Source organism: Spirosoma litoris (assembly GCF_054776755.1).
Map to the genome: position 1 here is coordinate 114,682 of NZ_BAAHBI010000031.1, position 57,671 is coordinate 172,352.

Below are 57,671 nucleotides of genomic sequence, written 5' to 3' on the forward strand. Positions count from 1 at the left end.
CTCAGATCATCTCCGTTAAGTAGCAGCTTGGTACCATCGAATGAGTCGGCCAGCTGATTCATCAATACCGTTTTGCCAACTCGCCTTGCACCGACTAACAAAATAACTTTGTTTGATCTAAGCTGAGTTGCTATAGTCGGCTGGATACTTCGTTTAACGAGTGATTTCATTAATTGGGTGAGTTTATTCAGTGAATTAACGTTAATTCACTGAATAAACTCACCCAATTTTCATTTTTTGTAAAAAGCTACCCTAAACTCACCAGCTCTTTCAACTCCTTATCACTCAAATCACCCAGCCAGGTTTCGCCGGTTTTGACGCTGAGGTCAGCTAGTTCTTTTTTGCTCCGAATCATAGCGTCGATTTTTTCTTCGAGGGTGCCCTGGTTCATGAGCCGATACACCAATACGTTTTTAGTTTGGCCGATACGGAACGCCCGGTCGGTGGCTTGCGCTTCGACCGCCGGATTCCACCACAGATCATAGTGAATGACGTGGTTCGCCTGCGTCAGGTTCAGGCCGGTACCGCCCGCTTTCAGCGACAGAATAAACGTGTGATCGCTCCGGTTCTTCTGGAACTGTTCGACCATCTGATCGCGGTCAGGTCGGGAGGTGCCGCCGTGTAGAAAGAGGGGTTGTTGACCGAAAGCCTGTTGGATAAATTGAGACAACAACTCACCCATTTCTTTGTATTGGGTGAAAATCAGGACTTTCTCGTGGTTAGCGTAAATTGTTTCGAGAAGGCTCAACAGTAATGTAGCTTTTCCGGAAAGCGCTGGGGAAGGCCCGCCGTCCTTGCTGTTGCTTTTCTTCAGATATTGCTGCGGGTGATTGCCGATTTGCTTGAGAGCCGTCATGAGTTTGAGCACCAGACCTCGGCGGGCAATACCGTCTTTCTCTTCGATAGCCCGTAAACTCTCCTGCACAACACTTTGATATAGAGCCGCTTGTTCAGTAGTAAGCGCACAGAATTGATTGTTTTCGATTTTATCGGGCAGATCGCTAATAATGCTGCGGTCTGTCTTCACGCGACGGAGCAGAAAAGGGCTGGTGATGCGCCGGAATTGGTCGAGTTTCTGGTGGTCGCGCTCCTGCTGGATGGGTTTGCCAAACTCCTCGTTAAACTTACTCAAACCACCCAGATAGCCCTTATTCACGAAGTCCATGATACTCCAGAACTCTGATAAGCGATTCTCGACGGGCGTACCACTGAGCGCAATTCGGATGGGTGCTTTCAGGGCTTTCACCGCTTTAGTTTGCTCGGTATCAGCGTTCTTGATATTCTGCGCTTCATCAATGACAACTACGGCCCAGGTTGTTTTCTTGATCTTGTCCAGATCGCTCCGAATGACCCCGTAGGTTGTCAGCAGTAAATCGTATGTAGAGTCGGTAGTTGGGAGTTTCCGGTTTGATCCGTGATAAATATGGGCCTGTAAGTCAGGAGCAAACCGGGCGATCTCTTTTTGCCAGTTCGTAAGTAGAGTTGTTGGTAGAACAACCAGCCCTTTCTGCTTCTTAAACTTCCCTTCCTGTTTGAATTTGAGGAGTAAGGCGATGATTTGCAGGGTTTTCCCTAATCCCATGTCATCGGCCAGCAAGCTACCCATGCCAAGCGCCGTATTCTTGACAAGCCAATCATATCCCCGATGCTGATAGGGACGGAGGGTTGCGTTCAGGGAATTGGGCAGGGGCTGAGCGGCACTTTCGGTGAACTGTTTGACCAGTTTCCGGACTTCGGGCGTAATACCCAGACGACCTCCTCGGTATTCCTCCGACAAAGCTGCTTTGAGTAGATCGGAGCCGGTTAACTCGGGCGGATTTTCGAGTTGTTTGTAGAGCTTGGTCAGTTCATTCGGGTCAATCAATACGTATTGGTCTTTGATTTTGACCAATCCTGTTGTACGGCCTACCAGTTTCTGGAATTCATTGACACTCACCATCTCATCGCCCAAGGCAACCTGCCAATCGAACGTGAGCATATCGTCAAGGCGCATGAAGGCATCGTCGGCTGTGACTTTCGCCTTCAATCGAGCACCTACCTGCGGACGAACCCAATGTTGGAGGGACTTCGGTAACCAGAGTGAAATGCCTAATAACTGCATTCGGGGCAACGTATCGAGCAGAACCTGGACAAATTCAGAAGGTGAGTAGGAGAGGTAAGCCCCGCCACCCAGCCGGGTCAATTTGGTTAAATCCGGGAAATGGCGGGAAAGCACCAGCAAATCCTGCAAAACCGCCATTCGGATGGCCGCATGTTTCTTTTTGGATAACAGATCGGGCAACGGTATCGGAGCTGATGGCGTGCCGCCGGTATCGGTAGCTTCTCGGTCTCGAACAAGTAGACTCATCCTAAATTCGTCACCCCACTCGTTCTCTTCTACAGCTAAAATAGGCACGAAACGCTTGTGCGTCAGGAAGAAATCGTTCAGCCATAGCTGCATGGCCAGGGGCATTTCTTTTCGGCCAAATCCTTCGAAACGCAAGGTTTCGATACCAAAAAAGAGCCGATCAGCATCTTCAAGCGGCCAGCGTTCCCATAGCTCAATGGTGGTTGGTTTGATAGCTTTGCGCAGAAACATCGAGCAAAGCGTCAACACCAGTTGCTCATCGGCTAGTGCTAGCCATTCTTTCTGCCAGCGTACCGTTAAGAGCGTTGGTGGAATTTGTGTGGCTAACCGATCGGTTACCTGTTTGATGGCTTCGTTGAGTGTTGCCGGAATCCAACGGACACGGTAGTGTTCTTCGGCAGGGCCTACACGTAGCAATTGGGGGACAATGGCTCCCCTACGGAGCAGAGCCGCTGTGAATTGATGAGTCAGGTACAAAGCACGAACCGAGTCGCTCATTTCGGGCCAGTCGGCTTCGGTAAGCGTATCCAGCCAGCTAATTAGGTCGCTAAAGGTAAATCCACTGATCGATCGGGGGTCACCATGCTCGCTGAACATGCTTATTTTCTTCACCGACATCACTTCATCGAGTTGTAACTCGATGCTATCGCTGAAGCTGGGGTGTTCCTCCTGATCGAAAGGCTTTATATCGGAAATTGGCTTGCTGAACAGTTTATACGCTTTGGTCAGCGATTTGTGGAAATCGCCTTTGGCAAATGTAACATCCGTTGACAGTAAGCCTAATAATTGCTCTGACAGGGCCGGGATGGCAGAAAAATCCAGACTGGCGCGAGCTTTTTCGTCAGGGTGCCAGTCTTCGTCGTCGGGAAGCTCGTCGGTGCAGATTTCTTTGAAGGAATAAACAACGCCCATGCTCCCGCCAAGCGTGGTGGTCTGATCTTTCTGAAGTTCTTCCAGAATATCCAGCCCTTTTAGTTGGAAAACCAGGAAAGGATTTCGGTCAATTTCGTTGGCGATGACATAAATAACAGCCGCTAAATGCTTACAGGGAATGGCAAAGTCAGGGCAGGAGCAACCCATCGTCAAATCCTGAAACGATTTCGGAAATAGTTTGATACCCCGCTTGTTGGCAAATTCGGTTAATTCCTGAGGAAGTTGCCGATTCAAAAGCTGCGCCAGTATAGCCGGATTCTCACGAATTTCGGTGAGTAGCCAGTCTTTTTCCTGATTGGTAAAAAGGGGGACCGATAATTTGGTCTTATACGGCCGGGGGGCTGTTCCTTTAATCGAGGCACTAATCTGATTGTTGGAAATTAGTAGCCCCATTACTGCACCCTGATTGGCGTAGGTTTTTCCGCGTGGAATGCGGTTTGCCATGTCGATGCTTGTCAGGGCGTTTAGCCACTGCTGGCCCCACCATGTTTTGCCGTAGGTGATGCGTTCTGCCATATATCAAAAACTCTTAATCCAGGTAACAGTAATTAAGGATTAACAATTCTATAACGGGTTTACTCACGGCACAAGTATTGATTGAAAGCCGTCCGTTCATCCACAAAAATCGTAAATCGGTTAACTTTCCTTTGAATACCATAAGGCCCAATGAAGGTAATCGGTTCAGTGAAAACGAATAAAAGATTCGGAGTCGTCAGGAAGGCTCCGTTGAGAGAGCCGGTTTGTTTGGTAGGTTTATCGTGAATGAACGATACTGCTGCGATGGCCGATTTGGGAATTGTGGCTCTCCAGCGTATACCTAAACGAATATAAAAATGACTATCAGTAAGGTAAGAAGGGCGTTTAACAGTTGCTATCATATCCGCAACAAAAAAGAGCATTCCATAGCCACTTAGGGCTGTTATCCAGAACGCAGCCGTCGGACTCCAGCGATTTATTAGCAAGTGGACTGCTACACCTTCAATCACGCCAATTAACAGTATGCTTACGGTTAGCGCTAGTTGCCCTGATTGCTGGTGCGTTGTCAGTATTTTAGCGCCTTCGGGCGCATCGATTTTAAGCCGCCAGCCGAATAGCACATAATATAGGATAATCCCTTCACCAAAAATAAACGCAGAAGCACGCTCACCGAAAACTGTTGCCAGACTATTCTGAAGAGCTGTTTCCCAATCGGTTGTTGGACGTAAGCGCCGGTACGTTTGCACAATAGTACGGATTCGTAATCCAGCGATTACCAGAACCGCTCCTTCACTGAAAACTAACAGAAAAGGCCAGAATTGGTTGAATGAATGAGAGCCTTGGGGTAAAATGAATAGGGCTATACGGAGCATGAGCAAGGCTACCCATAGAAGCCGATTAGAAGCCAACCGAAGCGGTTTTGCCACGAGCCAGTAAAATAGGCCCGTTGTTATGAACACTACATCAAACGTTATACCTAAGGATAGGGCTATGGGATATTTACTAAAGATGGCCTTCTGTGCGATAACTGATTCCACACAAATCAGTAGCGATGTCAGTAGTATAAAGATTATAACTCGAGGAGCAATAAGGTTGCGGAGAGAAATCATTTTATGACTGGAAACAAAACGTTAGTGATCTGGTAAGGCTATCTTAACGGGAATCTATCAAAACTAGTCATTTCTCATTACTGCATAATTGGACAACGACTTTAGGAGAAAGGATTTTAATTATAAAAGGATTAATAATCGGCGTAAAACGGTCATTCTCGCCAAGTTATCGGTTAAAAAGTCAATATTTTTTACTTACTTTTACTTACCTCCCTATCACCCATTAAACCCGTTATTAATATGGTTCTAGACGTTTCCGCTGCTAGTACTCCGCTTGGTCGTGGTATCAAACATATTGGTATAGGTAAGTATGGTAGTAAGCCACTCACCCCTGATTTATTAGCCGAATGCCGGGTCGCGCTAACCGATCCCGCTTCTCATCCCTTACAACGGGGCGCTTTTCTGGGCGCTTTATTGGCAAAAGGAATGACGCCCGAAGAGCGAACGCTGGAAGAGGTACTAGGAAAGGGGGCATTCTCGCATCCAACCTTTTTTATCAACAAACTCTGCCCCGATCTGCCGGAAGGTTTGTTACCTATTGCTACAAAACTGGTTCGAGGGGCTACCCTTCAGGTTTCAGAAGCCGAGCAATTGGGCGATTATTTATTTAGTGATGGTCAATGCGAAACCTTTCGGGGACTTGCCGCTAGTATCATGCGGGTTCGGCACGAGACCAATGAGGAATATCAGGGGTTGATGCGGTCCGCTGAACGAACTTTTTCGCCCGGCTTCGGGTCGATGAGTTGCGCCGACCGCCCCCTTGTCCAATTGGCAGAGCCCTTCGATGGTGTGGAGAATAGCTACCTGATTACGCCTTTGCTGGCGCAGCTATTTCAGAGACGAGGCTATGGCTCTATTTCATTGGTTGGCCGTTCGGGTGGGCCTAAGTTTACGCTCAATGCGCTTGATTTATACATGAATCTGGGTTGTCAGTTTCTGCAAAGCAATCACGAACTCGACACACCGCTGGAATCGTACGGCTGGGTACTTGATCAGAAAGCCCTGTCGCCCGCGCTCAATCGCTGGGTCGATCGTCGCCATATTATTCTGAAACGCCCTTTTCTGGCAACGCTCGAAAAAGTGTTGAATCCCTGTCACGCCCAAATTCTGGTTACGTCGGTATTTCATATTACTTATCAGATGAAAATGGCTGAACTAGCCATGCTAGCCGGTTTCGATGGCGTGATCGTTTTAAAACGCGGTTTGGAAGGGAGTCTTGCCCCGTCAACCAGCCGGTCGAGCGGTATCTTGTGCGCCGTTCGGACCCCTCGCGGCCATTTGCTTTTTCAGCATTTTGAAGGTGATTCGGGAGCCTACGCTACGTTCCGCACCGAAACCGAAACTGTTTACGAGCAACCGCAGGCACTGGACAACGCCCGACTCATTCGTCAGTTTATGACCGAAGGGAAAACCGCCAATGCTGATTTTGATAACCGGGTTCGATTTGCCAACGCGCTCTATGGTCGGGGCCTAGACTGGATCGAAGGCCAGTTGCGATAAGGTTTTTATGCTCGCTACTTAGCCAATCCCGCCCGCCAGGTTAGTACCTTGGCTTTTAAATCGTTCACCAGTTTAGCGTTTTGACTGGCTACATCCGTTTGTTCGGAGGGGTCGTTGCCCAGGTTATAGAGTTCGGCACCGGAGCCGTCGGCGTTGACCAGCAGTTTCCAGTTGCCTTCTCGCACAGCCAGATTCGGGCTTTTGTCACGACCTTCCGGATAACGAAACGATTCGTTATTACGGCCATATTCCCAGAAAAGGGGCCTTTTTCGACTAGCTGGTTTTCCTAATAGTACTGCTGCCACATTCTCGCCGTCGCCCTGGCTCCCCTTTTTACCTGCCAGACTCAGTAGTGTAGGCCGTAAGTCAATTGCACTGATGACAGACTGGTTATCAATGCTTCCTTTGGGAGTTCGGGCTGGATAGCGAACAATGAAAGGCATTCGAATGCCACCTTCGTAAAGTGAGAGCTTGCTACCCCGGAATTCGCCTGACCGTTTCCCCTGAAAAGTTGGCAGCGCACCGTTGTCGCTCGTGAACATAACAAGCGTATTGTCGTCGATGCCCAAGGCTTTCAAACCCGCCATCAACCGACCGATCTGCACGTCGAGATCGGCCAGCACGGCGTTGAATTCGCGCGGTTTTTCGGTTCCTTTGGGAAACTCGTTAAGAGTTGCTTCATCAGGAACCCAGGGCGTATGAACATCGTCGGGCCAGAGGTTGATGTAACAGGGTTTGCCGGGATTACGCTTTAGGAAATCGAGTGTTTTATCAACAAAGTAGGCTGTACGGTTCCAGCGTTTCACACTATCCGATTTAGCCCAAATCCAATTGGTCGATGTGAGTAATGGATCTGGATCGGGGCTTTCCCAGGTGCTGGCGTATTCATCGAAACCGTATTGCCGGATGCCGGGCGCATTGTCGACATCGCGTCCGCCCCCCATATGCCATTTACCAAAATGAGCTGTAGTATAACCTGCCGTTTTGAGTTCCCGCGCTACCGATGGCGCCGAAGGGTCCAGAAAATCGGCTTGTTCGCAAGTGCGGTTGTGTTTTCGCTCGGCCAGAAACGAAGTGATGCGCCATTTGCCGGGTACATTGCCTGTCAGAAGACCCACTCTTGAGGGTGAGCAGATCGGGGCCGCGCTATAATAGTTGGTGAATTTAATACCCTCGGCTGCCAGCCGGTCGATGTTGGGCGTAGGCGGCAATTGGCTGGCTGAGTTGTTTGGACGATAACAACCTACATCAGCCGAACCCATATCGTCGATTAGAATCAGAATGATATTGGGCGGACGGTTCGTTTGCTTCTGCGTCGTCGTTGGTCTTGAAGGTCCAAAGCTACTAAACAGCAGCACTATGCCGATTATCGGAAGTACCAGTCGAATAGTCATAATAAAGCGAAATAAGCGGTTGGATATAGTGTCCTACTAATCCAAGCGCGAAACTAGTTAAGGTTGTTTACACTCGATATGGGTATTCGATAAGAATAATCGCTTAGAGTGCGCAGTCTTTGAGGTTTAACCACACCCGTTTTTTTGACTGTTGCGCCGTACCTTTGTTCTTGCTTGATAGGTGATAGGCGTGCCACAGTTCTAAACCGTGGCACGCCTATCACCTATCAAGCAAGAACTGCTTATTAACCAGCGATGACAGACGTACTCATTATTGGCGGTGGTATTGTAGGATTGGCTACCGCTTTGCAACTAAAACAACAACGCCCCGCTCTAAAGGTCGTTTTGATTGAGAAAGAATCAGCCGTAGCCCGCCACCAGACCGGTCATAATAGTGGGGTTATTCACTCCGGATTGTACTACAAACCAGGCAGCCTGAAAGCGACCAACTGCATTCAGGGCTATAAAATGCTCATTGATTTTTGTGATGCAGAAGGTATTCCCTATGATCTGTGCGGCAAGATTGTCGTGGCTACTAAGCAGGAAGAACTCCCTCAACTTGAAACGCTCTATCAACGTGGTCAGCTAAATGGGTTGGGTGGCTTGAAAAAGCTGACAGTCGCCGAAATGCGCGAAATTGAGCCGCACGTCACGGGTGTGGCGGGCATGTTCGTTCCGCAAACGGGCATTATTGATTATAAGCAGGTGTCCGACAAATACGCTGAGAAATTTCAGGCACTGGGTGGGGAAATTCGTCTTAATGAGCGAGTTGAGGATATAACGCCGGGTACGAGTTTGAGTATTGTTGTGACCAATAAAGGCCGCTATGAAACTAAGCTGGTCGTTAATTGTGCTGGGTTGTATTCCGATAAAATGGCTCAACTCACGCAACCGGGTGGCGTTGATGTCCGCATTGTGCCGTTCCGGGGCGAGTATTTCAAGATTAAGTCGCAAAAGGAATACCTGGTTAAAAACCTGATTTACCCGGTTCCTGATCCAAATTTCCCGTTCCTGGGCGTTCACTTCACGCGTATGGTTCACGGGGGCGTAGAGGCTGGCCCGAATGCCGTACTGGCGTTCCAGCGGGAAGGCTACAAAAAGTCAGACATCAATCTGAAAGAGCTATTTGAAACACTCGCGTGGCCGGGCTTCCAGAAAGTAGCCGCTAAATATTGGGAAACGGGCTTGGGCGAGATGTATCGGTCGTTCTCGAAAGCCGCTTTTACCAAAGCCTTACAGGCATTGATCCCTGAAATTCAGGAAGCGGATTTGGAGCCTGGTGGCGCTGGCGTTCGCGCGCAGGCCTGCGATCGGACAGGCGGTTTGCTGGATGATTTTGCTATTCTGGAAACCGATAAAGCAATCAATGTGGTGAATGCCCCGTCGCCAGCGGCCACCTCGTCGTTGTCGATTGGGAAAACGGTTTCGGAGAAGGTGATGGCCCGTTTTTAAATGGACGCACTTGATCCGTTCGTTCGGCACATTCAGGCACGAGTTGCGTTGACTGACGAAGAGCTGCAGGAACTGCTTGCGGCTTTTAAACTGAAAAAGGTTAAGAAGAAACAGTTTATCATTCAGCCAGATTTTGTGGCTACCCATAGAAGCTATGTGTTGCAGGGGGCCTTACGATCGTATGTGGTTGATCAAAGTGGTGCTGAGCACACAATACAGTTTGCCTTGGAGGACTGGTGGATATCTGACTATAACAGCTATTTGTACCAAAAGCCAGCTACTCTATTTGTTGTGGCGTTGGAAGACAGCACCTTAATACAAATAGACTACGTGACCGAACAACGTCTTAAAGTTGCGAATCATAAATTCGAGACATTTTTCAGAATTGGTGCCGAACGAACGGCGGCTTATCACCAACGGCGGATTATTTCAGCTCTGACCCGCACAGCCGAAGAGCGGTATAACGACTTTCTGGAAGCGTATCCTACAGCAGCGCAGCGGTTGCCTCAATATGCCATTGCTTCCTATTTGGGGATGACGACTGAGTTTCTTTCTAAAATCAGGCATGATAAGGTTAAGCGAAAAAGTTGAACCAGTTCAAGCGTTTTTCCTAAGCTAGTTCATTTTAAAGCCCTGCCGCTGCTGGCAATTTTGTGGCGTTAAAACACACGAAAATGTCACAGAAATTAGCCGGGAAAGTAGCCGTAATTACGGGAGGTAATAGCGGTATTGGGTTTGCAACCGCTAAATTATTCGCCAAAGAAGGCGCAAACGTTACGATCACAGGCCGAAATGAGGCCACCATTAAGAGTGCTACGGCCGAAATTGGGCAGGGAGCTATTGGCTTCGTTAGCGATGTATCCGATATCAGTAGCATTGAGCCGGTCTACAAAAAAGTTGAAAGCACATTTGGTAAAATAGATGTATTGATCGTGAATGCAGGTATTGTGATGATTTCTCCACTGGAAAATTTTACCGAGGAGATGTTTGATACAATAAGCGATATCAATTACAAAGGCGTCTTTTTCACTGTACAGAAAGCACTGCCTTACTTAAATGAGGGTGCTTCAATCGTGGTTACCTCGTCTACTGTCGCAAATAAAGGTATAGCGGGTGGAGCAGCCTATTTGTCGTCAAAAGCAGCGGAACGAGCGTTGGTAAGGGCTTTTGCTGCTGAATTAGTTAGCAAAAATATCCGGGTAAATGCCTTGTCGCCCGGTTCGATTGATACGCCTATCTTTGAAAAGGCAGGCTGGGCAACCGAACAGATTGATGAAATAAATACCTTTTTTGCTACCGTGACGCCTATGAAACGGGCGGGTACTGTTGAGGAAATGGCCAAAGGCTTTTTGTTTCTGGCTTCCGATGATTCGTCTTACATGACGGGTGGTGATTTACTGTTGGATGGTGGTTTCAGTAACCTGTAATACGGCTTCAATTGTCCGTTTTTAATCCCATCTTAAGAAACAATACGAGGTACATAGAGTTTTCTCTGTGCAATAGGCTCCATGCCTTAAAACAGATTGACTCATGAAAGCTATCAACGAAATTGATGAACTAGATACACCTTCTGATTTGAAGGAAAAAGGTCGCGAAAAAGTCGCTGAATCCATCAACCGACTGGTTGCTGACGCCTTTGCGCTTTATGTCAAAACGAAGAATTTTCACTGGCATATGTCGGGCAAACATTTCCGGGATTATCACCTGCTGCTCGATGAACACGCCGATCAGATCTTCGCCACCATTGACCCGTTAGCTGAACGCGTTCGGAAAATTGGCGGCAATACTATTCGATCCATCGCGCACATCGCTCAGTTACAGCATGTGAAAGATAATGATGAGGATTTTGTATCGGCGCACGACATGCTGAAAGACTTAGAGGCTGAGAACCGGAAAATGGCGAAGAATATGCGGGAAGCACACAAGATTGCCGACGACGCCAATGATGTAGCCACCGCAAGTCTGCTTGAAGTATACATCGACGAAACCGAACGACGCACCTGGTTCCTGTTTGAAACTACACGGGATTAAAAATTTGTCAGGCGTGGTAAGATGTTGTCAAGAATTGTCAGGTTTTGTCAGGAATGGTAAAGCTACTGCCTGACAACACTTGACAAAACCTGACAATTCTTGACTTTCAAAAAAGAGCGGTCGTCTTTTCCAATGATAAATTGGGAAAGACGACCGCTCTTTTATAAGTTGCCCCTATGAAAGTTCGTCCCTCTGCGCTTATCTGGCGGCAAAACGCCAGCCAAACCGAAGTACTGCTCATGCGTTATTGCTACGGAGGCCAGGATGTGTTTGCCCTACCGGGTGGTAATCCCGACCGGGGCGAAATTTTGCCTGAAACCATTGTTCGTGAAATTCAGGAAGAACTGGGTGTATCGGTGGAGGTGTGTGAAATGGTTTTGGCGGGTGAAATGCTACTCACCCAGCGCAACGACGATGTACTACACGTCGTATTTGCCGCCCGAAATCTCAAGGGAGACCCCACACTGAATCCAGCAGAAACCACTGCTCTCGAACTGGTCTGGAAACCGATCTCAGATTTAGCCAGCCTGAATATGTATCCGAACATTGGTGCGAAAATTCTGCCCTGGTTTACGTCGGCAACGTATCTAGGCTACGTTGGGCGTATTGAGCAAGAGTATTTCGGGTAAGGCTCAAACAGGTTCGTTGATTTTTAGGAAATAATCGATTAATTATCCCGTAGGGATAAAACAGCGTAGCGTCGGTAGTAAAGTAAGTTTTGGGTAGAACCAGCGTGCCGCTAGGTACGCAACTAGTCTCGTACCTAGCGGCACGAATGGGAAAAAGGCTTGAATTCTTCTACCGACGCTACGCTATTAAGCCCCTAAGGGGCAAAAATGCTCAGATTAAAGACCAGTCCACTGTTTGTAAAAAGAACACAACGCACTCATGCTTATTCAAGTACTAAAATCCCTGTTTCGCCGAGACCTGGAGCGGTTGAGGCACGAAATTGAGTTGTATAACGACGAATCTAAATTGTGGTATATCGAAAAAGGTATCGCCAATTCTGCGGGGAATCTATGCCTGCATTTGATCGGCAATCTGAATACCTACATTGGTGCTGAGATCGGTAAAACAGGCTATGTGCGAAATCGGGAGCATGAATTCTCACTCAAAGACATCCCCAAAGCCGAGCTTCTGGCGAAAATTGACGAAACCATCGTCGTTGTTGACCAAGCACTGGATACCCTGACCGACGAACAACTCGAAGCCGAGTACCCGATGCTTGTGTTCGACAAACCGACAACAACGGAATATTTACTGGTGCACCTGGCTACGCACCTAACCTATCATCGTGGCCAGATCAATTACCATCGTCGATTGCTGGATACATAATATCGCAATAGGTAAAAATGGATTTTGGCTAGAGTCTGACAATAGTAGCGTATGGACGAGCAGTTTGAAACATCAAGGCTAATTCTTCGAGATTACCGACCTACAGATCTGGCGTCGATACAATCTTATGTTAGCCAGCCAATAGTTGTTCAATACGCTCCTTGGGGACCAAATACCCTGGAGGACACGCAGGAGTTTCTGGAAGAAGTACAGGAAAGGAAAACGGAGAATCCGCGGCTTACCTATGAATTTGCTATTGAATTAAAAAAGAATGGTTGCCAGATAGGGGGTTGCGAATTGGCAATTAGCAAACAAGTTCCTGTGGAAGCTATGCTGGGCTATATACTTCATCCCGATTACTGGAATCAAGGCTATGCTACAGAGGTAACTCACAAACTGGTCGAACTAGCTATTCTGAGAGTCAATGCAAAGACTATTAAAGCTACTTGCGATGTTCGCAATGAAGGTTCAATTCGGGTGCTGGAAAAAAGCGGCTTTGTTCAGGAGAAGGTAATCGAAAACGATTTTTGGCAAAAAGGGATGATGCGGACGACCTTAGTTTTTAGATACGCTTTCTAAAGGAATTAAACTGCCAATCACCATCGATACTGCACTGGCGAGTAGTCCCCACAGCATCGGTGAAATGTCGGTAGCTTGCCAGAGGCAGAGCACCCACACGCCGAGACCGATAATCATTGCGCACAAACAGCCTAGCAGATTCGCGCGTTTCCAGTATATACCTGCCGCCAATGGCACAAACAGCGAGACAAGGCTGAACGCCGATGATTCGCCAACAAGGTCGAAAATATTCGTGTCGCGGGTAGTGCTCATCAGGACGCAAGCAACGGTGATGATAACAACCGCCCAGCGGATGGTTTTCAATAGTGCCTTATCGCTGATGTTGGGCCGGAAAAACTTCATGACGTTTTCGCCGAAGACAGTTGCCGGAGCTAAAATGGCTCCACTCGACACGCTCAGAATAGCCGAGGTAACAGCCCCGAAGAATAACACCTGCAACGGCAAACTACCGTGACGCATCACCATGTTCGGAATAATAAGCTGATTGTCTTTGGGTAAATCAGGGTGGAGCAGTTTGGCGCTCAGCGCAATAAACAGTGGCAACATCGCTATCGTCAGGTACATGCCCGAGGCCAGATAAGAAGCCCGAACCGAAATCTGCTCCGTTTTGGCCGCCATAACCCGCTGAAATACGTCCTGTTGCGGAATGGAGCCCAGACCAATAGTCATCCAGGCGGCAATGTATGCCAACCAGTCTTTGCTGGTTGAATTGGGTAGTAATCGGAAAAAACCTGCCGGGGTTCGTTTTTCGATGGTTTCCCAGCCTCCCACTTCCTGCCAGAGCATGACGCCCAGTACAGCAAGGGCCAGAATAATGATCAGGTTATGAAAAAAGTCTGTGACCGAAATGGACCACATGCCACCTAACAGCGTGTAAATCATAACAATAGCGGCACTGGCAATGATACAATACTCACGGGGAACATCGGTCACAACGCTCAGTACGATACCAATGGCCACCAGTTGAGCCGCGATCCAGCTAAAATAAGACGGTATGACAATGATCGCGGAGAGTAATTCAGCCGATCGGCCGAAGCGGATGCGGAAGTAATCGGAGAAGGTAGTAATGTTGAGTCGATAAAGCGGACGCGCAAAGAAAGCGCCGACCAGAAACAGACATAATGCCGATCCAAAAGGCTCTTCGATAACGGCCAGAAATCCACCTTCCACAAAGATCGCTGGGGCTCCCATAATCGTTTCCGATCCGAACCAGGTGGCGAAGGTTACCGACGCAGCCAAAAACAGTGGCAATCCCCGGCCGGCCAGTACGAAATCCTGTGATGTCGTGACACGTCGGGCCGCCCACGCGCCAACCGTGACGTTGGAAAGCAGGTAAAGGCTGATGAAAAAGAGGAGCATAGTAGATGGATCGAAACCTTTAAAACTACGCAATCAGGCAATAAAAATTCCGTAAGCGGTTGAAGAAATCAATCAACCACTTACGGAACGGTAGCAAAATCAATTGCTAATCGATTATAGTTTGAGCTTTGCAGGCAAATACTTGGCAATCAAATCTTCGTAGTAGGGCTTCAATTCGCTTACAACCGGTGGTTTTGGGCTTTTCGAATACAGGTCATACGGATTGAACTTGCGCACCCACTTGAACATCTCATGATCGTGCTCGTCCATGAGGTGATTGTACGATTCTTCGCGGTGTTGCGAATAGAACGAGTGATAGCGCATCATGTACAAAGCCGGTTCAGGCATGTAATCCTTCATGATCTGGTACAGATACTCGTCGTGGCCCCACGACATGTGTACGTTGCGAAGGCCGCAGTTGGGTTCGTAAACACCATATTTGGTGTTATACCGTTCGTCGTAGCTGTCGGGATTGTTGGCAAAGAATTCAGGATAAACGATCTTATCCGAATGCTTGCAGCCAACCGGGAATGTATCGCCCACTACAGCCCACTGGGGTTCACCGAACAGGCAAAGTACCTTGCCCATGTCGTGCAGGAAGCCAGTCAATACGAACCAGTCTGGATGACCGTCAGCACGAATAGCTTCCGACGTTTGCAGTAAGTGCTGAAGCTGATCCAGATCCGTATCGGGGTCTGAATCATCGACCAGCGTGTTCAGGAACTCGGCAACTCCCCAAACTGGCAATTCTTTTTTGTCGAATTTCAGAAACTCGCGCTCCTTTTCCCGCACGAAATCATAGGTCTGGTAGGTATGATTCAGTCGGTAAAACTCCCGAACCGTATCGCGCTCTGGCGTATCGTAGTTGCGGTAGTCTTCTTTCGACTTATGTTCGGGCTCAGGGTAGCGACTTAGCAGGTCGTCTTCCCACTGATCTAGGCTGGCAAGGGGAGCAGTTTCACTTATCATGACGATACGAAAATTTAGACGGTAAATTTATGAATTTATTCCTGTCAATCAGTATGATAGACGTAGTTGTACGTAACAAAAATTACTATTGGGTTAAGTCGTCCAACGTCAGTATATCTGCTAGTTCGCGTTGACCCGCATCAGAAAGTATTTTTAAGACGGCAGCCGCGTTCGCTTTATTGTCAGCTTTATTCGAAAAGTATGCCAACAGAAACTTTTTTGACGGTATGGCAACCACAAAATTGTTAAATCCGCAGGTACTGCCCGAATGAAACAGAATTGGGTTGGCTGGCTCACGAAAAAACCAGCCAGCGCCATAATAACTGCCCGGCCTGTCAGGAAGGCCTTGCTTCATGCGCGCCAACACTGAGGTAATATCAACTAACGTGCCGTTTCGGAGCGCGTTTTGCCATTTCTGGTAGTCGATCAGGGATGTATAAACGCCCCCGTCGCCTTTGGTGGCACTGGTTACACTCTGGTCGGAGAAAACAAACACCTTTCCTTTTTGGCGATAACCCATTGCCCGATTCGAGATAGGCTTACCTGCCTCATAAACCACCGATTGCTTCATGCCCAATGGCTGAAAAATCCGCTCCCGAATAAATGCCGCAAACGATTGCCCCGAAACCCGTTCGATAATCAATGCTAACAGGCAATAGCCAGAGTTACTATACCGAAACTGGCTGCCTGGCTCGAAGTAAAGCGAATCCCGATCTTTCAGCAGCGTAAGCACATCGGCATCCAAAAGTTGTTCGCGCTGATTGGGGTTCATCACGGCTTCATAATCCAGAATACCTGATGAATGAGTTAGCAAATTTCGAAGTTGTACTTTCCGGGCCACCTGCCCATTGAATTCAGGGCAAAACCGGATCAGCGGGTCATCGAGCGATAGCTTCTTGTCCTTCTCCAGCAACAGAATTCCCATTGCCGTAAACTGCTTCGACACCGACGCCATGCGAAAATTGGTTTCAGCCGTAATAGCCGATTTCGTAGCTACGTTGGCCAAACCGTATCCTTTCTGGTAAATGGGCTTACCATCAATTTCAACCAACAAAGCAGCACCCGGCAGCGTCGGACTGGTCGTTGCCTGCATTAGCGAGTCGAGCCGTTCGCGAAGTTGAGCTACTACAGACGTTGACATAAGGAGAAGCCCAGCCAGCACATAGTTCCGCATTGATTTTACCAGAAGACGGTGTACAATACCGCCAAAATACTGAAAATTCCGACCGATCCAATAACAAACGAAGGGGTTACCCGGAAGAGGCTTTTATCAACAATAATGCCTTTTTCGGGCCTGTGGCTGGCCGGGTCCGTTAAGGAAACAAGTACCATCAGAAGAACATCGATGCAGAACACCCAGGTTGTCCGATGCAGAAAGGGGATGGGGTCGGTCTGAACGCCAATCATATTCATTACCACTGGCCAGAACTTAAGTAAGGTTGATAGGGGAAGTGTTAAAATGGCAACCGTTAAAGCTGCCCGATTGGTAGCCCGTTTCCAGAAAAAGCCAAGCAGGAAAATGGCAAATATGCCGGGCGTAATGAAGTTGGTATATTCCTGAATGTACTGATACACCTGATCCAATGAGCGTAGCATAGGCGCAATAGCGATTGCAATGGCAAATGACACGATAACGGCCCATCTGCCGACATTCACCAGCTTTTTATCCGACGCGTTTTTATCGACGTACTTCTTATAAATATCGAGTGTGAAAATGGTTGAAATAGAATTACACTTACTGGCAAGCGACGCAACAACAGCGGCTGTAAGCGCTGCAAAGGCCAGTCCTTTCATGCCGACGGGTAGTAGATTCATTAATACAGGGTAAGCCTGATCGGGTTTTACAACTCCTGATGCATCGGTCATGGCTTCACGGAAAGGCCCACTTTGGTACAACACAAACGCGGCAATGCCGGGAATAACAACAATAAGTGGAATCATTAATTTCAGAAAAGCGGCAAACAGGATTCCACTCCGGGCCGTCTTCAAATCAGCGCCTAACGCCCGTTGTACAATGTATTGATTACAACCCCAGTAATAGAGGTTATTGAGCCACATACCGCCCGTTACCAAGGCCATTCCCGGCAGAACATCGTAATAGGGATGCCCTTTGGCGAAGAACATATGAAAGTGGCCATCTGCTTTTTGCCGTAGCGACAGTAAGCCATTCCAGACACTAGTCATACCGAGGGCAGTATCACCGCCATCTTTAGCTACTAACTGTAACGCTAAATACGTGATGACCAGACCGCCGAAAATCAAGACAACCACCTGAATTACATCGGTATACCCAATCACCTTCATGCCGCCTAGGGTAATGAAAATGGCGAAAATGGCTAGCCCAATGGTACAAACTGTAAAGGAAATGCCAATCAGTGACTCAATCGCAATGGCACCTAAATATAAAATAGACGCCAGGTTTACCAGAACGTAAACAACCAGCCAGAACACTGCCAGAATCGTACTGACTGTATCGCTATACCGCTGAGCCAGAAACTGGGGCATGGTATAAATATGGTTTCGGAGGTAGATTGGAATGAAAAAGACGGCTACGATAATCAGCACAGCCGCTGCAAACCACTCATACGACGAAATGGCTAGCCCCATAGCAAAGCCCGAACCTGCCATGCCAATGAAATGCTCTGCTGAAATATTGGACGCGATCAGAGAGGCACCAATAGCCCACCAGGTTAAAGAACCTTCGGCCAGAAAGAAATCAGTAGTGCTCATTTGAGCCGAACGTTTCCGGCGATAGATCCAATAGCCGTAGCCGACAACAATGATAAAATAAACTAGGAAAACGATGTAATCGGCTGTTGCGAGATGATTCATGCAGGTGGGTAAACGAAAAAAGACTAGGTAACTTGCCAATAAAGCAGGTTACCTAGTCTTTTCTAATGTAATGCGGGGGAAGCCCGCCATCTATGCTTAATATATTGCTGATGCATATTCGCGGGTTTCCACCCGCGTTACACTATAGTTTACTAAAATCAAACGTTTCCAAAAAGGCCGTTGTGAACTGACCCGACTGGAATTTTGGATCATCCATCAGCTTAATATGAAACGGAATCGTGGTTTTGATCCCTTCGATAACGAATTCTTGTAAAGCACGTTTCATACGCGTAATCACTTCATCCCGCGACTGACCCGACACGATCAATTTTGCAATCATCGAGTCGTAGTTTGGCGGAATTGTGTACCCGCTATATACATGGCTATCAATCCGAACCCCGTGTCCACCAGGGAAATGTAGGTTGGTGATTTTACCTGGTGATGGGCGGAAACCATTGGCCGGGTCTTCGGCGTTGATCCGACACTCCATGGCAAATAGTTTCGGGGTGTAGTTCCGGCCAGAAATTTCAGCACCAGCGGCTACCTTGATCTGCTCTTTGATCAAGTCGAAGTCCGTAACTTCTTCAGTAATCGGATGCTCTACCTGAATTCGGGTGTTCATTTCCATGAAATAAAACTCCCCGTGCTTATCGACAAGAAACTCCACCGTTCCAGCGCCTTCGTAACCAATGGCTTGAGCCCCTTTGATAGCAGCTTCACCCATTCGCTGACGAAGATCGTCGGATACAATTGGCGATGGCGTTTCTTCGACCAATTTCTGGTGACGACGCTGGATTGAACAATCGCGTTCAGACAAATGGCAAACTTTACCATATTGATCACCAACGATTTGAATTTCAATATGGCGAGGCTCCTCTACGAATTTCTCCAGATACAGCCCGTCATTGCCAAAAGCAGCACCGGCTTCTGTACGAGCGTCGTTCCAGGCTTTCTCGAAGTCGGCTTCTGATCGAACGATACGCATACCACGACCGCCACCACCAGCAGTTGCTTTCACGATAACCGGATATCCCATATCGGCCGACAATTTCTTGCCCTGCTCAACCGATTCAAGCAAGCCATCGGAACCCGGAATTACTGGAACACCAGCCGCCCGCATAGTCGCTTTTGCCGTAGCTTTGTCGCCCATGCTATTGATTTGCTCGGCCGTAGCACCGATAAACTTAATGCCGTAATCTGCACAGATTTGCGAGAACTCGGCATTTTCAGATAAAAATCCGTAGCCCGGATGAATAGCATCAGCTCCAGTTACCTCGGCTGCCGAAATAATATTGGGAATACTTAAGTAAGACTGCTTGCTAATAGGAGGACCAATACAAACAGCTTCATCCGCAAAGCGTACATGAAGACTATCGCGGTCGGCAGTTGAGTAGACGGCCACCGTTTTAATGCCCATTTCGCGGCAGGTACGGATAATTCGCAGCGCGATTTCTCCCCGGTTGGCGATTAGTATTTTTTTAAACATGGTCTAAATGAATGAGTGAATGAGTGAATGAGTGATTGAGTGAATATTTACTAGCTGTTTATTCACTCAATCACTCATTCACTCATTCACTCATTAAATTAAATGGGTTCTACCAAAAACAGAGGTTGGTCGTATTCGACCGGAGTAGCATTTTCAACCAGAATCTTCACGATACGACCCGATACTTCCGATTCGATCTCGTTAAAGAGTTTCATGGCTTCGATGATACAAACAACTTTGCCTTCGGTCACGCTATCTCCCACTTCTACGAACATCGGCGATTCGGGGTTAGCCGACCGATAGAAGGTGCCAATCATTGGCGATTTGATCGTGATGTAGTTCGATGTGTCGACTTTAGGGGCTGCTACCGCTGGTGTAGCAACAGCCGCTGGTGCACTGGCTACAGGAGCCTGTACCGCTGGCGCAGCAGCCACAGGGGCAACTGGTGCCGCAGGAGCTGCTGGAACGCCCTGACCATAGCGCTTGACACTAATTTTCAGGTCTGTAGTCTCGATGTTGACTTCATCCAGGCCCGATTGCGAAATGAAGTCGATTAGTTGTTGAATGTCTTTTGTGCTCATAGTTTAGGAGCGAGGAGAAAGGAATGAGTCGTGGGGAGTAAAGATTAATTTGCCATCTTCTTACTTCCCGCTTCACACTTCTCTCGACTCATTTATTTCACTCGTTCTACGTAATCGCGTGTGCGGGTATCAACCCGAATTTTTTGACCTGATTCAATAAAGAGGGGCACCATAATTTTGGCTCCCGACTCTACTTCAACCCGCTTTTTAGGGCTGTTAGCTGTATCGCCTTTAATACCGGGCTCAGCGTAGGTTACTTCCAGCTCAACGAATGGAGGTAACTCACAAGAAAGGGGAGTTTCGGCGTCGGCATTGATCAGAACTTCAACTTCCTGGCCTTCTTTCATCAGATCAGCACCTTCAACAAGTTTTTCGTCGAGGTTGATTTGATCGAACGACTCCTGATCCATGAAGTTATAGCCGGCCTCATCCTTATAAAGGTACTGGAATTTACGACGTTCAACACGAACAGGATAAATGGTTACCCCTGAGTTGAATGTGTTATCAATAACGCGACCCGTTGTCAGACTTTTCAGTTTCGTACGCACGAATGCGGCCCCTTTGCCGGGTTTAACGTGCTGAAATTCTGTAATTTGAAAAAGGTCGTTGTTGTAGTTTAAGACCAGTCCGTTGCGGATATCTGCGGTCGTTGCCATGTTAAGATGTATGATGTAAGGTGTATGATGGATGATATAGCTTGCAGTGAAAATACATACACCCTATATCATCCATCATATATAAAATTAATAGGCCCACTTCACGTAAGCGGCTCCCCAGGTAAAGCCACCGCCAAAAGCGGCCAGAACTAAATTATCGCCTTTTTTTAGTTGCGATTCGTAATCAAACAAGCAAAGTGGGATTGTGGCAGCGGTAGTGTTGCCATATCGATGAATATTTAACATCACCTTTTCTGGCTCAATGCCCATTCGGTTCGCAGTAGCATCAATAATGCGCTTGTTTGCCTGGTGAGGTACTAGCCAGGCAACATCGGGGCCACGTAACTGATTGCGTTCCATGATCTCCGCTGATACGTCAGCCATGTTTTTGACTGCGAATTTAAATACAGATGGACCATCCTGATAAACGTAGTGCCAACGTTTTTCGACGGTCTCGTGGGTAGGTGGGTAACGGCTTCCGCCAGCTTTCTGGAATAAATGGTTTTGACCGATTCCATCCGATTTAATGATCGAATCAAGTATACCGAAACCATCTTCGTTGGGTTCGAGCATAACCGCTCCGGCCCCATCGCCAAACAAGACGCAGGTAGTCCGGTCAGTATAATCGACAATTGCCGACATTTTATCGGCCCCAACGATAACGACTTTTTTGTATTTGCCCGTCTCGATAAATTGAGACCCAACAGTAATGGCGTATAAAAACCCAGAACAAGCGGCCTGGATGTCAAAGCTGCCTACATTCCGAATGCCAACCATGTCGCAGATAAGATTAGCGGTGCAGGGGAACACATAATCGGGCGTGGTGGTCGCACAAATCAGTAGATCAACCTCTTCGGGCTTTATATTGAGCTTTTCGAGCAAACCTGCCACCGCCTTTGCACCCATATGCGAAGAGCCCATGCCTTCGCCTTTCAGAATGTGTCGTTCTTTAATACCGGTGCGACTTGTAATCCATTCATCATTTGTATCCACCATACGCTCCAATTCAGCATTGGTCAGCACATAGTCGGGAACGTAGCCGTGGATTCCTGTTATGGCAGCTTTACTCATAAGTGATTCTTAAACGTTTACGGTGTTTAGTTTATGGTTTACAGCAGGCTGACGCATGGAATTATTAACGCGCCAGCCTACTGTAAACCGTAAACTGAACACCGTAAACTAACTTAATGCTTGTGCAATTTTAGTGTATGCATTGGATTCAACCTGCCGGATCGCCAGGCCAATCATATTTTTTATCGCTAATGGCGACGAAATTCCGTGGGCAATAATCACATTACCATTCACGCCCAGAATTGGACTACCTCCTACCGATTCGTAATTGGTTTTATCCAGAAATTCATCACTCAAACCACGTTGGCTGGCAACCTTATAAAAGGACTCACCAAGTTTGAACATGGCGTTTCCGGTAAAGCCGTCGGTTATAATTACGTCGGCCTTTCCCTCAAAGAAGTCTCCTCCTTCCATATTGCCAACAAAATTAATCCGACGATTTTCTTTCAGAAGCTGATGAGCTGCCTGGGCCACCAATGAGCCTTTCTGCTCTTCTGAACCAATATTCATTAAGGCTACACGAGGCTGATCAATACCAAAGGTGTATTGTGCATAGATTGAGCCTATTATACCAAATTGAGCCAGTACTTCAGGTTTGCAATCGGCATTGGCACCAATATCGAGCATAACAGCATACCCCCCTGTAAGTTGCGGAACAAAACCAGCAATACAGGGTCGTAAAATACCTTCAATTGCTTTAATGCTGAACAGGGCACCTACATGCATAGCGCCCGTGTTACCTGCGCTACAAAAGGCGTTGACCTGGCCATCCTTCAAAAGCTTAAACCCAATTCCAATGCTGGAATTGGGTTTCTGCGAGAGCGCCTTGGTTGGGTGCTCACTCATTTCTATAACGTCATCGGCGTTAACCAATTCGATATTGGTAACGGCCTCTGCGCCCTGCTTTTGAATAAGTGTCTGCAGGATAGACTGTTTTCCAATCAGCACAATAGTTACATGCTCCGGCAATTCTGCAGCGGCCATTATAACTCCTTCCACAATTGCTTCGGGAGCGAAATCGCCACCCATTGCGTCCACTGCAATTTTCATTGACTCGGTTGGTTCAATATCTCCCAGATAAGCTGGATTATAAACTAAATACGCGTAAAAATAGGGAGGTAGCAGGCAATAAAAAAGTATTTCGCGTTCATCTTCGGAAAGACGTCAACGAAATACTTCTTGAAAAGCAATACAATTTAGGCCGTTTTGGCGTAATTCTCGATAATCATTTGCCCTTTGTAGAACAGATTGCCTTCGAAAACGTGAGCATGGTGGCGCTGATGCACTTCACCAGTCTGAGCGTCGGTTGAAAGAGCTACTGGAGTAGCTACATAATGTGTTCTGCGCTTATCGCGACGGGTGCTTGAGTGGCGTCGTTTGGGGTGTGCCATTGTCTTAAGTTATAAAGTTGTCAAGTTATTTAGTTGTAGAGTTGGTGGTTGCAGGGGCTATTTAACTTTATAACACTACAACCGCTACGGCGGACCGTCTATAACTCTATAACTTCATTTAATTATCACTCAGTTTGCGCAAAGCGGCCCAGCGAGGATCAATAGCTGGCTGGTCGTCTGCATCGTTATTTTCTTCTTTGTCGTCGCCCGAACGATAAATAACTTTACCATTCTGGTCATCATCGTAGTCGTCTTCGTCACGAAAACGGGGGTGAAGCCGTTTCATTGGAAGGGATAGACTGATAAATTCAAAAATGTAGTGCGCTACATTAATTGTTGCTGTGTTTCGCTCGATGAGTTCGATTTCGTCGCTTAGTTCTTCGTTGTGATCACCGAACTTGAGTAACATTGTCTGTTCTGTATCAACAGGCTCTTCGTATTCATCGAGACTCCGGTCGCAGGTTTGGTCAACTGTACCTACGATGTGGAAATCCAGCCGAATCATCGTTTCCGACTTTTCGAGTACTAAATGTGTTTGAACATGGCCGGTTTTGATCAACTCCTGCTCCATTGCAGCAAAAAACGAACTGTCCGATGTAAAATCGTACTCGTAGCGTTTGTTGTCCAGACCGACAATGTGAATGTCGTATGCGCGTAATGGATTCACGTTTGTTTCTTTACCGCTTTTGCGGCCCTGTCAAAAATAAGACCGCAAAGGTACGAAATGTTTGTTAATCAGGAAAGTGATGTGTTGAAAAAGGTTTGTCGCAAGGTGTTTTTGACAGGATTACAGGATTAAACGGACTTTTATGAGTCTGAAATCCTGTAATCCTGTCAAAAAAACAGTAATTGGTGGTTGAAATTTAATTCGCCTAATTTCTCCATGGATTAGTAAGCGATTCTTTTTAGGTCTTTTTTCGATTGGTTTAGGTAACCTTGCGGAAATTCAATATGCTGTTAACGATTATAACCCTTACCTCTTTTGCTGTTCTGGTACGCATTATCGCCAACCCACTTTCGAACGTATTTCAGAAACAATTAACGCAGCAATCGGCCAACCCACTGTTTATCATGTCGGTAACTTATGGGGTTTTAACGTTGGTTGGTTTGGTTTTCTGGCCACAACTTCGGTTATATGGCTTGCCTATTGAATTCTGGCAAAGCATGGTAGTCAGTAGTTTGTTTGCCATGTTTGGTAATGTGTTTCTGGTACGGGCTATGCACATTGGCGATTTGTCGGTGCTGGGGCCAATCAATGCCTATAAAGCTGTAGTGGGTATGGTGTTCAGTATCTTTCTGCTGAACGAGATTCCGGGCTGGTGGGGATTGGCGGGTGTGGCACTGATTGTTGCCGGAAGCTATGTTGTATTGAACGATAAACAAAAACATAACAAGAGTTCAGTAGAAGCGGCCGATTTGGGCATCTTCCAGCGACCGGAAGTCAAATTACGGCTGGCCGCTTTGATTTTGTCGGCTATTGATGGTGCTTTTCTAAAAAAAGCCATTGTGCTCTCGACGCCCACCATTGCTTTCTTTTACTGGTGTGTCCTGGGCTTCGGATTCACCTTTGTCTGGATTCTGCTAACCATGAAAACGACCTGGCGCGAGCAGGTAACGGTGTTGCTGTCCCAGAAAACAACTTATCTGGCTTTATGTGCAGCCGTTGGTGTCACACAGATGGCGAGTAATATTGCTTTGGGGAGCATGCCGGTAGGATATGCGCTGGCACTGTTTCAGATATCGGCCTTAGTGAGTGTATTATTCGGCTACCAATTCTTCCGAGAACAGGGAATCCTAAGGAAATTGATCGGGGCGGGGATTATGGTAGCTGGCGCCGTATTAATTACAGTTCTCGGATAACTATCTTTCCTACTTATAAGTTATGCTTACCAAACTATTCTCTTACTATGGCACAATATAAACTTGTTGAAAAGCATACCATCGAGCATCACAATGAATATTATGAGGTGCGCGCCACACAGAATGATGATCAGTCGAAAAGCCTGTTTTTTACGACAAATGAAGAAAATCTGGAAGAAGTAGCGGCTGCCATTGTTGCTGAGCATCTGCCCGGCGTGAAACACTGGACCGTGATCCCGCATCGTAAAGACAGCTAAGGGCGCCTTTAGTTAATGTATTAACGAAAATTGATAGGTTACTAAATGCGTTGTTTTTGGGTGGTAACGCAAAATTTTAACCAATCCCTAAACATTTTCGCTTGGTTATAGTTGGGCCAAATCTTATCTTCACACTACAAATAGTACTCTACCTAAAAAGTAGGATTGCTACCGTAACCTGTGACGATGAAGATTGGCCAAACTCTCTGCCTGATGGGCATGCTAATCGGGATGACCTGCCGGATTGCACCTGCCCAGACGCTTACTGCCGCTCAGGCCCGAACCGACTTTACTTATCTTAAGCGCAAGCTTGATTTACTTCATCCAGGTATGGGTTATTACACCCCTAGGCCTCGTATGGAGCAGCTCTACGATTCGCTATATAATCGGCTGACGGCGCCAATGGATTATCTTGCGTTTTACCATAATGTCAGCCCATTTGTTACGGCTATTAAGGATGGGCATACGAATCTGAATCACCGCAAGAATTACATTGGCAAACAAACACGCTTCCTGCCATTCTACATTCGCCCAGTCGATAGCAAATACTTTATTAGTCATAATGTATCGGCTGATACAAGCCTTCAGCGTGGCACCGAGTTGCTTACGATCAACGATCGGACTGTAGCCGATTTGCACCGTGAACTGATGGAGTCGGATCATTCCGGGTCCGATGGCGACAATCTGACAGGCCGTCGGCAATGGAGCCTGGTACAATTTGCCGATTATTATGCCGCCTGGTATGGATCAGCTGATTCGGTTTCGATTTCATACCGGCTCGCTGGCGATACGTTGGTTCGGAAAACACGCCTGCGCTGCCCAAATCTGAGTACTTTCCGGACAGTTATACGTCGTCGGTACGGCGTTGAACTAAATCAACAGCCTAACCTATCCGTTCGGGTTGTGGATACGCTCACCCATACAGCGGTATTGCGAGTTGCGTCATTTATGGGGTTGAAAAAGCGAGATCCATTTCAATGGGCCTTTAACCGTCGCCTGAAACAAGCCTTTAAGCAGATAAAGCGCGATAATATCCAGAATCTGGTGGTTGATATGCAGGGAAATGGAGGTGGTGTTGTGCTGAACTCTGCCCGATTATTGCGCTATTGGATGCCAAAACCGTTTCGGATGATGGAGCAGGAAGAAATGACACGGGCAGCTCGCGCCGAACTCGTTACGCGCTGGAATCCTCTATCGGCGTTGAATTTTAGCCTGCAATATAAATCGGATAAATCAGGCGGGTTTTCCAGTCGTTCGTCTCAACGACGGTATCGGCCTCGGTCTAAAGATAGCTTTACGGGAAATTTGTACTTCCTGATGAACGGGGCCTCTTTTTCGGCAACCACGTCGGTATTAGCGAAAACACTGGATGCTGGTATGGGAACATTTATTGGCGAAGCCAGCGGGAGCGCTTACTGGGGTGACTTTGCGGGCCATTTTAAAACCGTAACGCTTCCATACTCGCGGATTCAAATTCGCATTCCTCTGAAAAAATTAACCCATGCTGTGGGACCTGATCGGGCCAATGGCTTTACGGTTGAGCCCGATTTTACCGTTGCGCGTAGCTACAATGACCTGATGACTAATCGTGATTACGTACTGGATTATACCCTTCGATTAATTCGTCAGGGAGTAGTTGCTCGAAAACCAATTCCATTCCGACCTTTGCAGGCATCTTTGCCATTACCTCCTGCTCAGGAATAGACTTTGTCCGATGGCGAAAAGCGAACTGATTCCGGTCAGAAAACTGTTTACTGATAAACGCGCCGAAATTCACTTGGGCGCTAACCGATTCGTTAGTGTATTGTATTGTTGACGTTGAAACAACCGGGGGCGTAAAAGGCCCAGCTCGCCTTACTGAAATTGCCATCTTCCGCCACGACGGTCAGCAGGTTGTTGATTCGTTTCATACGTTGCTGAACCCCGAATGTCCAATTCCGCCATTTATCCGTCATCTGACGGGCATTACTGAAGAAATGGTTCAGGATGCACCCCTCTTTGCCGATGTGGCTGAAGAAGTACTCCGAATTACGGAAGGGGCTGTTTTTGTTGCTCACAACGTCGGGTTCGATTTTAGTTTTATTCAGAAAGAATTGAACTGGTTAGGGTACGATTTCTTTCGTCGGACACTCTGTACCGTTCGAACGAGCCGTAAGCTGATTCCGGGCTATCCTTCCTATAGTTTAGGGAAGTTGTGCCGTTCGCTGAACATTCCGCTTAATGGCCGTCACCGGGCGAAAGGTGATGCGGCAGCTACCGTCTTATTATTTGAGATGTTGCTTCGGCACGATTCGAATGGAATCATTCCTCGTGTTGTAAGCTCAGTCGACGAGCAATAATATCCTAAAGTCCTACACTGATTGTTGGCTAATTTGATTGGGGAATATTAGTCGGCGTTATGCGAAATCGTTGCTTATTGATGGGGCCAATGGGAATTTCTATGGTTGCCTGAACACCGTTAGCGGGCTTACTTTGCCAGGAAATTCGACCGCCCAGCAACGCCACTCTTGATTCGATATTGCTGATACCCAGGCCTGATGCCTTTTTCTGCGCCTGTTCATAGTTAAAGCCAAGTCCATTGTCCTGATAGATCAATATCAGGTGATCGGACTGATAGAGCACGTTTAAATCAATCCGGCTGGCATTGGCATGTTTGAGCGAGTTGCTGACCAGTTCCTGGGTGATTCGGTATAACATGACTTCGGTGTTCGTCGGAAACCGGTTACTCTCTTCTATGGTACCGCTAAGGCGAAAGCGGGCATGGATAACGCCACTGTCGCTGATTCGGGAGAATAACTCATCAACGGCGGCTATGTAGCCATGTCGTTCTAAGGTTTGGGGATTCAATTTGCGAAGCAGGTTTCTGATGTCGCCAATGGTATCGTTGATCAGCTGGAATATGGTGGATTTGATTGCCGACATTTTGGGACTCTCTCCGGCCAGTTGCGTAAGCTGAGTGGTGTACAGTTTGATCGTTGCCAGCCGCGTTCCGATTTCATCGTGCAGATCGCGTGCAATTTCCTTTTTCACCTGTTCCTGTATGTCATACGATAAGCGCAGACGGTCCACTTCCTGCTGGCGAATAACCTTTTCCCGTTGTCGAATCCAGGTCCAAACTGCCAGAATGATCAACAAAATAACGATCAGCATAAAGGACATCTTTCGCCAGAAAGGTGGCTCTATGTGAATCGCTAACTTATGAATTCGGTGGCTCCAGTGGCCATCCAGATTGGCGGCTTTTACCTGAAATGTGTAATCGCCTGGAGGTAAGTTGGCGTAGCGGACATAGTTCCGCTCGCCCGCGACTACCCATTGGGGATCGTAGCCGGTTAGTTGATATTGGTAGTTGTTTTGCCCGTTGCTGAAAAAATCCAGGGCGGCAAATTCCAACGACAGCGTATTTTGAGTATGATCGAGGTCAATGCGGGTAGCTTCGCCTACGTAGGTGTCCATTGTAAAGGGCACTTCGTTGATAGTCAGCGAATAAATGTGGACATACGGATTGAAGAAGCTACTCCGAAAGGCGTCGGGTCGAAACCGATTAAATCCGTTAACTCCGCCAAAATACAATTCCCCGTTCGCTAGTCGCACAAACGCATTCCCGTTGAATTCGTATCCCTGAAGCCCATCATTAGGCGTAAAGTTTTTGATGGCCTGCGTACTTGGGTCAAGCTGTGAGATACCACGGTTGGTACTCATCCAGATTTTGTTTCGGGCGTCGGTAATGGTCCCATAAACAAACGAGTTGGCCAGGCCCTGCCGTTCGGTGTACAGCCGAAACTGGCCTGATTGCACATTGAGCGCCACTGCGCCCCGATCGCAGGCAAGCCAGAGTGTCTGCTTGCTAATATCGGGCCGAATATTGAGGATCATATAGCCTTTTAAACCCGACCGAACAAAGCGCCAGTTGAGCGATTGGCCACCTTGTGATGGAGTGGCTCCGCTCAGAGACGTTTCAGGACTAGGGCGGGATAATTCATAGCAATAGTAGCCATTCAGGTAAGTGCCAACCCATAATTGTTGATTGGGGGAATCGTACCAAAGGCTAAAAATATTTTGTCCGGTTAGAACGGGTACTTTCGACCATTGGCGCTTAGCGATATTGAGTGCATAAAGGCCGTCTTCTGTCGCAGCTATAAGCATGGTATCAGAAACACTCACCATGTTGCGCACGTAATTGGCACCTAACAGACTGGGCGACGAAGGAAATAATATGGACTCGAAGACCTCGGTTTTAGGATTAAACGCCATGACACCACCCGTCCGTCCGACCCAAATACGACGTTGCGGATCACGGTAAAGACTCCGGGCAATCCCCCGAATCGGGCCGCTGCTGGTTGGTGGACTGGCCAGATATCGGTCGACAATTCGATTGGTACGTGGGTCCAGAACATTGATGCCATTTTGCGTAAGTATCCACAATCGGTCGTATCGCTCTTCCAGAAATCCTCGAATGGTATAATTACTTAGCTTTTGATCGGCAGGCAGTGTATCGGCACCCTGATTTTTTATCATCCCTCCGAAGAGAAAGGCATCGGGAACAATGCGAGCAAGGCCATCAGGGTCGGTATTGGCCCAAACAATCCCCAAATTATCGATGTAAATTTTACTGATTTTAAACTCGCTCAGCCGGGGTGTATTCTTCATGAAATTGTATACCTGCCCAAACAGCCGCGACCGTTTGTCGAAATAAAGTACCCCATCATTCTGGGTGCCGAGCCAAAGCCGACCCCGTTGGTCGGAGGCCAGACTATAAATTGCGCTAATCGGGTTGTTTCCGACAGTGGCGTATGTTTGATAGGATGCCCGACGATAATCAAATCGAATTAAACCCGTTCCCGTCCCGAGCCAGGCGATATCGTCGGAATCAATATAAAATGAAAAAACAACCTGAGGTGGTCCGAATAAATTGTGCGGGTGATTACTGAAATAATGAGAGAGTTTATGGCTTTTGGGATTATAGCGCAGTAGACCTGTGGGCGAATGCAACCAGATGTCGCCCGAAGGGGTGCGTACGGCTGAACTTTGCAAATCGTATTCTTTGGTAGGGTGTAGGTTGGCGGCCAAAATGGTTTTGTGCCGCTTGCGATAATCGAATTGGACCAGACCTTCGGAATCACTGAGGTAGATCAGTTCATTTTGATTGATGGAAAAAGGAATGGTACGACTACTCTGGCGCGTACGTCTACCATTGGGTTTGCTAACCGCGAAACAATCGAAACGATCTTTTTTACGATCATACCGATTTAGCCCATCTTCGGTACCAATCCATAAATTCCCATCCGAATCTTCAACGATACCGAAAATATTGATTCCCCGAATAGAGCCAGATTGAACAGTGCCATCTTTACGCAACGATGGCCGATAGGTGCGAAAGTGATGCCCATCATAGCGATTTAGGCCGTCCTGCGTACCCAGCCACAGAAATCCACGGGTATCTTTCAGCATGTAATAGACCGATCCCTGGGTGAGCCCCTCACTAACCCCAACATGATCGATCCGAAACGCAGTACCCAACGAGCTTGGTTGTGTCCACCCAGCCAAAGGCAGCAGGAGCCAGCATAGCAGGTGGAAGCATAAGCAGCCAAGTCGCGTCATGGTACTAAAGTAGGATTGGAGGAAGGTACTGTAAATGAGCTATCTATTTCCTGAAAATACAAGTTTGTTAATTAATAAATACCATTTTCATGCCATCCTGCGCACCCGAAAGCAATAATGTATGACGAATTTTACGAGCGAAGGCGGTTTGCTGTAAATTCGTAGGGCTATTCAATCTCTTTTAGTATAACCTTCATTAAAAATCATCAACAATGCGATTTTCTAATTCAATTCAATTGTGTTTCATGCTGAGTTCATCCATTGCATTGGGGCAGTCTGCTCACCCATTAACGTATCCGCAAGCGCGCAAAACGGATCAGGTCGATACCTATCATGGTACGCAGGTTGCCGATCCGTACCGCTGGCTCGAAGATGACCGTTCGGCCGAGACGGCGGAGTGGGTCAAGGCCGAAAATAAAGTCACCTTCGACTATTTGGCGCAGATTCCGTATCGGAAACAGTTTCAGGATCGTCTGGAGAAAATCTACAACTACCCCAAATATTCAGCGCCTAGCCGCAAAGGTGAGTGGTTTTATTTCTCGAAAAACGATGGACTTCAAAACCAGGCGGTACTTTATCGGCAAAAAGGGCTTGAGGGCAAACCCGAGTTGGTCATTGATCCGAATAAGTTATCGGCCGACGGAACAACTCGTTTAGGCGCATTCTCGCTGTCGAAAGATGGCAAGTATGCAGTGGTTGGTTTGTCAAAAGGTGGCTCCGACTGGCAGGAATACCAGATTATGGAACTAGCTACCAAAACATATTTGCCGGATAAAATCGAGTGGGTGAAAGTATCGGGGGCGGCCTGGCAGGGCGATGGATTTTACTATAGCCGTTACCCGAAGCCAGAAGGAAGCGCGTTGGCTGCCAAGAATGAAAACCACCAGGTGTTTTTCCATAAACTAAATACACCTCAGTCGGCGGATCGACTTGTGTATGAGGACCCAAAAAGTCCACAGCGTTTTCACATCGTCAGCACGACCGACGATGAGCGATTTGCGCTGTTGACGGTGAGTGACCGAGGGCAGGGAAAAGATGGTAACTCACTGTTTTTTATGGATGCGAAGAGTGGACAGAAAGCGTTCGTGCCCGTTGTTGCTGAGATTACTAACTTCAGCTATAATGTGATTGATAATGATGGCGACCGACTCTTGATTTTGACCAACGAAAAGGCTCCAAATAGCAAAGTCGTTGCGTTCGACACCCAAAAGAAGACGTTTTCGACGCTGATTGCTGAACAACCGGAGCCTATTGCCGAAAACAGTGTTAGTGCCGCTGGCGGAAAGTTGTTTGTTGAATACTCAAAAGACGTGACCTCAAAAATTGATGTATTCGATTTTATGGGGAAACGCGAAAGCGAAGTGCAGTTGCCTGCTGTGGGTACTGCTGGCGGCTTTGGGGGCGAGAAAGATGATAAGTTCGTGTTCTATACATTCACCTCGTTTACCTTTCCGCCAACCATTTATCGCTACGATATTGCTACCCGGAAAAGCACCGTTTTTCGGGCACCCGAGGTCGATTTTAAGCCTGCCGATTACGAAACAAAGCAGGTATTTTATACGAGTAAAGATGGGACTAAAGTGCCCATGTTCCTGACATATCGTAAAGGATTAAAACTGGATGGTACCAACCCAACACTTCTATATGGGTATGGTGGATTTAACATCAGTTTGCCTCCATCATTCAGTCCGTTTCGGATTCCGTTTCTAGAGCAAGGGGGCGTTTATGCGCAGGCTAATCTGAGAGGTGGTAGCGAGTATGGCGAAAAATGGCACGAACAAGGTATGAAACTCAAAAAACAGAACGTGTTTGATGATTTCATTGCAGCTGCCGAGTATCTGATTGGACAGAAATACACCAGTCCAGCCAAACTGGCCATTCAGGGCGGATCGAATGGTGGATTGCTCGTGGGAGCCGTTATGAATCAACGGCCCGAGCTGTTCCGGGTGGCTATTCCACAGGTCGGGGTTATGGACATGCTCCGGTTTCACAAATTCACGATTGGCTGGAACTGGATTGCCGATTATGGCAGCAGCGATAATGCCGACGAGTTTAAGGCGCTCTATGCTTACTCGCCTATCCAAAATATCAAGCCCGGTATCAACTATCCCGCTACATTAATTACCACCGCCGATCACGACGACCGGGTGGTTCCGGCGCACTCATTCAAATATGCGGCTACGTTGCAGGACGTATACAAAGGGACTAATCCTGTGTTGATTCGGATTGATACGAACTCGGGGCACGGTGCAAGCAACACCAAAAAGAACATCGAAACGGCTGCCGATATTTATTCCTTTATCCTCTGGAATATGGGCGTGGCTAGTTTGAAAGAGGTGGCTAGTAAGTGATATAATAGCGCTTGGCTAATAGTCAAATAGGCAACTATTGTTAATGTTATTGACAATAGTTGCGTGTTTTTGTTACAAAATCTGACAAAAATGCAGCGTAGGCTGTGTCTTAACAAAAAAGGTCAACCTCATGAGGTTGACCTTTTTTGTTGGTTGTTAAACCGGGTTATTACAGTTTGAACGTAATACCCAGTAAGAGTGGAGCAATGCCCGTTCCTAATTCAGCGAAAGCGCCTACTTTCTCCGCGAACATATAGCGACCGCCGAGGTGGATAGGTACGAAAACTCCGCTTCCGAATGTATTAAAGCCAGTTCCGAAGCCAGAGCTGTATGAAACACTTTCATAACCCAGACCGATACCAGCATACAAGTCAGCCTTATCGGTGCTGAGGTTCAGAAGCTCATTGAAGTGATATGAACCACGAGCCGCAAAATACAGATAATTGACTTTATCGTTGTAGCCAAAATAGCCATAGTTAAAACTTCGATACGCCACCTGGCCACCTACGGTGATGTTTGGCGCTACTCCGAAATCGGCAGAACCACCGAAGGCGATACCACCTGCGCTGGAATAACCACCTACACCGATACCAAGGTTGATGAATTTGGTCCCTTTGTCAATTGGCATTTGGGCAAACGATTTCGTACCGGCTAAAAGACCAAGAACTAATAAGATGCTAAAGTGGATTTTTTTCATTTGATTCAATTGTTTTGCGTTGAAATTTGAGACAAAGTAAAAGCGAATCTATGGGCCTAACAAACGAGATCGCAGACCTCTTATTTATCGGTCATAGCTGTCTCTACAGGGCAAACATAGTGAACAAGGCATTATAACCTATATACACTGATGAAAATCACCCCATTTTTGACGTCTTTTTCGCGGTTTTTTACTATACTACTCGATATTAGTACAAAATGTTATGTGTCTGAGATTACTTTTTTGTAGGCACTTTTATTCATAAAGAGTAATATTAAAATTAAAAAATAACTTAATGCATTGATTATTAGGTATAAACATATAAATACTTTAATCTATAATTAACTTGCGTATATACATCACCTCAATGATGCCAGGATGTTCCATGTACAAATTAGTAACATCCTCTAAGCGGTTATAAACCATCCTCATAAGCGTTAACGATGCGCGAATTTATGAGTGAACGGTATCGTCTTCGCGTCGTACGTTTTTTATACGTATGTTAGGAATTAGCCTCATTTCTTCATAACCTAATAAGGTTAAACAAGCAGAGACGTATTTTTACGACCACATTTTAGGTTATAGCGTTTTTGATACGCCTGGTAATTGGTTCGTACATACATGACTATTTGGTACCTGACAGATTTGATTGGCGTAAGCGTCTTTGCTATTTCAGGGGCACTGTCGGCTTTAAGCAAAAAAATGTACCACGATCTGATCGGCGTATTTTTTATTGGCTTCCTGACAGCCATTGGTGGTGGAACCGTGCGTGATGTTATTATGAATGCCCATCCCATTGCCTGGATACGCGACCCTAATTACCTGATTGTGATTATTGCCAGTGTTATCATTGCCGTGTTTTGCCGCAAATGGTGGATGGGCGCACTCCAGCGGCCTTTATTGCTCTTCGATACAATCGGTATCGGGCTGTATACTATTCTTGGGTTGCAGAAAGCGCTTGTTACGGGAGTAAATGACTGGGCTGCTATTCTATTAGGCGTCATTTCTGCCCTGTTTGGGGGCGTTATTCGCGATACAATGGTGAACGACCTGCCTATTATTTTCGATCGGCAATTGTACGTTACCCCTTGCCTGACTGGAGCGATTCTGTACCAACTTGGGCGATCGTTGGATATAAATTCAACGCTGAATTTACTGGTATCGGCGGGTGTAATTGCTTTGTTTCGATTGCTGGCCATCCGTTACGACTGGTCATTACCTCGTATTCAGGATTAACTCCTGTTTAGGGGATAAAATAACCCAGGTTATGCTTGATTTCCTTTAGAACAAAGGTGCTGTTGAGTACGCCAATATTCTCAATCTGAGAGAGTTTGTACTTAACGAAATCGTGATATTCGTTTAAACTGCCAACGTGGATCTTGAGTAGAAAATCGACCTGTCCGGCCATGTGGTAGCACTCCTGTACTTCTTCCAGTTTCTGAACCTCCTCTTCAAACTTGTCGATAAAGGCTTTATCGTGGTAGCGCATGGATACCTGACAGAAGGTCGTAATAGGTTGACCAAGCAGGCTTTTGTCCAATACGGCCACATACTGCTTTATAAAACCTAGTCCTTCCAGCCGCTTGATCCGTTCGTAAACCGGCGACAATGTCAGACCCAGTTGCGACGCTAATTCCTTTGTTGTCAGCTTGGCGTCCTGCTGCAATAAGCGCAGTAATTGCTTGTCAACATCATCTAACTTTTCCATGCCGAAAAATTTTCTACCAACTCCGTTTGAGTAACTTTTGTCTCGGTTAATTTATTGGCAAATAAGCGTGTTGGCAACAATATTCACGGATTTATTCTGGATTTTTCTCCTTATTATCTTCAAAACTAACTTTGTACCACAAATAAGGTTCTACTTATTTCGGCCTTATTGTAAACACTTCATTCATCATCATACGCTCTATTAATTGGTTATGCAACGAGAAACCATTTTAGTTATTGGAGCCAATGGACAGATCGGTACGGCCCTTCTGCCCGAATTGCAGGCCCAGTTTGGGGTTAATCAGGTGATTGCCGCCGACCTGCGCAAGCCGTCCTCTGAGAGGGGCATCTTTGAAGTTCTGGATGCAACTAAGCCCGATGCGCTTACCGACATTGTGCGACGCTATCGGGTTACCCAGATTTACCATCTGGCGGCTATTCTATCGGCCAAAGGCGAAAGCGATCCACTGTGGGCCTGGAACCTAAACATGCAAACAGCCCTCAACGTCCTGGAAGTATCGCGGCTACATAATATCCGTAAGCTTTTCATTCCCAGTTCGATTGCTGCTTTTGGTGAGCATGCACCCAAGTATGAAACTCCGCAAACGGCGATACTGGACCCCGCTACGGTGTATGGTATTAGTAAAGTGGCTGCCGAAAACTGGTCGCTATATTACCACAAACGATATGGGCTGGATGTACGATCGGTACGCTATCCGGGCGTCATCAGTCATCAGTCGATGCCTGGCGGGGGTACAACAGATTATGCTGTTGCTATTTTCCATGAGGCTGTTCAAGGGCGCTCTTTTGAGTGCTTTCTGGAAAAAGACACCCGACTACCCATGATTTATATGGACGATGCCTTGCGGGCTACGCTGGAACTGATGGATGCTCCCGAATCGCAGATCAGTGTTCGCACCTCTTATAATCTAGCTGGCATGAGCTTTACACCTGCCGAATTAACGGAGTCGATTCAAGCCTATTTCCCAAATTTCGTTACGCAGTACAAACCTGATTTTCGACAGGCTATTGCCGAATCGTGGCCCAAAACTATTGATGATTCGGTTGCCCGGCAGGACTGGGGCTGGAAAGCGGCTTTTGATTTGCCTCGCCTGACGCATGAAATGATCACTCACCTGACTGCGGTTTATCAGCCGATGGTCTCAACCTTATAAAATCATGTACGGAGCCATAAAAGAACAACTTCAACAGGAGTTGACGAGCATACAGGAAGCAGGCCTGTATAAATCTGAACGAATCATCGTATCTCCGCAATCGTCGGTCATTGTCGTTCGCGATGGGCGTGAAGTACTAAATTTTTGTGCCAACAATTACCTGGGCCTTTCGTCGCATCCAGATGTTGTTGAAGCCGCCCATGAGACATTGAAAACTCATGGATTTGGCATGTCGTCGGTACGGTTTATTTGTGGAACGCAGGACATTCACAAAGAGCTGGAGCGCCGAACCGCCGAGTTTGTTGGGGCTGAAGATTGCATTTTGTATGCCGCTGCGTTCGATGCAAACGGGGGTGTTTTTGAACCACTCTTGAACGAGCAGGACGCCATCATCTCCGACGAGTTGAACCACGCTTCCATTATCGATGGGATCCGCTTGTGTAAGGCAAAGCGATTCCGATACAAACACAATGATATGGCCGATCTGGAAGCTCAGTTGCAGGCGGCTTCATCGGCACGCCGGATATTGGTGGTTACAGATGGCGTTTTCTCGATGGATGGCACTATTGCGCAACTCGATAAAATCTGTGATCTGGCCGATCAGTACAACGCGATGGTGATGGTCGATGAATGCCATGCGAGTGGATTCATGGGCAAAACGGGCCGTGGAACGCCCGAATACCGAAACGTTCTGGGGCGAATTGATATCATTACAGGAACTTACGGGAAAGCATTGGGTGGTGCTTCGGGCGGATTTACAGCTGCCCGCAAAGAAATTGTTGAGTTACTCCGTCAGCGTTCGCGCCCGTACCTGTTTTCCAATACATTAGCACCGTCTATTGTTGGGGCATCGTTAAAAGTACTGGATATTCTTCAGGCCTCTACCACCCTGCGCGACAAACTGGAAGCCAATACGAGTTACTTCCGGACTGCAATGACTGCTGCCGGATTCGATATTCTGCCGGGCGAACATCCGATTGTACCGATCATGTTGTATGACGCGCCTTTAGCGCAGGCGTTTGCGGCTCGTTTGCTCGAAGAAGGTATTTATGTGATTGGTTTCTTTTATCCAGTTGTACCTGCCGGTAAAGCCCGAATCCGTGTACAGATTTCGGCGGGGCACGAACAGGAACATCTGGAGCGGGCTGTAGCGGCCTTTACTAAAGTAGGGCAGGAACTTGGCGTTATTAAAGTAGGAGAAGCTGTCAGCTAGTGATGCTGTAGGCTGGCCTACAAACCAAAAAAGCCCGACACATGTCGGGCTTTTTTGGTTTGATACAAGTTCGCTTAGTTCATCGCAATAGTCCGAACCGCTTTCTGAACGGGTTGCGATGACAGGTTCAATTGTTTAACGATACTGCCTTCGTTCGATTTGATTTCCAATTCATACTCGCCATCGGCCAGTTCATCGACATTCAGCTTAACCGCGTATTTCCCTTCTCTCTTGCCAATGCTGTGTTGATAAAGTACTTCGTGGCTTTTGTTGCGAAGAACAACATCGACAGGTACCTCGGCCGACTTCTGAACCGACAGCCGGATTTGATGATCGAGGGTAATGTAGGCGCTCGCATCGAAGGAAAGAACTTTGGGTGTGGTAGGGTTCAACAGGGTTGAAGCACTTAGTAAAAGAGAGGCAGCAACTTTGCTCATTAGTGGTAACATGGTAGTAGTTGTTTAGTGTTTGTGTTGTTTACTGAGTTGATACCATTAATTCAATGCTCGTGCCACTTTTTGTATATTTCTGATTATCAAGTAGTTGACTTTTGTGTTAATTTTATAGGTCGTCCATAACCGGACAAAGCTTGTTCAGTTGCGGACAAACGCGAGACAGGAGTTGATCCACAAACAGGAAAAGGAAATCAATCACAGAGGGAATAAAATATCAGATAGGGAGGAGCTGTATAATTTCACGATACAAACAAAAAAGGCCCCAATTATGGAGCCTTTCATTATTTTATGCTGGTTCGCTTAGTGTTGTAAAGCAGGTTTCAATTTCTCTTTGAAAACCTTGCGGAACTTGTCTACTTTAGGCGCAACTACGAACGCACAGTAACCCTGGTTGGGATTATTGGCAAAGTAGCTCTGATGGTAAGCTTCTGCTTCGTAGAACGTTTCGGCGGGAGTAATTTCCGTTACAATTGGCTTATCGTAAGCGCCTGATTTATCTAGTTCTGCTTTGGCTGTTTCGGCCAGTTGCTTTTGTTCGTCGTTATGATAAAAAATCACAGACCGATACTGCGTACCAATGTCGTTGCCCTGACGGTTCAATGACGTTGGGTCGTGGCTCCGGAAAAAGGCTTCCAGCATTTCCTGATAGGTGATCTTGCTTGGGTCATACGTGATTTCTACACACTCAGCATGGCCGGTTTCACCAGTACAAACCTCTTTATACGTAGGATTGGCTTTATGACCACCTTCGTAGCCCGATACGGCATCAATAACCCCATCCAGCGATTCATAAAGGGCTTCTGTACACCAGAAACAGCCTGTTCCAAACGTTGCTTTGGCCAGATTGGCCGATTGATTTGTCGTCATAAATCGTAATTCTATAAACCTCTTGGGTTTTATAAACCTTATAGGTTTTATTCGGTTAATTTGCCTGACTAATTAACAGTACTTATTCGCGTAAAGTTTGCGCCAACTGCCTGTGAAAGACTTCAAAATCGATCGATTCCGCCATGATGGCGACAAATCATTTAAACTGAAAAAAGCGCCGACCAAAGTAGATGACCTCTATGAGGATGATGCTCATTATGAGGCCCTACTTCGGCAGCAGGCGGCCGAAATTGATAAATGGCAGGAGATGATGTATGCCCACAATCGCTATGGATTGGTGGTTGTGTTTCAGGCATTGGACGCGGCCGGGAAAGATGGTACCATTCAGCATGTATTTACGGGTACCAATCCGGCTGGCGTTCGGGTATATTCATTCAAACGCCCGACCGATCAGGAACTTGACCACGATTTTTTATGGCGTAGCTGGCGCGAACTGCCTGAGCGCGGCATGATCGGAATTTTTAACCGATCCTATTATGAAGAGGTGCTGGTAACAAAGGTGCATCCCGAAATCCTGAAACAGAGTCAGCGATTACCTGAAAAAGCGACCGAAGATTTAGACAAACTGTTTAAACATCGTTACGAGGCCATTCGGGATATGGAGCAGTTTCTGTACCGAAATGGCTTCCCAACGGTTAAGTTCTATCTGCACGTTTCGAAAGAAGAACAGGCCGACCGGCTGATTGCCCGAATTCAGGATCAGGAGAAAAACTGGAAATTTGAAGAGGGTGACGTGAAAGAGCGGGATTTCTGGGACGATTATCAGGAGGCCTACGAAACTTGTATTTCTGAAACGGCTACCGATAATTCGCCCTGGTATGTCATCCCCGCCGATGATAAAAAGAATATGCGGTTACTGGTAGGGCGAATTATCATCGAAGAACTCAAAAAACTGCCGATTACCAATCCTGAGCCAGACGAAAAACGCTTTAAAGAATTACAAAAACTAATTGCGGTTATTAAGGCCCAATAGTAGTGCGGCTGGAAAGCCGCAAGCCTGTATACTTATTGGTTTTGTCCAAACTCTACTACCGTTCAGCGGCTGTTTTAGCTGCTTTATCTAATTTTTGCCAAATACTAATAGCCATAGACATACTTTTGCGTTAGCAATTTGAACCGTCATGTATAAATAGACGGGCTATATCTAACGCAATGAAACATAGTTCTCTACATTGGTTATACGGTCTACTTCTAATTTGTCTGCCTCTCCAAAGCAGCCTGGCACAAGGCTCACTGACGACGAATACTATTGGTAAAGGGCTGGAAAAAGGTGCCCGATCGGCTGGCTTCACAGTAAGTGGGTATATAAAAGATGCGACTAATGGCGAGGGCCTGATTGGGGTATCGGTTTATGTAAAGGAAACCAGTACCGGGGCCGTCACAAATAGCTATGGATTCTTTGCGGTCACGCTACCCGCGGGTACTTATAACGTTGTGATCAGCTACGTTGGTTACGAAAAACAGACCAAAGTAGTTGACCTGACTACGCAGGACGTTCGCCTTGATCTTGAACTAAAACAGGAGGGAAAGCAGCTTCAGGAGGTTGTTGTTTCGACAACTCGTGAAGACGATAACGTCAAGAATATTGAAATGAGCGTCAACAAAATTGACGTGAAAACGCTGAAACGGATTCCAGCGCTGTTGGGCGAAGTTGACGTAATCAGAAGTATTCAATTGCTGCCCGGCGTATCGACAGTAGGTGAGGGTGCTACAGGGTTTAACGTTCGGGGCGGCAGTATCGACCAGAATCTGGTGCTGCTGGATGAAGCGCCTGTTTATAATTCATCCCACTTGTTCGGTTTCTTCTCGGTTTTCAATCCCGATGCGGTAAAAGATGTAAAGCTGATTAAAGGTGGTATTCCCTCAAACTATGGCGGACGGATTGCCTCAATTCTGGATGTTCGTCTGAAAGAAGGGAATGCCAAGAAACCAGAGGTAAATGGCGGGATTGGCCTGATATTTAGTCGATTGTCGTATGAGCGCCCACTGTTCAAAGGCAAAGGATCGTTCATTGTGGCGGCACGTCGTTCATATGCCGATATTCTGGCGCAGCCTTTTTTGAACAGCGATTTAAAAGGGGCGAAGTTCTATTTTTACGATCTGACAGCGAAAGGTAATTACCACATCAACGATAAGAATACGGTCTTTTTATCGGGCTATCTAGGCCGCGATGTATTCGGGTCGGATTTTGGCTTTAACTGGGGTAATACCACCTTGTCGGCCCGCTGGAATCACGTATTTACGAATCGCCTGTTTCTGAATACAACGGCTTACTATAGCAACTACGATTACTCGCTGAACACCGACCTGAAACAGAAAACACCAAACGACTATTTCAAAACCGATTCGCGCATTCTGGATTATAGTATCAAGCCTGATTTCTCGTTTTTTCTGGGTAAGAATACCATCACCTTTGGTGGACAAGCCATTGTGCATGATTTTCAGCCCGGTACGGCTACAGCTGCCAGCGCAGGCGCCGTTCGTTCGTTTGGAATTGCCAACAAACATGCACTCGAAAGCGCCCTTTATATCGGTAATGAACAACAGACAACGCCGAAGCTGCAACTCCAGTACGGCTTACGGTATTCATTATTTCAATACAAAGGACCGGGCGAGGCTTATACCTTCCAAACCGATGTGCCGTTGGGAACCCGACGTGAGGTGGTTACAACGGTGGATTATAAGGGGAACGATGTTATAAAAACCTATGGAAACTGGGAACCCCGTTTTGCCGCCAAGTACGATCTGACTGACAACAGCTCACTGAAACTGAGCTATAATCGACTGGCGCAGTACATTCACTTGATTTCTAATACCACAGCATCAACTCCGCTGGATATCTGGACACCCTCGACCAATAATATTAAACCACAGATTGCAGACCAGATTGCTGGTGGATATTTCAAAAACTTTGGTCGTTCAGGTAGTGAATTCGAAGCATCGGTTGAAGTGTATTACAAATGGTTGCAGAACCAGATTGACTATATCGACGGGGCTAGCCTGATCCTGAACAAATACCTCGAAGGCGATTTGCTGAGTGGCAAAGGTCGGGCGTATGGTGCTGAGTTTTTTGTGAAACGAAACACGGGTGTCGTAAATGGCTGGATTAGCTATACGTTGGCCAAAACCGAACGGCAGGTGGATGGTATCAACAATAACAATTGGTATCCGACCCGGTACGACAAACGCCACACCTTAACCTCGGTGTTGTTATTCGATCCGCCGAATGCGAAACGCTGGAATTTCTCGGCTACATTTACCTATGCCAGTGGTACACCGGGTACCTTCCCGACGGGTCGGTTTGTGTTTGATGGGCACGTAGAACCCATCTACGAAGGCCGCAATAACTACCGGATTCCGGCTTACCACCGACTCGATCTGGCAGCAACTTTACAAGGACGCAAACGACCCGGCAAACGAAAAGAGGACAACTGGGTTTTCTCGGTTTATAACGCCTACGCCCGAAAAAATGCGTTCTCGGTGTATTTCCAGCCGAATGCCGACAACCCACAGGTGACCGAAGCCATTCGCTACTCGGTATTCGCGACGATCATTCCTTCTGTGACCTATAACTTTAAATTCTAAGATTGGTGCCTGCCAGGCAATCGATCTGGACATACATGGCTATGAAACCAGTTACTATTTTCTCGCTGCTCGCTTTGGCTATTCTTGGCCTGGATAGCTGCACAACCGTTATTGATGCACAACTCGATACGGGTCCCGTTCAGCTTTCGGTACAGGGTATCCTGACCGATCAACCGGGCTCACAAACAATTGTTCTGACGCAGACGGCGGCTTATTTTGACAGCAGTACTCCACCAGCAGCCACTAGTGCTACTGTTACGGTGACAGATAACACCGGAAAGAGGTACAGCTTTCTGGATGCGAAAAATACAGGGTATTATGTGTGGCAACCAACGGGTAAAGACACATTAGGGCACATTGGCCGGACGTACCAACTTACCATTGACTATCAGGGTGAAACCTATCGGGCTAGTTCGAAAGTAAATCCGGTTCCCCCCATCGATTCGATCATTTTTGTGAAGCGAAAACGGAGTCCGTTATCAAAAATAGAAGGCTACCGGGCTGAATTTTATGCCAACGATATACCGAACGAAACGGACTATTACCGGGTACGATTTTTCCGCAATGGCGAGCTGCAAAATAAACCGAATAACATCATTACGTCGCAGGATGGCGGATTTCGGGGTAACAATAATGGCGTTACAGATGGGCTCATGTTTATTGTACCCATTCGCCGGGCCATCAATCCAGATAGCCTGTATGCGCTGAACGATAACGTGACGGTTGAACTCCATTCGCTAACTCTGGAGGCCATTAACTTCTGGCAGCAGACACGAACTCAGATTACCAACGGGGGGCTATTTGCCACGCCACCTGTCAATGTTCCAACTAACATCATTAACGATAATGCCAGTGGCCGAAAAGCCACCGGCTTTTTTATGACATCAGCCGTACGAACGCGGAGCGCTAGTGTCGTGCAGGCGAATATCCGAGTTCGGGAGGATTGATTTTTTTTGTCATGGCTCCGACCACCCGGTTCGACGTCAGGAGCCATGACAAAAAATATTGACCTACTTTTTCACAAGCTCTTCTCCCGGTAATAACCAAACTCCCCGCGCCGATTGCCCGTAGAACGACGTGCCGAAAGGAATTTCCTGCCGTCGGGTGTGTCCGTTTTTCAGGCGAATCGTAACAGATGTTGTTTTGGTATCTACCGGGGCAAATGTTTGCGGTTGCTGGATCGCAAATACCCGTAATGGGCCTCGGTTCTCAGTGATCGCCAGGCGGCAGTGACCCTGGGCGTCAGGGAAACTAACGAGGGCTTTGGCATTACCCGGAACGAAGAATCCTGTTTTGTCCATCGTTACGATTGAGAAATTGCCTTTGCCGTCGCCTTTCAACACCATTCCATTGAACGCATCCATGCGGCCTCCTACCATATCGCTACCGTGCTCATTACCCACGAGTACCGCATCCAGATTGCCGTCGCCATCAACATCTTGCGCCGTCATGCCAAATACGGGGGCTGTTTGGGCCAATATGGGTAATGACCGAATCTCAAACTTACCATTGCCTTTGTTTTCGATGTAACTGCTCGGCGTGTAATTGACGGTCAGTTTCAGCGCCTGATTACGCTCGTCTTCGGTTAAAATCTGACTGATGGTGGCTTCGCCAAAAGGAGCGTATTTGAGGTATCGCTTCTTAATACCAATCATCTGCTTCACCATATCGTCCCAACCGAAGTAGGGATATTCTTCATACTGACCTTTGGCATTTTTGAAATAAACGGTTGGGAACGCATCGTAGAAGCCGTTATTGTCGAAATCGCCAGCGTAGATGCGCACAGGCCGTTCGGTGCTGGCCCGGAGCAGGGTGTTTTGGCCCATATTGCCCGCCAGATAATCGATATCGCCATCGTTGTCGAAATCGCCGGGTGTCAGGGAATTCCAGAAGCCCAGTTTATCGGACAGACCACTGTTGTCGAGTGGCTGCAAATGACCTTTGTCATTCTTGAGCATCGTGAGGGGTGCCCATTCGCTGGCAAGGAGTAAGTCCTCATCGCCATCGTTATCATAATCGGTCCAGAGGGCATCACAGGTCAGCCCGCCTTTCGCCAAAACTGGAGCCGCTTCTTTCGTAACATCGGTAAAATGCGGTTGACCTTTTTTACCCGCAACGGCGGACCGATCATTTCGCAGAATATAGCTAGGGACGGCCATCGGGTATTTGTACGGTTCGACCCGGCCACCAACAAATAAATCGAGGTCGCCATCTTTATCGAAATCAGCCGCTTTTACGCAGGATGCGTTGAGCTGGAAGTTTGGCAACGCGTTAGCATCCAGAGTGAAGGTGCCTTTGCCGTCGTTCACATAAAGCCGATGGCGCAATGCTGCGGCTATCTGGTCGACTGGAAATTCAGGGCTTCCGCTAGCGGCATACAAGTCCAAGTCGCCATCGCCATCCGCATCGAACAACAAAAGTCCAGCATCTTCAGATAGTTTGGTTGGTAAGGGCTTCAGGACAAAATGCCCGTTAGGTTGCTGAAGCAGCAATTCGGTTGAATATTTAGAGCTTCCACCAACAACCATATCTGCCAAACCATCGCCATTTACATCGCCTACAGCTAATGCAGGGCCGTACTCCGTGAGTTTGTGGAGTAAAGTTTTTTGCAGATTGAAGTCAATAATATCCGTTTCCTCGTGCTTGTAAGTAATACCCAAATCGGCCGTAACGTCTTTCAGCAGGGTTTTAGGAGTCGCAACAATCTCATTGGCTTCACCGGGTTTGGCGTCTACTGCTTTAACGGTAATTGTCTGATCGGCGTTGACATCCGGGAAAATCTGGATACGCCCGCCCGGCCACGTTACTTTTAGATTCTTGATCGTCTTGATCTTGCCTAAACCAAGGTGCGCGATGGGTTCAACGCTCGATAAAAAGCCCCGGTACGGCGTATGTTCATAAAACTCTTTTCGACCATCGGGTAATTCATACTCAACGATGGCTCCCAAACCCATTACATTGGCTCCGTCGCCCTGGAATCGGATGCGGAGATAATGTGCCTGTTCGGATTTTTTATTGGTCAGGGTATTTCGGTATACGAACGCTTCGTCGTCGATATTATTGACGATGTAATCCAGATCACCATCGCCATCGAAATCGGCGTAAGCAGCTCCATTCGCGAAATTTGGCTCACTCAATCCCCAAAGGTCGGTTACGTTCTCAAAAGCCGGACCGCCAGAATTACCCCGGTTTCGGTACGCATAGTCGCTAACTTTCACTCTGGGTATTTTTTCGGTCAATTCCTTGCGAAGTCCATCGTTCAGGTACGTATTGACGGAGCTGTAATAATTCGTAAAATCGCGGTCGGTTACGTCGCGGGGGAAACCGTTGGTAATTAGTAAATCCCGGTAGCCATCGTGGTCAAAATCAGCCAGCAGTGGTGCCCAGCTCCATTCGGTTTCGGCTACCCCCGACAACATACTGATTTCACTAAAAATAGGCATGCCTACGTGCGATGTATCAATAGGTCGTACGCCCTGATTCAGTTGCAAAGTATTACGGGCATACTGATGCTCATAGCCTAGTCTGTCCCACTCCTGATAGGCATAGTAGCTGCTGGGGCCCATCAGACTCTTTTTACGCAGGTTGTCTTCGGGTAACATATCGACAGCTATAATGTCGGCTAAGCCATCGCCATTAATGTCGGCCACATCATTTCCCATTGCCGATGAGCTGGTATGCTTGAACGACTCGTGTGCGCGATTGGTGAATGTGCCATTGTGGTTATTGATGTACAATACATCATTCGTCGCGAAATCGTTGGTTACGTAAATGTCTTTCCAGCCATCCCGATTGATATCGCAAATGTTCATACCGAGTCCATAGCCTTCAGCCAGAACGCCAGCTTGTTTGGTCACATCCGTAAAGAATGCATGACCTCGTTTTGGGTCGAAATCGTTCCGATACAGGCGGTCGGTGTTAACGGAAGTGCCATCGTCTACCCGCGTACGCAGGTTGTTCGGGTTTTTTGGGTCGGCAATCTGATCAACGAGTACGAACAGGTCTAAGTCGCCATCGTTATCGTAGTCGAAAAAGGCAGAGTGCGTTGTAAAGGTTGTATCGGCAACGCCGTAATCGACGGCCATTTCCCGGAATTTAGGTGAACCATCTGCATCATTTCCCTGATTGACGTACAACAAGTTAGCGCGCTGTACCCCCTTTTTCTTAAGGGTAGTGGATATGTAAACATCCAGCTTGCCATCGGCATTGATATCAACAACCGATACGCCCGAACACCAGCGGCCACCACCATCAACCCCCGCCGACTGAGTAGCGTCTTTAAAGTGCAGTTTGCTATCGGGTGATTCCGTCTCGTTAATGTAGAGTTTGTTCGAAACCTGATTTCCGGCGAAAAACACATCTGGTTTTTGATCACCATTGAAATCGCCAACACCAACGCCACCACCATTGTAGATGTACTGGTAATTAAGAATGTTGAGCGTATCACTATCGGTAATCGTATTGGCGAAGGTTATACCCGTTTCAGAAGAATCGAGCCGCTCAAAGAGGGGTTTTTCACGGCATGAAGTAAGTATACACAAGCATGCGATGGGCAACAGCCATGCGCTATTTCGAGAGGTTGGTTTCATGAAAAGGAATGTGCCGTTTTACGGTGGCAGAATAACCAGATTATCTTGCAATTTACCGATAAAAATACACCTCAGATGCAAATCGGGGCATTTTTGTCGGTTTTAAACTACGAATTAATCTTGGCCGGTTTATTCCTGCGATTTCGGAAGCGTACCAGCGCTGGCTGAAACGTATCGCGTTCGATGAAAATGATCAGCATAAGGAAGAGGCCGAATAAAGCCATGTGGACAGGCACAGCCACCCAGAGGTTCGAAATTGGAAAGTGCCAGGATGCGTAAATCAATAAGCCTGCGCCAAGTAAATACCCGATTGCCGAGCCAACATGATAAGGCACCGGATAATACTTTTCGCCCAATAGGTAGCAGATCAGCATCATAACGAAGCTGGATACGGAGAACGCGACAGCGCAACCCATATACCCAATAAGGGGAATAAGCACTAAGTTAAGACCAATTGTTACAGCAGTTCCAATAACGGTAATGAGCGTGCCGTAGCTCGTTTTGTCGCTCAGTTTAAACCAGAACGAAATGTTGTAATAAACGCCCAGCAGCAGATTACCCAACAAAAGTAGCGGCACGACATTGAGGCCAACCCGATATTCTTTTGACCGCAAAAACAACTGGCCAAGTAAATCAAGATTCAGGCTGACACCAACCCAGATCAGTACACAAACGATGATAAACCACTTCGTGACATTAGCCAATAAAGTCGGTGCGTTTTTGTCTTCTGCCTGCGAGAAAAAGAATGGATCAGCGGCAAACTTGAACGATTGAATTGCCAGCGCCATAAAAACGGATAGTTTCAGGCAGTTCCCATAAATACCTAACACGGCTTCTGATGATAAACCAGGATAAAAGCCTGGTGGAAGTAGATGGCGTAAGAATAATCGGTCGGTCAGTAAATTCAGCACGCTTGCCAGATTGGTGAGCATAATCGGGAAGGCATAAGCCAACAGTGCCCAGCTTTGTGCTTTATCAAACTGGAATCGGAATCCAGTAAATGCTTTTCGGATAATAATAAAGTAAAGAGCGTTGCCGATTAAATTCGCCAGAAAGGTATAGCCAGGACCAATCTTGGGGTTGTAGATTAAATCGGCTATTGGTTGTAATGAGGTGAGGTATTTACCTTCATAAATGTCTTTGGCGAAAATCAGGAAGAAAATATTTAGCGCAACCACAATAACGATGTTCGTAATTTTTGCACCAACAAACTCGCGAGCCCGGTTCTCGACCCGCAGTCGAGCAAAGGGAATCGCCACAATGGCATCAATGGCCACCAGTAACGCCGACCATTGCACAAATCGCTCCTGGCCAGGGTAGTGTAGCCAATTTGTGATGGGCGTGGCCAGGCTGTACAGAAGCAGCGAAGACACTACACTTATACAGGCAACAATACTCAATGACTGGTTAAAAATGCGGTTTTTCTCTTCGATAGGCTGATTTTTAGAACGGGCAATAAATCGAAAAAAAGCCGTTTCCAGACCAAGCGTGTACACAACGAGCAGTACCCCAATCCAGCCATACAGCTCGACATTGGATGCCATAGCCGATGGTTTTTGGAAGGCGTAGGTTTGAATCGGGACGAGTGCGTAATTAAGTAATCGCCCCAGAATCGTACTAATACCGTAAAGCGCTGTATCGCTCGCTAATTTTTTAAACGTACTCATCGATAAAAGAATGTCTGGCCAAGGTTGGCCTGCCGTGTTCGGGCAGACAAAGTTAAGACCTTTGGTTATCTTTGCACTTCAAGTCGAAACAGGCTACCGGCTGTTTCGCATAACTTGTACCTATTCTACTGAAACAGCCGGAGCCTGTTTCGGCCAAGTCCATGTCTCTCAAAATCTCCTCTGCGCTGATTTCCGTTTTTTATAAAGACGGTCTAGAGCCTTTAGTCCGTTTATTAAACGAACAGAACGTCAAACTTTATTCGACGGGTGGTACCCAGGCATTTATCGAGCAACTCGGTATTCCGGTTACGGCCGTTGAAGACCTGACTGGCTACCCGTCTATTTTTGGCGGGCGCGTAAAAACCTTGCACCCAGCCGTTATGGGTGGTCTTTTGTATCGGCGCGACGTTGCTGAAGACGTTGCCCAGGCTGAGCACCACCAAATTCCGCCCATTGATTTGGCCATCGTGGATTTGTACCCGTTCGAAGAGACCGTTGCCTCCGGCGCATCGGATGAAGACATCATTGAGAAAATCGATATCGGTGGAATCTCGCTTATTCGGGCGGCTGCCAAGAATTATAATGATGTCCTAATCGTATCGTCGCGTAGTCAGTATGGTGATGTTGTCGATCTGTTAACCCAGAAAAATGGTGCTACTGATCTGAGCGACCGCCGAGAGTATGCCGGAAAAGCATTCGCCACGACCTCGCATTACGATACGGCTATCCAGTCTTATTTTGCCGGGACAACAAAACGTGCGGGTACAACCGGGCCTATTTACGATTTTAAAGCGCTGCCAGCCAATCACCTCCGTTATGGTGAAAATCCGCACCAGCAGGCAACATTCTACGGCGACCTGGAAGCCATGTTCGACAAGTTACATGGCAAAGAACTATCCTACAATAATCTGGTAGATGTTGATGCCTGTGTAAGCCTGATCGATGAATTTGCACAGGACGAAGCGAAGGCGTTTGCCATCATCAAACATACCAACGCTTGTGGTATTGCAACGGCTCCAACCAGCAAGCAAGCTTATTTGAGCGCGCTGGCCTGCGACCCAGTTTCCGCTTTTGGGGGTGTGGTTATTACCAATGCGCCGGTCGATCTGGAAACCGCTGAAGAACTGAACAAGCTCTTCATGGAAATTCTGATCGCTCCCGATTACACGACCGAGGCACTGAGCCTACTCAAGTCTAAAAAGAATCGTATTCTGCTCAAACGGAATGCGGTTGCGCTGCCAACGGTTATGTTCAAAACGATTTTGAACGGCGTATTAGAGCAGGACAAAGACAATCAGACCGAGATAACCAGTCAGTTTAAAGTTGTTACGGAGAAAGCGCCAACGGATAGCGAAAATCGGGCGCTGGAGTTTGCCTTGAAAGTCTGTAAACACACAAAATCAAATACGATTGTGCTGGCGAAAGAAGGTCAATTGCTGGCCAGCGGTGTTGGACAAACGTCTCGTGTCGATGCGTTACGGCAAGCCATTGAAAAAGCGCACTCGTTTGGTTTTGATCTGAACGGGTCAGTGATGGCATCCGATGCATTCTTCCCATTCCCCGACTGCGTTGAAATTGCGGGTCAGGCTGGCATTACAGCCGTAGTACAACCCGGCGGCTCTATCCGCGATCAGGACTCGATCGATTACTGCAATCAGCACGGCCTGGCTATGGTCACGACGGGGGTGAGACATTTTAAACATTAATCCAAACCGGGATTTTAACAAGATTTAAAGGATTTATATGATTATCCGCTATTACTTTATCAATCGTGTAAATCCTTTAAATCTTGTTAAAATCCCGGTTCAGAAATTATGCGGCTACTCTACACAATCTGGTGCGCTATTTATTTTGTGGCATTGTATATCGTGCTCTTTCCGTTCCAGTTTGTGTTTTTGCAGCGCGAGGCATGGAAGCCTATTGCCCATAAGATCAACTACATCTGGGGGATGTTGTTTTTTATCGGGATTGGTATTCGGGTACGAGTTGATCGGCGATTCAAGCCTGATCCGAAGCAGACGTATGTTTTTTGTGCGAACCATTTTTCGTACCTGGATATAGCCGCAATGGGCGTAATTGTGAAAAACTACTACGCTTTCGTTGGGAAAAGCGATGTGAAGCATATTCCCTTGCTGGGGTATATGTTTGCGAAGTTGCACGTTCAGGTAGATCGCAGCCAGCCGAATAGTCGGGCGTATTCGTTAGCAAAATCGATTCGGACGTTGGCATCGGGAAGAAGCATTATGATTTTCCCGGAAGGAGGAATTCGTGCTCCCGAACCGCCCCAGATGGTGCCCTTTAAAGATGGTGCGTTTACGATGGCGATTCAGCAGCAGGTGCCTATTGTGCCTGTTTCGTTGTTGAATAACTATCAGATTCTGCCCGACAAAAGTCCCGTTCGCTTTCATTGGCATCCCTTGCGAGCCGTCATTCATCCACCCATTGACACAACGGGCATGACGCAGGATGATGTAGAACGATTAAAAGAAGAAACGTATAAAATTATAAACGATGAGTTGATGAAGGGAAAGAAAGTAGCTGCATGACCTCGGCGCTCACTCAATCACTCAATCACTCAATCACTCATTGACCATGAAAGTCGATCACGAAACGCTTCAAAAAATTGCTCATCTGGCCCGGCTCGAAGTTCGGCCCGAAGAAGAAGCCGACCTGCTCAACAGCCTGAACGGTGTATTAACCTGGATGGAGCAACTCAACGAAATCGATACAACAGGCGTTGAGCCATTAACGCATATCTCCGCTGAAACCAATGTATTACGGGAAGATGTGGTAGGCAATCACTTATCTCGCGAAAAGGCGCTGGCCAACGCTCCTCAGCACGACGAGCAGTTTTTTGAAGTGCCCAAAGTGTTGGAATAAAAGGGATAATCAAGGATTAACATCGGCAGGGCCAACCATACGCAGGCCAATAATGCCGATGGTAATCACCAAAATAAAGAATAACTCGCTCCACGACCAGCTTATCTTCAGCCAGACAATGTCGGCCGCTTTAATAAATACCAGCGATACCGCCATCCAGACCGCAAAAGCGGTTGTTGTGGATATCGTGCGCATAGCAGCTGCCAGCATCAGCGTATTAACAATCCCAAAAACAACATAGGCCAGCCACGGAAGCAGGACGGGTAGGCCTCCATCGAGCCGATAGAACGTGGCCCAGCGAAGGGATTTCAGGTCGTCCCAGCTTATGTATTTGAGTGAGTATGTCCAGGCCATTTCGCAGGCTGCTGCCCCGAAAAGATATAGCCACGAGAGAATATTTTGCTTTATCACGGCTCTTTCTGAAAAGGCGAAGAAACGAGTATCCATTCCTGAATCCAACCGTTCCTGGTTAACAAATTGTGTCTATTTTACCATAACTGTTAAGAGCACATTTTGTCTAGAAACCCAATCGACAGCTAAACTATAAGAATGCAGCTAACGCTAATTGGGCTGATTTACACGGATTTTGTCTGCGTAAATCAGCCCAATTAGCGTTAGCTGCATTTTAGATTATGCCAGAATTGGTTTGACAACCTTTCCGGCCACATCGGTTAGTCGGAACGGTCGACCCTGAAACTGGTAGGTAAGTTTGGTATGATCGAAACCTAGCAGGTGCAGAATCGTGGCTTGCAGGTCGTGAATATGTACTTTATCTTTCACACCATAGTAGCCAATATCGTCGGTTTCGCCGTACGAAAAGCCTTTTTTGACGCCACCGCCCGCCATCCAGACAGTAAACGCATCGAGATGATGATCGCGACCCATGAACGGTAAAGTTTGCCCATCGCGGTTTTCCTGCATGGGCGTCCGGCCAAATTCGCCCCCCCAAACAACGAGTGTATCGTCCAGCAAACCACGTTGTTTGAGATCGTTAAGTAAAGCGGCCACAGCCTGATCTGATTCCTTACATTTTGCGTGCAGACCAATGTCAATCGACCCGTCGGCGCTGGTACCGTGGGTATCCCAACCCCAATCGAAAAGTTGTACAAACCGAACCCCTCGCTCAACCAACCGACGTGCTAGCAGGCAGTTTCGGGCAAATGAGCCTTTATTGGGATCGACTCCGTAGCTATCCATAATATACTGGGGCTCGCTCTTGATATCCATCGCATCGGGAACGGACATCTGCATCCGAAACGCTAGTTCGTATTGAGCAATACGGGTCAGAATTTCGGGGTCTTTAACATCGTCGTATTGTTGTTGATTGATCTGACTAATTGCGTCGATGGTTTGCTTTCGAATGTTGCGGTTCATGCCGGATGGATCGGATGCATAAAGAACAGGATCGCCATCAGTTCGACATTGGACGCCCTGGTAAACCGTTGGTAGAAAGCCACTTCCCCAGACCGATTTTCCTGCGTCGGGTTGTTTTCCGCCCGACGCCAGCACGATATAACCCGGTAAGTTGTCGTTTTCAGTGCCAAGCCCATACGTTACCCATGAGCCCATACTCGGACGGCCCAGCCGCGCACTACCCGTATGCATCAGCAATTGAGCAGGTGCGTGATTGAACTGGTCGGTGTGCATGGCCTTCAGGAATGTTATATCATCAACAGCACCCTGCAAATGGGGTAAATAATTGGACACCCACGCACCTGATTGTCCGTGTTGTGCAAATTTTCCCTGTGGTCCCAGCATTTTAGGAACTCCCCGAATGAACGCAAACTTTTTACCTTCGAGCAGAGCCTGTGGACAATCTTTGCCATTGTACTTTGCCAGTTCGGGTTTATAATCGAACAGCTCCAACTGGCTGGGAGAACCCGCCATATGGATATAAATAACCCGCTTGGCTTTGGGCACGAACTGCGATGGGTGAGGGGACGTCGGTTCTCCAGAGGGTAGCGCGCTCCCAACGGTATTATCTTGTGGAGTGCTTTTTCCGAAGAACCCACAACTACTAAGCACAGAACTAAGCGCCATAGCGCCCAGCCCGGTTGAACAAGTGTGCAGAAAGTGCCGCCGTGTTTCGCGTTCGGCAGCCGCCTGTTGAAGTTCGTGAAGGAGTTTGTTCATGGTGTTAAATCATTCTTTCGTAATCACCTCATCCAGATTTAGCATCGTATTCGCTGTCACTGTCAGCGCTGCCAGCTGGGGGGAAACCTTCTTACAATCGAAGCCAGGGTGATCGAGCAAATTTTCGGCTTCGCCGGGCTTCTGACGGTAATATTGTTCCGTACTTCGATAGAGTTGAGCCAGTACCGCTAGTTTTTTAGGGGCTAAATCACGAAGCATAACCTGCCGGAAACCCGCCTGAATCTGTTGCTCTGGTGATGAGCCGTGCGTACGCATATATTCCCCCAAGTTCTGCGCGGCCTCTACATAAACTGGGTCGTTGAGCGTTACCAAAGCTTGCAAAGGTGTGTTGGTTCGGAGACGACGCAACTGACAAAATTCCCGGCTGGGGCTATCAAACGTTACCATTGAGGGGTAAGGTGCCGTTCGTTTCCAGTAGGTGTACAGGGCGCGCCGGTGGAGGTCTTCACCCGTGCTTTGTTTCCAGGTTTCACCATCATAAGGCGATTGCCAGATGCCATCGGGTTGCATGGGCATTACACTGGGACCGTACATTTTGTGGCTCAATAAACCGCTAACGGCTAACGCCTGATCATGCACCGCTTCGGACGACAATCGAACACGTGGTCCGCGAGCCAGCAATTTGTTAAACGGATCTTTTGCCAGCATTTCGGGAGAAGCGTTGGATTGTTGCCGATAGGTTGCTGACATGACCATCTTTTTTAGCAACTTTTTGACACTCCATTGGTCCGTTTCCATAAATTCGGTAGCCAGATAATCGAGTAATTCGCGGTGGGTGGGTGGAATGCCCTGGGTTCCCATGTCTTCAACCGTTTCGACAATACCCGTACCGAATAGCTGTTCCCAGAAGCGGTTTACAGCCACGCGAGCCGTTAGCGGATGCTCCCGACTAACCATCCATTGGGCCATGCCCAGTCGATTTTTAGGGAGTTTGGGGTCCATCGCCGGAAATGACTTCGGCACGTCGGGCGTAACTCGTTTGCCTTTCACCATCCAGTTACCTCGGTCAAAAACGTGGGTTTCTCTGGCGAGGTCGCCGGAGCCATCCAGCATGATGGGCGTTTGCTCGACATCGGTATTCAATAGATCGAGCAATAATTTATCTTTTTCGCCAACGGCGCTCTGTGGTTGTCCTGGCAGAATAGGCGTAAACGCAACCCATTTGATCTGTACCCAATCTTTCGGTTTTTCCGGGCTATCCAGCGATAGATACAAGCTATGCCGCCCCTGAATTTTGGGCAATGGAATCATCTGAACCGTATCCTTACCTGGTTTAGGCGTTGGAATTTTTGCCAAAATTGGCCCATCCAGCTTATCCTGGTGGATTGTCACGGTGGCGTTGGTTGCCTTGGTACCCCATTTTAGGAGCAAGCGCGGGCGACCTGTTAACGTTACATTTTTAATCCGGCATGAACCTTTGTCCTGAAAGCCAAAGTATTTGGCATCGAGCAGGGAAGCATTGACATATTGGTCAAAATCGTGGGAATTGATTTTAGGCTCAACGGTGCGGAGCAGGTGCGTGACTTGTTCAATACTCGCCTGTGCCTGTATCGAATTTGGAATGCTGGCTGCAATGAACTTCTGTAAACCAACGAGTTTGAGTGAATCTTCGGTCTTGTAGAATCGGAGTGTGGGCGTATCACTTGTTACGTCCTCGTCGCGGGAGTTGTTGAAAAAGGCCAGGAATTTGTAGTATTCGTCGTGGGTAAATGGGTCGTAAGGATGACTATGACATTGAATACAGGCGAAGGTGGTTCCATTAAATACGTCCCAGGTTGTGTTGACCCGGTCGAGCACAGCCGCAGTTCGGAATTCTTCATCCTGCGTGCCGCCTTCATCGTTGGTCATCGTATTTCGATGAAAACCTGTGGCAATGAGCTGATCGTCAGTTGGCGACGGCAATAAATCACCTGCCAGCTGCTCAACCGTAAACTTGTCGAAAGGTTTATCCTGATTAAAAGCCTTGATGAGCCAATCCCGGTATCGCCAGATTTTACGGCCCGGATCGCGCTCATAGCCTTTGGTGTCGGCGTAACGGGCCAGGTCGAGCCACATGCCCGTCCAGCGCTCGCCATAAGCAGGGGATTTTAGTAGCCGATCAACTACTTTTTCATAAGCCTCTGGTGATTTATCGGCTACGAAATCGGCGACTTCTTTTTCTGTTGGCGGTAACCCGATAAGATCAAGCGAAACCCGCCGAATCAAAGTAGCCCGGTCGGCTTCGGGCGAAGGTGTTAACTGATCCTGCTTTAGTTTATCCAGAATGAAGTTATCAATCTCATTCTTAGCCCAATCCGTTTCGGCATTATTGGTTATTCCCAGACGGCTCAGCAATGTACCAATTGTGGGAACGTCGGGCTTTTCTACCGACTGATAAGCCCAGTGGTCGCCCCATTCAGCTCCCTGATCAATCCATTTTCGCAGAAGGTCAATTTCGTCGGGTTTCAGGGCTGGGTGGTCAAGAGGCATGCGCTCGTCGGGGTCGGTTAGTGTGAGTCGACGGATCATTTCACTGGCATCGGCATCGCCAGGTATAATGGCGGGTTTGCCCGATTTGGCAGGGGCAAGGGCTTCTTGTTTAAACAGGAGCGAAAAGCCACCTGCTTTTTTCACACCTCCGTGACAGGCGATGCAATTTTTATTGAGTAAGGGCTTGATTTGGGTATTGTAGTCCACCCGTTTCTCGAAAATGCCAAGAAACGACGAGAGCAGTAAGGCGACTGCCACCCCTGCCGTACCAACAAGTATCCACTGAGTTTTCATATAACCAATGCAGGTACATATCACCTGCTACTAAAAGCAGACGAACTCGTTTTTGTACTAGTGCTTTGGCAAAATAGATTCTAGGGGACTCTATCGATTCTCGGGGCCGCCCGCGCGTTGGTCCTATTGTGATGATAATCAAAAATGATAGAATCCAAAGAATCTATAGAAACTAAATTGGCCGAGTACTAGTCAACTCACTGATGAATGTAATTTTAACGAAGATAAAGCCTAAATTATTCAGGTTGAGGGTCTAATGCGTATTCGTTTATCGGACACGAACATCTATCTGGGCGGTATCGTCTTCGCCATTGGTGGTTCCGTTATTGG

Annotated in this window: 48 protein-coding genes (2 of these 48 only partly in view); 22 read left to right on the forward strand and 26 right to left on the reverse strand. The window is 47.4% G+C overall.

Going from position 1 to position 57,671, the window contains the following annotated elements:
- From ACYVGR_RS18185 to ACYVGR_RS18195, 3 genes are all read right to left on the reverse strand, one after another.
- Window positions 1-170, reverse strand: the start of a protein-coding gene (locus ACYVGR_RS18185) for an ATP-binding protein (RefSeq protein WP_460959212.1). 967 nt of this gene lie to the left of the window's left edge; 170 of the gene's 1,137 nt are visible here — the first part of the coding sequence; its start codon is at window positions 168-170; its stop codon lies off the left edge, out of view.
- Between the two features lie 77 nt (window positions 171-247).
- Window positions 248-3,796: an SNF2-related protein gene (locus ACYVGR_RS18190; protein ID WP_460959214.1), complete on the reverse strand. Its 3,549-nt coding sequence runs from the start codon at window positions 3,794-3,796 to the stop codon at window positions 248-250.
- Window positions 3,797-3,855: 59 nt separating this feature from the next.
- Window positions 3,856-4,794, reverse strand: coding sequence for a hypothetical protein (locus ACYVGR_RS18195; RefSeq protein ID WP_460959216.1), 939 nt, complete (start codon window positions 4,792-4,794; stop codon window positions 3,856-3,858).
- Window positions 4,795-5,106: 312 nt separating this feature from the next.
- Between ACYVGR_RS18195 and ACYVGR_RS18200 the strand changes: the two genes are divergently transcribed.
- Entirely contained in the window at window positions 5,107-6,366 is a 1,260-nt protein-coding gene (locus ACYVGR_RS18200) for an anthranilate phosphoribosyltransferase (RefSeq protein ID WP_460959218.1), read from the forward strand.
- Window positions 6,367-6,380: 14 nt separating this feature from the next.
- Here ACYVGR_RS18200 and ACYVGR_RS18205 read toward each other — a convergent pair whose 3' ends face one another.
- The gene (locus ACYVGR_RS18205) at window positions 6,381-7,760 is read right to left on the reverse strand and encodes a sulfatase-like hydrolase/transferase (protein WP_460959220.1); all 1,380 of its coding nucleotides are present in this window, start codon (window positions 7,758-7,760) and stop codon (window positions 6,381-6,383) included.
- Between the two features lie 255 nt (window positions 7,761-8,015).
- On the opposite strand from ACYVGR_RS18205, the gene lhgO reads away from it, so the two are divergent.
- The 7 genes from lhgO (at window position 8,016) to ACYVGR_RS18240 (ending at window position 13,157) form a co-directional block, all read left to right on the forward strand.
- The gene (gene lhgO, locus ACYVGR_RS18210; protein WP_460959222.1) at window positions 8,016-9,212 is read left to right on the forward strand and encodes an L-2-hydroxyglutarate oxidase; all 1,197 of its coding nucleotides are present in this window, start codon (window positions 8,016-8,018) and stop codon (window positions 9,210-9,212) included.
- Entirely contained in the window at window positions 9,213-9,803 is a 591-nt protein-coding gene (locus ACYVGR_RS18215) for a Crp/Fnr family transcriptional regulator (RefSeq protein ID WP_460959224.1), read from the forward strand. It begins immediately after the preceding gene.
- Window positions 9,804-9,886: 83 nt separating this feature from the next.
- Window positions 9,887-10,639, forward strand: a complete 753-nt coding sequence (locus tag ACYVGR_RS18220; RefSeq protein WP_460959226.1) for an SDR family NAD(P)-dependent oxidoreductase — start codon at window positions 9,887-9,889, stop codon at window positions 10,637-10,639.
- Window positions 10,640-10,742: 103 nt separating this feature from the next.
- On the forward strand, window positions 10,743-11,243 hold the full coding sequence (locus ACYVGR_RS18225; protein ID WP_460959228.1) for a Dps family protein: 501 nt from the start codon (window positions 10,743-10,745) through the stop codon (window positions 11,241-11,243).
- Window positions 11,244-11,419: 176 nt separating this feature from the next.
- Complete coding sequence (locus tag ACYVGR_RS18230) at window positions 11,420-11,872, forward strand: NUDIX domain-containing protein (protein ID WP_460959230.1); 453 nt, start codon at window positions 11,420-11,422, stop codon at window positions 11,870-11,872.
- Between the two features lie 259 nt (window positions 11,873-12,131).
- Window positions 12,132-12,578, forward strand: a complete 447-nt coding sequence (locus ACYVGR_RS18235) for a DinB family protein (RefSeq protein WP_460959232.1) — start codon at window positions 12,132-12,134, stop codon at window positions 12,576-12,578.
- A 51-nt stretch (window positions 12,579-12,629) separates the two neighbouring features.
- Window positions 12,630-13,157: a GNAT family N-acetyltransferase gene (locus ACYVGR_RS18240; RefSeq protein WP_460959234.1), complete on the forward strand. Its 528-nt coding sequence runs from the start codon at window positions 12,630-12,632 to the stop codon at window positions 13,155-13,157.
- Here ACYVGR_RS18240 and ACYVGR_RS18245 read toward each other — a convergent pair.
- The 11 genes from ACYVGR_RS18245 to ACYVGR_RS18295 all read right to left on the reverse strand — a co-directional run bounded on the left by ACYVGR_RS18245 (window position 13,134) and on the right by ACYVGR_RS18295 (window position 24,169).
- Window positions 13,134-14,516 carry a high affinity choline transporter 1 gene (locus tag ACYVGR_RS18245; RefSeq protein WP_460959236.1) on the reverse strand — a complete coding sequence of 461 codons (1,383 nt, stop codon included), beginning with the start codon at window positions 14,514-14,516 and terminating at the stop codon, window positions 13,134-13,136. The genes ACYVGR_RS18240 and ACYVGR_RS18245 overlap by 24 nt on opposite strands.
- A 114-nt stretch (window positions 14,517-14,630) precedes the next feature.
- Window positions 14,631-15,485: an inositol oxygenase family protein gene (locus ACYVGR_RS18250; protein WP_460959238.1), complete on the reverse strand. Its 855-nt coding sequence runs from the start codon at window positions 15,483-15,485 to the stop codon at window positions 14,631-14,633.
- Window positions 15,486-15,570: 85 nt separating this feature from the next.
- Window positions 15,571-16,626: a serine hydrolase domain-containing protein gene (locus ACYVGR_RS18255; RefSeq protein ID WP_460959240.1), complete on the reverse strand. Its 1,056-nt coding sequence runs from the start codon at window positions 16,624-16,626 to the stop codon at window positions 15,571-15,573.
- A gap of 38 nt (window positions 16,627-16,664) precedes the next feature.
- Complete coding sequence (locus ACYVGR_RS18260) at window positions 16,665-18,317, reverse strand: sodium/sugar symporter (RefSeq protein ID WP_460959242.1); 1,653 nt, start codon at window positions 18,315-18,317, stop codon at window positions 16,665-16,667.
- A gap of 142 nt (window positions 18,318-18,459) precedes the next feature.
- Complete coding sequence (accC, locus tag ACYVGR_RS18265) at window positions 18,460-19,803, reverse strand: acetyl-CoA carboxylase biotin carboxylase subunit (RefSeq protein ID WP_460959244.1); 1,344 nt, start codon at window positions 19,801-19,803, stop codon at window positions 18,460-18,462.
- A gap of 98 nt (window positions 19,804-19,901) precedes the next feature.
- The gene (accB, locus tag ACYVGR_RS18270) at window positions 19,902-20,384 is read right to left on the reverse strand and encodes an acetyl-CoA carboxylase biotin carboxyl carrier protein (RefSeq protein ID WP_460959246.1); all 483 of its coding nucleotides are present in this window, start codon (window positions 20,382-20,384) and stop codon (window positions 19,902-19,904) included.
- A gap of 92 nt (window positions 20,385-20,476) precedes the next feature.
- Window positions 20,477-21,040, reverse strand: a complete 564-nt coding sequence (efp, locus tag ACYVGR_RS18275) for an elongation factor P (RefSeq protein WP_182459572.1) — start codon at window positions 21,038-21,040, stop codon at window positions 20,477-20,479.
- Window positions 21,041-21,127: 87 nt separating this feature from the next.
- On the reverse strand, window positions 21,128-22,111 hold the full coding sequence (locus tag ACYVGR_RS18280) for a beta-ketoacyl-ACP synthase III (RefSeq protein ID WP_460959248.1): 984 nt from the start codon (window positions 22,109-22,111) through the stop codon (window positions 21,128-21,130).
- Window positions 22,112-22,219: 108 nt separating this feature from the next.
- The gene (gene plsX / locus ACYVGR_RS18285; RefSeq protein ID WP_460959250.1) at window positions 22,220-23,161 is read right to left on the reverse strand and encodes a phosphate acyltransferase PlsX; all 942 of its coding nucleotides are present in this window, start codon (window positions 23,159-23,161) and stop codon (window positions 22,220-22,222) included.
- A 146-nt stretch (window positions 23,162-23,307) separates the two neighbouring features.
- A complete protein-coding gene (rpmF, locus tag ACYVGR_RS18290; RefSeq protein ID WP_111345699.1) occupies window positions 23,308-23,502 on the reverse strand; it encodes a 50S ribosomal protein L32 in 195 nt (64 codons plus the stop codon).
- Window positions 23,503-23,620: 118 nt separating this feature from the next.
- Window positions 23,621-24,169, reverse strand: a complete 549-nt coding sequence (locus ACYVGR_RS18295) for a YceD family protein (RefSeq protein ID WP_460959252.1) — start codon at window positions 24,167-24,169, stop codon at window positions 23,621-23,623.
- A gap of 284 nt (window positions 24,170-24,453) precedes the next feature.
- Between ACYVGR_RS18295 and ACYVGR_RS18300 the strand changes: the two genes are divergently transcribed.
- From ACYVGR_RS18300 to ACYVGR_RS18315, 4 genes are all read left to right on the forward strand, one after another.
- Window positions 24,454-25,362: an EamA family transporter gene (locus tag ACYVGR_RS18300; RefSeq protein ID WP_460959254.1), complete on the forward strand. Its 909-nt coding sequence runs from the start codon at window positions 24,454-24,456 to the stop codon at window positions 25,360-25,362.
- 47 nt (window positions 25,363-25,409) lie between these two features.
- Window positions 25,410-25,619, forward strand: a complete 210-nt coding sequence (locus ACYVGR_RS18305; protein WP_460959256.1) for a hypothetical protein — start codon at window positions 25,410-25,412, stop codon at window positions 25,617-25,619.
- Window positions 25,620-25,805: 186 nt separating this feature from the next.
- Window positions 25,806-27,323 (forward strand): S41 family peptidase, encoded by a 1,518-nt coding sequence (locus ACYVGR_RS18310; protein WP_460959258.1) that lies wholly within the window; start codon window positions 25,806-25,808, stop codon window positions 27,321-27,323.
- Between the two features lie 95 nt (window positions 27,324-27,418).
- A complete protein-coding gene (locus ACYVGR_RS18315; protein ID WP_460959260.1) occupies window positions 27,419-27,958 on the forward strand; it encodes a 3'-5' exonuclease in 540 nt (179 codons plus the stop codon).
- Window positions 27,959-27,986: 28 nt separating this feature from the next.
- On the opposite strand, the gene ACYVGR_RS18320 is transcribed toward ACYVGR_RS18315, so the two are convergent.
- Complete coding sequence (locus ACYVGR_RS18320) at window positions 27,987-31,217, reverse strand: ligand-binding sensor domain-containing protein (RefSeq protein ID WP_460959262.1); 3,231 nt, start codon at window positions 31,215-31,217, stop codon at window positions 27,987-27,989.
- A 212-nt stretch (window positions 31,218-31,429) separates the two neighbouring features.
- Between ACYVGR_RS18320 and ACYVGR_RS18325 the strand changes: the two genes are divergently transcribed.
- Window positions 31,430-33,568, forward strand: a complete 2,139-nt coding sequence (locus tag ACYVGR_RS18325; protein ID WP_460959265.1) for a prolyl oligopeptidase family serine peptidase — start codon at window positions 31,430-31,432, stop codon at window positions 33,566-33,568.
- A 169-nt stretch (window positions 33,569-33,737) separates the two neighbouring features.
- On the opposite strand, the gene ACYVGR_RS18330 is transcribed toward ACYVGR_RS18325, so the two are convergent.
- On the reverse strand, window positions 33,738-34,265 hold the full coding sequence (locus ACYVGR_RS18330; protein ID WP_460959267.1) for a hypothetical protein: 528 nt from the start codon (window positions 34,263-34,265) through the stop codon (window positions 33,738-33,740).
- Window positions 34,266-34,886: 621 nt separating this feature from the next.
- Here ACYVGR_RS18330 and ACYVGR_RS18335 point away from each other — a divergent pair.
- Window positions 34,887-35,501 (forward strand): trimeric intracellular cation channel family protein, encoded by a 615-nt coding sequence (locus tag ACYVGR_RS18335; RefSeq protein WP_460959269.1) that lies wholly within the window; start codon window positions 34,887-34,889, stop codon window positions 35,499-35,501.
- 7 nt (window positions 35,502-35,508) lie between these two features.
- Here the strand turns inward: ACYVGR_RS18335 and ACYVGR_RS18340 are convergent, their stop codons facing one another.
- Window positions 35,509-35,973: an Lrp/AsnC family transcriptional regulator gene (locus tag ACYVGR_RS18340; protein ID WP_157587033.1), complete on the reverse strand. Its 465-nt coding sequence runs from the start codon at window positions 35,971-35,973 to the stop codon at window positions 35,509-35,511.
- Between the two features lie 211 nt (window positions 35,974-36,184).
- Here ACYVGR_RS18340 and ACYVGR_RS18345 point away from each other — a divergent pair, with 211 nt between their 5' ends.
- Both ACYVGR_RS18345 and kbl read left to right on the forward strand, forming a co-directional pair.
- Complete coding sequence (locus tag ACYVGR_RS18345) at window positions 36,185-37,147, forward strand: NAD-dependent epimerase/dehydratase family protein (protein ID WP_460959271.1); 963 nt, start codon at window positions 36,185-36,187, stop codon at window positions 37,145-37,147.
- Between the two features lie 4 nt (window positions 37,148-37,151).
- Window positions 37,152-38,360, forward strand: coding sequence for a glycine C-acetyltransferase (gene kbl, locus ACYVGR_RS18350; RefSeq protein ID WP_460959273.1), 1,209 nt, complete (start codon window positions 37,152-37,154; stop codon window positions 38,358-38,360).
- 74 nt (window positions 38,361-38,434) lie between these two features.
- Here kbl and ACYVGR_RS18355 read toward each other — a convergent pair whose 3' ends face one another.
- On the reverse strand, window positions 38,435-38,809 hold the full coding sequence (locus ACYVGR_RS18355; protein WP_460959275.1) for a hypothetical protein: 375 nt from the start codon (window positions 38,807-38,809) through the stop codon (window positions 38,435-38,437).
- Between the two features lie 306 nt (window positions 38,810-39,115).
- Window positions 39,116-39,682, reverse strand: a complete 567-nt coding sequence (msrA, locus tag ACYVGR_RS18360; RefSeq protein ID WP_460959277.1) for a peptide-methionine (S)-S-oxide reductase MsrA — start codon at window positions 39,680-39,682, stop codon at window positions 39,116-39,118.
- 112 nt (window positions 39,683-39,794) lie between these two features.
- On the opposite strand from msrA, the gene ACYVGR_RS18365 reads away from it, so the two are divergent.
- The 3 genes from ACYVGR_RS18365 to ACYVGR_RS18375 all read left to right on the forward strand — a co-directional run bounded on the left by ACYVGR_RS18365 (window position 39,795) and on the right by ACYVGR_RS18375 (window position 44,235).
- Window positions 39,795-40,676, forward strand: a complete 882-nt coding sequence (locus tag ACYVGR_RS18365; protein WP_460959279.1) for a PPK2 family polyphosphate kinase — start codon at window positions 39,795-39,797, stop codon at window positions 40,674-40,676.
- 179 nt (window positions 40,677-40,855) lie between these two features.
- Window positions 40,856-43,288 (forward strand): TonB-dependent receptor, encoded by a 2,433-nt coding sequence (locus ACYVGR_RS18370; RefSeq protein ID WP_460959281.1) that lies wholly within the window; start codon window positions 40,856-40,858, stop codon window positions 43,286-43,288.
- Between the two features lie 41 nt (window positions 43,289-43,329).
- A complete protein-coding gene (locus ACYVGR_RS18375) occupies window positions 43,330-44,235 on the forward strand; it encodes a DUF4249 domain-containing protein (RefSeq protein ID WP_460959283.1) in 906 nt (301 codons plus the stop codon).
- A 63-nt stretch (window positions 44,236-44,298) separates the two neighbouring features.
- On the opposite strand, the gene ACYVGR_RS18380 is transcribed toward ACYVGR_RS18375, so the two are convergent.
- Window positions 44,299-47,877, reverse strand: coding sequence for a CRTAC1 family protein (locus ACYVGR_RS18380; protein WP_460959285.1), 3,579 nt, complete (start codon window positions 47,875-47,877; stop codon window positions 44,299-44,301).
- A gap of 107 nt (window positions 47,878-47,984) precedes the next feature.
- The gene (locus ACYVGR_RS18385) at window positions 47,985-49,544 is read right to left on the reverse strand and encodes a polysaccharide biosynthesis protein (RefSeq protein ID WP_460959287.1); all 1,560 of its coding nucleotides are present in this window, start codon (window positions 49,542-49,544) and stop codon (window positions 47,985-47,987) included.
- A gap of 161 nt (window positions 49,545-49,705) precedes the next feature.
- Here ACYVGR_RS18385 and purH point away from each other — a divergent pair, with 161 nt between their 5' ends.
- The 3 genes from purH to gatC all read left to right on the forward strand — a co-directional run bounded on the left by purH (window position 49,706) and on the right by gatC (window position 52,424).
- Window positions 49,706-51,250 (forward strand): bifunctional phosphoribosylaminoimidazolecarboxamide formyltransferase/IMP cyclohydrolase, encoded by a 1,545-nt coding sequence (gene purH / locus ACYVGR_RS18390; RefSeq protein WP_460959289.1) that lies wholly within the window; start codon window positions 49,706-49,708, stop codon window positions 51,248-51,250.
- 108 nt (window positions 51,251-51,358) lie between these two features.
- Complete coding sequence (locus tag ACYVGR_RS18395; RefSeq protein ID WP_460959291.1) at window positions 51,359-52,090, forward strand: lysophospholipid acyltransferase family protein; 732 nt, start codon at window positions 51,359-51,361, stop codon at window positions 52,088-52,090.
- A 46-nt stretch (window positions 52,091-52,136) separates the two neighbouring features.
- Complete coding sequence (gene gatC / locus ACYVGR_RS18400; protein ID WP_460959293.1) at window positions 52,137-52,424, forward strand: Asp-tRNA(Asn)/Glu-tRNA(Gln) amidotransferase subunit GatC; 288 nt, start codon at window positions 52,137-52,139, stop codon at window positions 52,422-52,424.
- 9 nt (window positions 52,425-52,433) lie between these two features.
- On the opposite strand, the gene ACYVGR_RS18405 is transcribed toward gatC, so the two are convergent.
- The 4 genes from ACYVGR_RS18405 to ACYVGR_RS18420 all read right to left on the reverse strand — a co-directional run.
- On the reverse strand, window positions 52,434-52,871 hold the full coding sequence (locus ACYVGR_RS18405; protein WP_460959295.1) for a DMT family transporter: 438 nt from the start codon (window positions 52,869-52,871) through the stop codon (window positions 52,434-52,436).
- 183 nt (window positions 52,872-53,054) lie between these two features.
- Window positions 53,055-54,557, reverse strand: coding sequence for a DUF1501 domain-containing protein (locus ACYVGR_RS18410; protein ID WP_460959297.1), 1,503 nt, complete (start codon window positions 54,555-54,557; stop codon window positions 53,055-53,057).
- A gap of 9 nt (window positions 54,558-54,566) precedes the next feature.
- Complete coding sequence (locus ACYVGR_RS18415) at window positions 54,567-57,341, reverse strand: DUF1553 domain-containing protein (RefSeq protein ID WP_460959299.1); 2,775 nt, start codon at window positions 57,339-57,341, stop codon at window positions 54,567-54,569.
- Window positions 57,342-57,609: 268 nt separating this feature from the next.
- Window positions 57,610-57,671 carry the 3' portion of a DUF11 domain-containing protein gene (locus ACYVGR_RS18420; RefSeq protein WP_460959301.1) on the reverse strand. It continues 2,332 nt past the right edge of the window, so 62 of the gene's 2,394 nt are visible here — the last part of the coding sequence; its start codon lies beyond the right edge, outside the window; the stop codon is at window positions 57,610-57,612.

Bases quoted from the DNA above. Each gene is read 5' to 3' on its own strand.
- ACYVGR_RS18190 (WP_460959214.1), bottom strand. From the start codon at position 3,796: ATGGCAGAACGCATCACCTACGGCAAAACATGGTGGGGCCAGCAGTGG.
- ACYVGR_RS18200 (WP_460959218.1), top strand. From the start codon at position 5,107: ATGGTTCTAGACGTTTCCGCTGCTAGTACTCCGCTTGGTCGTGGTATC.
- ACYVGR_RS18205 (WP_460959220.1), bottom strand. From the start codon at position 7,760: ATGACTATTCGACTGGTACTTCCGATAATCGGCATAGTGCTGCTGTTT.
- lhgO (WP_460959222.1), top strand. From the start codon at position 8,016: ATGACAGACGTACTCATTATTGGCGGTGGTATTGTAGGATTGGCTACC.
- ACYVGR_RS18215 (WP_460959224.1), top strand. From the start codon at position 9,213: ATGGACGCACTTGATCCGTTCGTTCGGCACATTCAGGCACGAGTTGCG.
- ACYVGR_RS18220 (WP_460959226.1), top strand. From the start codon at position 9,887: ATGTCACAGAAATTAGCCGGGAAAGTAGCCGTAATTACGGGAGGTAAT.
- ACYVGR_RS18225 (WP_460959228.1), top strand. From the start codon at position 10,743: ATGAAAGCTATCAACGAAATTGATGAACTAGATACACCTTCTGATTTG.
- ACYVGR_RS18230 (WP_460959230.1), top strand. From the start codon at position 11,420: ATGAAAGTTCGTCCCTCTGCGCTTATCTGGCGGCAAAACGCCAGCCAA.
- ACYVGR_RS18235 (WP_460959232.1), top strand. From the start codon at position 12,132: ATGCTTATTCAAGTACTAAAATCCCTGTTTCGCCGAGACCTGGAGCGG.
- ACYVGR_RS18240 (WP_460959234.1), top strand. From the start codon at position 12,630: ATGGACGAGCAGTTTGAAACATCAAGGCTAATTCTTCGAGATTACCGA.
- ACYVGR_RS18245 (WP_460959236.1), bottom strand. From the start codon at position 14,516: ATGCTCCTCTTTTTCATCAGCCTTTACCTGCTTTCCAACGTCACGGTT.
- ACYVGR_RS18250 (WP_460959238.1), bottom strand. From the start codon at position 15,485: ATGATAAGTGAAACTGCTCCCCTTGCCAGCCTAGATCAGTGGGAAGAC.
- ACYVGR_RS18255 (WP_460959240.1), bottom strand. From the start codon at position 16,626: ATGTCAACGTCTGTAGTAGCTCAACTTCGCGAACGGCTCGACTCGCTA.
- ACYVGR_RS18260 (WP_460959242.1), bottom strand. From the start codon at position 18,317: ATGAATCATCTCGCAACAGCCGATTACATCGTTTTCCTAGTTTATTTT.
- accC (WP_460959244.1), bottom strand. From the start codon at position 19,803: ATGTTTAAAAAAATACTAATCGCCAACCGGGGAGAAATCGCGCTGCGA.
- accB (WP_460959246.1), bottom strand. From the start codon at position 20,384: ATGAGCACAAAAGACATTCAACAACTAATCGACTTCATTTCGCAATCG.
- efp (WP_182459572.1), bottom strand. From the start codon at position 21,040: ATGGCAACGACCGCAGATATCCGCAACGGACTGGTCTTAAACTACAAC.
- ACYVGR_RS18280 (WP_460959248.1), bottom strand. From the start codon at position 22,111: ATGAGTAAAGCTGCCATAACAGGAATCCACGGCTACGTTCCCGACTAT.
- plsX (WP_460959250.1), bottom strand. From the start codon at position 23,161: ATGAAAATTGCAGTGGACGCAATGGGTGGCGATTTCGCTCCCGAAGCA.
- rpmF (WP_111345699.1), bottom strand. From the start codon at position 23,502: ATGGCACACCCCAAACGACGCCACTCAAGCACCCGTCGCGATAAGCGC.
- ACYVGR_RS18300 (WP_460959254.1), top strand. From the start codon at position 24,454: ATGCTGTTAACGATTATAACCCTTACCTCTTTTGCTGTTCTGGTACGC.
- ACYVGR_RS18305 (WP_460959256.1), top strand. From the start codon at position 25,410: ATGGCACAATATAAACTTGTTGAAAAGCATACCATCGAGCATCACAAT.
- ACYVGR_RS18310 (WP_460959258.1), top strand. From the start codon at position 25,806: ATGAAGATTGGCCAAACTCTCTGCCTGATGGGCATGCTAATCGGGATG.
- ACYVGR_RS18320 (WP_460959262.1), bottom strand. From the start codon at position 31,217: ATGACGCGACTTGGCTGCTTATGCTTCCACCTGCTATGCTGGCTCCTG.
- ACYVGR_RS18325 (WP_460959265.1), top strand. From the start codon at position 31,430: ATGCGATTTTCTAATTCAATTCAATTGTGTTTCATGCTGAGTTCATCC.
- ACYVGR_RS18330 (WP_460959267.1), bottom strand. From the start codon at position 34,265: ATGAAAAAAATCCACTTTAGCATCTTATTAGTTCTTGGTCTTTTAGCC.
- ACYVGR_RS18335 (WP_460959269.1), top strand. From the start codon at position 34,887: ATGACTATTTGGTACCTGACAGATTTGATTGGCGTAAGCGTCTTTGCT.
- ACYVGR_RS18340 (WP_157587033.1), bottom strand. From the start codon at position 35,973: ATGGAAAAGTTAGATGATGTTGACAAGCAATTACTGCGCTTATTGCAG.
- ACYVGR_RS18345 (WP_460959271.1), top strand. From the start codon at position 36,185: ATGCAACGAGAAACCATTTTAGTTATTGGAGCCAATGGACAGATCGGT.
- kbl (WP_460959273.1), top strand. From the start codon at position 37,152: ATGTACGGAGCCATAAAAGAACAACTTCAACAGGAGTTGACGAGCATA.
- ACYVGR_RS18355 (WP_460959275.1), bottom strand. From the start codon at position 38,809: ATGTTACCACTAATGAGCAAAGTTGCTGCCTCTCTTTTACTAAGTGCT.
- msrA (WP_460959277.1), bottom strand. From the start codon at position 39,682: ATGACGACAAATCAATCGGCCAATCTGGCCAAAGCAACGTTTGGAACA.
- ACYVGR_RS18370 (WP_460959281.1), top strand. From the start codon at position 40,856: ATGAAACATAGTTCTCTACATTGGTTATACGGTCTACTTCTAATTTGT.
- ACYVGR_RS18375 (WP_460959283.1), top strand. From the start codon at position 43,330: ATGAAACCAGTTACTATTTTCTCGCTGCTCGCTTTGGCTATTCTTGGC.
- ACYVGR_RS18380 (WP_460959285.1), bottom strand. From the start codon at position 47,877: ATGAAACCAACCTCTCGAAATAGCGCATGGCTGTTGCCCATCGCATGC.
- ACYVGR_RS18385 (WP_460959287.1), bottom strand. From the start codon at position 49,544: ATGAGTACGTTTAAAAAATTAGCGAGCGATACAGCGCTTTACGGTATT.
- purH (WP_460959289.1), top strand. From the start codon at position 49,706: ATGTCTCTCAAAATCTCCTCTGCGCTGATTTCCGTTTTTTATAAAGAC.
- ACYVGR_RS18395 (WP_460959291.1), top strand. From the start codon at position 51,359: ATGCGGCTACTCTACACAATCTGGTGCGCTATTTATTTTGTGGCATTG.
- gatC (WP_460959293.1), top strand. From the start codon at position 52,137: ATGAAAGTCGATCACGAAACGCTTCAAAAAATTGCTCATCTGGCCCGG.
- ACYVGR_RS18405 (WP_460959295.1), bottom strand. From the start codon at position 52,871: ATGGATACTCGTTTCTTCGCCTTTTCAGAAAGAGCCGTGATAAAGCAA.
- ACYVGR_RS18410 (WP_460959297.1), bottom strand. From the start codon at position 54,557: ATGAACAAACTCCTTCACGAACTTCAACAGGCGGCTGCCGAACGCGAA.
- ACYVGR_RS18415 (WP_460959299.1), bottom strand. From the start codon at position 57,341: ATGAAAACTCAGTGGATACTTGTTGGTACGGCAGGGGTGGCAGTCGCC.